A 54964-nucleotide genomic window follows, 5' to 3' on the forward strand; every position below is an offset into this window, starting at 1 on the left:
GACAAGGCCCGCCACGTCGAGGCGCAGGTCATCGCCGACCAGCACGGCAACGTCGTCGTCGCCGGCACCCGCGACTGCTCGCTGCAGCGCCGCTTCCAGAAGCTCGTCGAGGAGGCACCGGCCCCGTTCCTCACCGACGATCAGCGGGACCGGATCCACAACTCGGCGAAGGCGATCTGCAAGGAAGCCGGCTACTACGGCGCCGGCACCGTCGAATACCTGGTGCAGGGTGACACCGTCTCCTTCCTGGAGGTCAACACCCGCCTGCAGGTCGAGCACCCCGTCACCGAGGAAACCGCGGGCATCGACCTGGTGCGTCAGCAGTTCCGCATCGCCAACGGTGAGAAGCTCACCATCACCGAGGACCCCACCCCGCGTGGACACAGCTTCGAGTTCCGCATCAACGGTGAGGACGCCGGCCGCGGGTTCCTGCCCGCACCGGGCCCCATCAGTGTGTACAAGGAGCCGACCGGCCCCGGTGTGCGTGTCGACTCCGGTGTCGTGCAGGGCGATGTGATCGGCGGCCAGTTCGACTCGATGCTCGCCAAGCTGATCGTCACCGGCGAAACCCGTGAGCAGGCGTTGCAGCGTGCCGCGCGGGCGCTCGCCGAGTTCGAGGTCGACGGCCTGGCGACGGTGCTGCCGTTCCACCGGCACATCGTGGAGAACCCGGCGTTCGTCGGGGACGGTGAGGGCTTCGAGGTCTACACCAAGTGGATCGAGAACGAGTGGGACAACGTCATCGAGCCGTACGCCGGTGCCGGTGCGGTCGCCGACGACGAGGAGACCCTGCCGCGGCAGAAGGTGGTCGTCGAGGTCGGTGGGCGTCGGGTGGAGGTGTCGCTGCCGGGTCAGTTCTCGGTCGGGACCGCCGCTCCGGGGGTCGGGGCGATCACCCGCAAGCCGAAGTCCCGTAAGCGTGGTGGCGGCGGCGGCGGTGCCGCTTCGGGTGACGCGGTGACCGCGCCGATGCAGGGCACCGTCGTCAAGGTTGCTGTCGAGGAGGGTCAGGAGGTCGCCGAGGGCGATCTGATCGTGGTCCTCGAGGCGATGAAGATGGAGAACCCGGTCACCGCGCACAAGGCCGGTGTGGTGACGGGGTTGGCTGTCGAGCCGGGTGCCGCGATCACGCAGGGCACCGTCCTCGCCGAACTGAAGTAGCAGCAAGCAGCACGCTGCTCGTGCGGGTGTGGTGGTCTCCGGACCACCACACCCGCACGAGCGCGCAGCGCCTACGCTGGTGACATGGCCGAACTCCCCGACACCCGCATCGGGACTTTCGAACGCGAGCAGGCGGTCGAGCTCCTGACCCGGCACCTCGGTGAAGGGCGCTTGTCGCTCGCCGAGTTCGGGGATCGCTGCGCGCTCGTGGAGGCGGCCCGCACCAATCACGACCTGGCCGTACTCTTCACCGATCTTCCGGAGCTCGCGGCGCCGCTGCCACAGCCTGCGCGTCGTCGCCTCGTGTGGCTTCTCCTGCCGATCGCACTCGTCGCCGGCTACTTCTCGTTCGCCGCCGCTGACCTGGTGGCGTGGTTCTTTCCCGTCGCACTCGTTCTGCTCGTCGGCGCGGGGCTCGCGTACCTCGGTACCCGACGCAGGCGCCCACGCGTACCGGAGTTCCTGCGCAGCGCCGCGCCCGACCTGCCGGGACCGGCGGTCACGCGGACCCCGTCGCGGTTCGGTTACGTCCCCTACGCGCTCGTCCTCCTGGCGCCCGCGCTGATGCTCCGGCAGCCCGTTCTGGTTCTGGCCGCGGCCGGTTTCCTGATCTTCTCGGTGGTCCGGGGCATCGAATAGGCACCCGAACCTCGCTGCACAAATTCGTGCGTGACACGGGCCGTATCGCGCCCGTAGTGTCGGTATTCAACCGCGGCAACAGTTTTCGCGGAGGATGACATCGAGGAGTGAACAATGGCGGTAATCGCAATTCTGCAGTTGACCTTCAAGCCGGAGGCGGCAGACGCGGCACGTGAGGTCATGAGCCGTGTGCTCAAGGAGACCCGGGCATTCCCCGGTTGCGTCCGCGTGGACTCCGTTGTCGACGCGCAGGACCCGAACACCTGGCGTTTCATCGAGACCTGGGAGTCGGCAGAGCACGACGCCGAGTACCGCAAGTTCCGCGCGGGCGAAGGCGCCATCACCGACCTCGGCCCGCTGCTCGCGGGCGCGCCCTCCCTCTCGCTCGGCACCGTCGACGCGGACGTCTGACGGCGACTGCGCAGGCACCACAGGCGGCGCACGGGGCGACAGTCCCGTGCGCTGTCGGCGTTCATCGGGAACTCGTGCGCGAAACCATGCCCATCAACTGAGCGAGCGTTATGTAAGCTGATCGGACAATCGTCCGTGAACCCCTGGAGGCGCCCGATGCCCGACCAGATCCTCCTCACCGCGCAGCACGGCCGTGTCCGCGTCCTCACCCTGAACCGGCCGGAAGCGCGAAACGCATTGTCGGCGGCGCTGATCCGTGACCTCCGCGCAGCTCTCGCCGCCGCGGACGCCGACGACGCCGTCGACGTGGTGGTCCTCACCGGCACCGATCCTGCGTTCTGCGCCGGACTGGACCTGCGGGAACTGGGGTCGAACGCCGACAACCTGGACATCGTCGATGCCGACATCCCGGTCGGGCATCCGTGGCGCCCGCTGACCAAGCCGCTGATCGGCGCCGTCGGCGGTGCTGCGATCACCGGTGGCCTCGAACTGGCCCTCGCGTGCGACTTCCTGATCGCGTCCGAGCGCGCGCGTTTCGCGGACACGCACGCCCGGGTCGGGGTGTTGCCCGGGTGGGGACTGACGGCCCGACTGCCCGCTGCCGTCGGCCCCGGTTTCGCCCGCAGGATGAGCCTGTCGGGGAACTTCGTCGATGCCGAGCAAGCGTTGCGCGTCGGCCTGGTCACCGAGGTCGTGCCGCACGAGCGTCTTCTGCCCGCCGCGTTGGAGGTCGCCGCCGCGGTCGCGGGCAACGATCAGCCGGGCGTGCGGACGCTTCTGCGCTCCTACCGCGACGCGGAGTCGCATCTGCTGGATCCGGCGCTGGCGGTCGAGCAGGCGACATCCCGGGCCTGGATGGCGGGCTTCCAGCCGTCTACCGTTGCCGAGCGACGCGCCGCCGTCATCGACCGGGGCAGGGCCCAGAACACCTGACTCGGTACGTCTGATTCGGTACCTCTGATCCCGCGGCGACAGTGCAGGTGGGACAGCGAGATTGAGGAGAAGCAGCATGGCAGCAGGATTCAACGACCACCTCGGCTTCACCATCACCGACAGCGGACCCGAGCGAGTCGCGGCGACGGTGGTGCTCGGTCCGGAGCATCATCAGCCGTTCGGCATCGTGCACGGCGGCGTGTACTGCGCGATCGTCGAGACCCTCGCGAGCATCGGCGGTTCCGAGTACTGGACGGGCCCCGGCCGCACCGTCGTCGGCGTCAACAACAACACCGACTTCCTCCGCGCGGTCAGTGAGGGCACCCTGTCAGCGGAGGCGCTGCCGATCCATCGCGGGCGCACCCAGCAGTTGTGGGCCGTCACCCTCACCGGTGAGGACGGCAAGCTCGTCGCGCGTGGCCAGGTGCGGCTGGCGAACCTGGAGCGCCCCACCTCGTAGCGTGGATTCGACTCCGGGTGATGCCAGTTGTCCCGGCCGGGTGTGTCGTCGTGTGAGAGTGACCGAATGAACCCCGCCCATCAGCAGCGTGACCACTCCATCCGGTTCGACTGGGGTCTGACCGGGGCATCTGCCGTCGGCTCCGACGCCGGTGTCGCGGTGGTGGTCGACGTGCTGTCGTTCACCACCACCCTGTCGGTTGCCGCGGACAGGGGGACCGAGGTGTATCCCTATCGGTGGCAGGACGATTCGGCGGGTGGGTATGCGGCCGACCGCGACGCGGTGCTCGCTGTCGGCAGACACGCGGCGGCCGACGGCGAGGTGAGCCTGTCGCCCGGCACCGTCCGTTCGGCCGGCGTGCTGGAGCGGCTGGTCCTGCCGTCACCGAACGGCTCCTCGATTGCGCATTCGTTGGCCGCCGCGTCGGGGGTCTGCGTCGGGGCCGCGTTGCGGAACGCGGCCGCCGTTGCATCGTGGATCGCCGAAAAACACGTCGGCGGAACGGCGATCGCCGTGATCGCCGCCGGTGAGCGCTGGCCCGACGGAACCCTGCGGCCCGCTGCCGAGGACGTGTGGGGTTCGGGCGCGGTGATCGCGAAACTGATCGCGCTCCGGCCCGATCTGGATCCCTCGCCGGAGGCCGAGACGGCGTCGGCGACATGGCTCGCGGTCTCCGGTCGGGTGGGGGAGGCGCTGGAGCGGTGCGCCTCCGGGAGGGAACTCATCGCCTCCGGCTATCGATCCGACGTCGTGGTGGCGGCGGAGGTCGATGCAAGCCGGTCCGTTCCGGTCCTCGTCGGCGACCGGTTCCTGAACCGGTCGCCGGGTTCGTGACCGGTCAGATCCCGCCCCGCGAGACCAACTGTCCGGCGATGACGTTCCGCTGGATCTCGTTGGTGCCCTCCCCGACGATCATGAGTGGGGCGTCCCGGAAGTAGCGTTCGACGTCGTACTCGGTGGAGTAGCCGTAGCCGCCGTGGATTCGGACCGCGTTGAGCGCGATCTCCATTGCCGCCTCGGACGCGAAGAGCTTCGCCATCCCCGCTTCCATGTCGCAGCGTTCGCCGGCGTCGTACTTCTCGGCGGCGTAGCGCGTGAGCTGCCGGGCGGCGGTGAGTTTGGTGGCCATGTCGGCGAGATAGTTGCCGATGGACTGGTGCTTCCAGATCGGCTGCCCGAAACTCTCGCGCTGCTGTGCGTAGGCGAGCGAGTCCTCCAGTGCGGCGGCCGCGACGCCGAGCGCGCGGGACGCGACCTGGATACGGCCGGTCTCGAGGCCTTTCATCATCTGCCCGAAGCCCTTGCCGGGTTCGCCTCCGAGAATGGCAGTGGCCGGGATCCGGTAGTTGTCGAAGGACAGCTCGCAGCTCTCGACGCCCTTGTAGCCGAGTTTGGGCAGGTCCCGCGAGACGGTCAGTCCGGGCCCGTGCTCGACGAGCACGATGGAGATCCCCTTGTGGCGCGGCGTCGCTGCCGGATCGGTCTTGCACAGCAGGGCGATGACACCGGACCGTCGTGCGTTGGTGATCCACGTCTTCGCGCCGCTGATGACGAGGTCGTCGCCGTCGCGCTTGGCGTTGGTCGACATGGCCTGCAGGTCGGAGCCGCCGCCCGGTTCGGTCAACGCCATCGTCGCGCGGACCTCGCCGGTTGCCATCCGCGGCAGATACTTCTGCTTCTGTTCCTCGGTGCCGAACAGTCCGATCAGCTTCGCGACGACGGTGTGCCCGCCCATCGCTCCCGACAGCGTCATCCAGCCGCGGGCCAACTCCTCGGTCACCTGCACGTAGCAGGGCATCGACACCGGTGCGCCGCCGTACTCCTCGTCGATGGCGAGACCGTAGATGCCGATCTTCTTCATCTGGTCGATCCACTGCTCGGGGTAGTCGTTCGCGTGCTCGACCTCCTGCACCCTCGGCTTCACCTCGCGGTCGACGAACTCGCGCACCGTTCTGACCAGGAAGGCTTCTTCGGCGTTCAGGTTGTGGCTCACGGCGTCCTCACGATCAGCGGGCGGCTTGCTGGGGCAACTTTGTACGGCCATATTCGTGGAGGGGTGATACAAATGTCAATGGCTGCACGTACCGCAATGCCTGCCGAACGTGAGGGACCAACCGTGAAAGCAGTACGCCGCCGAGCAGCGCTGGTTGCGCCCGGCTCCGACGACCGCAAGGCCCGTAAGGCGCTCGCCTCGCAGGCCGACGAGGTGGTCCTCGACCTCGAAGACGCCGTGACCCCGGCAGAGAAGGGCGCGGCCCGCGACCTCGTCGTCGCGCTCGCCGCCGAGTTCGGACGCGACCGCACCGTTTCGGTGCGGGTGAACGGGCCCGACACCGAGTGGTTCACCGCCGACCTCGCCGCCGTGGCAGCGGCAACCGGGCTGGCGTCGATCGTGATCCCCAAGGTCGAGTCGGCCGCACCTTTGACGGCCGCGGCCGACGGACTGCCTGCCGGCGGCGACGTTCGCGTCCAGGCACTGGTGGAAACACCCGCAGGTGTCGAGAACATCGGTGAGATCGTCCGTGGTCCGCGAGTGGACTCGGTGATCATCGGCTACGCGGATCTTGGTGCCGCACTGGGTCGTTCGGCGACCGCGCCGCCGTGGCAGTGGCTCTACGTCCAGGATCGGATTCTGCACGCCGCGCGCGCCGCCGGCGTGCAGGCGATCGACGGGCCGCACCTCGGGACCGCCGACGACGAGGAGTTCCGACGCGCCGCGCACTGGACCGCCGACCTCGGGTTCGACGGCAAGTGGGTCATCCACCCCGCGCAGATCGCCACGACCATCGACACGTTCACCCCGACCGCCACGCAGATCGAGCACGCCCGCCGCGTTCTCGAGGTGCTCGACGACGCCGCCGAACGCGGTGCGGGCGCAGCACTTCTCGACGGCCGGATGCTCGACGAGGCCGTCGCCGTCGCGGCCCGCCGCACCCTCGCCCAGATCGGAGCCTGACCTGTGACCGAACCCGAGTTCACCCGCACCGTCGCCGTCGGCGGACCCTACTTCGACGAACTGGACGTCGGGCAGGTCTTCGACACCGCGCCCGCCGTCACCCTCACCGACGGGCTCGCCGCCGCACACCACGCGATCCTCGGAGACCGGCTGCGGTTGCCGCTCGACGCCCACCTGTCGACGGCCGTCGCGGGCGGACCACTCGCGCATCCGGGCCTGGTCACCGACGTCGCGATCGGTCAGTCCACCCTGGCGACCCACCACGTGAAGGCGAACCTCTTCTATCGCGGACTGCGGCTGCATCGTCTGCCGCTGATCGGCGACACCCTGCGGACCACCACCGAGGTGGTCGGACTCAAGAGCAACTCGGTCAAGCCAGGCCGCGCCGCGACGGGACTTGCGGCGCTGCGGATGACGACCGTCGACCAGGACGATCGCACGGTCCTCGACTTCCACCGTTGCGCGATGCTGCCGGTGCGTCCAGGGGTCGATCCGGCGACCGCGGTCCGCTCCGACGACCTGTCCGCGATCGGTTCGGGTGGGAGGCCCGACTGGTCGACCCCCGAGGGTATCGACCTGACTGCCTTCCGAAATCGGGTTCCCGGAGCACATTTCGACGCCGACCTGGCCGGAACTCGATTCACCTCCAGCGGTGACGTCGTCACCAGCGCGCCGGAGCTCGCGAGGCTGACGCTCAACATCGCCGCCACCCACCACGACGAGCGGGTCGGTGCCGCAGGCCGACTCGTCTACGGCGGGCACACGATCGGCGTCGCGCTCGGGCAGGCCGCGCGCGCCCTGCCGAACCTGGTCACGGTCCTCGGTTGGCACTCGTGCGATCACACCGGACCCGTCGCGGAGGGCGACACCCTCACCAGCGACCTGTATGTCGTGTCGGCGACGCCGCTGTCCGGGGGTGGCGGCACCCTCGACCTGAGGTCGATCGTGCACGTGCACCGGGCCGGCGCCGAGCCTGCGCCGGTGCTGGACTGGCGGTTCACGGCGCTGTTCGCCTGAGGCCCGGACGAATCAGTTCGGTGCGTCCCGGACCTCTTCCTCGTCGCGTCCGTCGATGAGGAAGGGGCGCGCGTTGACGACGTGCTTGCGCCAGTGCGAGAAGGCGCCGTCGGCGTCGCGGGCGCGTAGTAGGCGGATCAGGCGGCGACAGGAGCGGACCGCGAGCTTCAGGTTCGCCGCGTACAGCTCACGGTCCTCGGACGTCTCGAGGGCCGCGGGGCCGGTGTCGTGCCGGGTCAGTTCGAAGAGCATCCCCGCGGTGATCGCGAGCGGTGCGTTGCCGGACAGTTGAACCACCCGCAGGTGGAACGCCGACAGTCCCGCGACCAGCGTCTTCGACGCGTAGGACGCGGGCAGGTCCTCCTCGACCATCCGGGCCAGTTCGTCGAAGTCCTCGTCGGTGCCCGCCACCGCGAGGACGCGGGCCGCGTCGGGTTCGACGGCCTCGCGGGCCACGAACAGGTCGGCGACCGTCGTACCGGACAGTTCCATCAGCAGTGCCGCGGGCCGGGCCACGACCTCGGGGCCGGGGACGCACACGCGGGCGCCGGATCGTGATCCGCGCCGGACCGCAACGAGGCCGTCGGATTCGAGTACGCGGATCGCTTCCCGCAATGTCGGCCTGCTGATGGCGAATCGGTCCATCAGATCGGCTTCGTGGGGTAGGTGGTCGCCATCCTTCAGCGCCCCGTCGATGATCATCTTGCGCAGTGTGTTCGCGACGATCTCGGCGGTCTTCGGCGTCCGGATCGGCCTGGTGGCGGCGCTGGGGGAGTGAAAGACCGGCGCAAACGTCTTGTCGGCCACCGGTGCCCTCCCGCCAGTGCGTCCGCCTCGCCCGGACGTCGTCCACTCAGTAAACCATCTGGGGTTCAGCGGCCGAGCGCGTCGGCGTCGCCGTGAGTCCAGGTGCGTCGCACGGCGTCGGCGGATGGCGCCGTCAGCACATCGGCGAGCGGACCGTGTAGCAGCACCAGGTCCGCGGCGGCGCCCATCGCGACGCGGCGCGGCGCACCGCCCGGGTCGGTTGCGGGCGCGAGGTAGCCGTTCAGCGCCTCCGCTGCGGTGAGCCGCTCGCGTGCGCCGACGACCGCGCCGGTGCGGGCCCGACGGTCCACGGCCGCGGCCATCACCCGCCAGGGGTCCAGCGGTCCGTAGGGTGCGTCACTGGACAGGGCGAGGGGGATGTCCGAGTCGACGAGCGACCGGCACCGGTACAGGTCCGGCAGGTCGACCGGGTCGACGTCGCGCAGGTAGTCGTCGCCCCGGTCGCAGAGGAACCCGGGTTGGGTGACGATCCGCAGCCCGAGAGCTCTTATACGCGTGAGTGTTTCACGGGGAACCAACGCGCCGTGTTCGATCCGATCCCCGGGGATCGTGCCGACGTCGTCGAGCGCGACGAGCAGGATCAGCAGGGCCTCGCGGCTCACGCAGTGCACCGCGACGGGACGGCCGACGGCGTGCGCGGCCGCGATCGTGTCCGCGAGTGCGGACAGTTCGGGCAGACCGGAGTCGGCGATCACGATCTTGTAGGGGCCCACCGTCAGTCGAGGGGACGTGACGTCGGGGCCGGTCAGGGGAGCGCCCAGCAGGTGCACGCGCTGGGGGAGGGCGCCGGACGCCGTCGCGTCGACGATCGCCTGCTGCGACTCGGGTCGCAGGTCCGGCGTCGCATCCGTGACGGACGTGATCCCGAAGCCCGCCAACCGGGCACCGATCGCGGTGAGCGACGGGGGCTGCGCGGTGGGCAGGCGGGTGCGCAGCCAGTCGTCCGCGCGCCACACCCGGCCGGTCGGGATGCCCGCGCCGTCCCGTTCGACGCCCGGATGGTCTCCGGACGCCAGCCCGGTCGCCGCGACGGCCGCCGAGTTGAGCATCCACATCGCCCCGCTGCGGTGCTGGATCCGAACCGGGCGGTCCGCGCAGATGCGGTCCAGGGCAACGGCATCCAGGTCGCCGGCAACGGATTCGCTGTAGCCGACGCCCCGGACCCATCCGGCGGCGTCGCCGGTCGCCGCAGCCAGCGCCGCGTGGAGGTCGTCCGCGGTGCGGACCGCAGGTGGGCCGCACCGCGTCGACGCGGCGTCCGCGGCCATCGCGTGCAGGTGCAGGTGGTGGTCGGTGAGGCCGGGGATCAGCGCACCGCCCTTCGCGCCGAGCAGGTCGGCGCGCTCGCGCGGCAGGTCGGGGCCGACGGCGGTGACCCGGCCCCGTTCGATCCGGACATCGATACCGGAGATGCCGTCCACTTCGGCGTTCACGATCAGCAGCGGGGCGGTCACAGCGTCGACACCCCCGCGGTCGCGATGCCGAGGGAACGCAGGACAGCGTTCGTGTCCCGTCCGAGTTCGGGTGCGGCGCCTGCCGCCGAACGGGGCCGGGGCAGGGCGATCTCGACCACCCCGTCTTCCGCGTCCACGACCCAACGGCCGCCGTCCCGGCGCGCCGCGACCGTGCCGGTGCCCGGGGGCGCAGTGCCTGCGGCGGTATCCGTGAGCGTCGCCGCGACGACGTCGGTCATGGACACCTCGATCAGCCGCCCCTGCGCATCGGCGGAGCAGGCGAGCGCGGCCGCGGTCAGCCCGGTCAACGGGTCGGCGAACGCGTCGCCCACGAACATCGGCCCGTCCGCATCCGTAGCCACGAGGCCCGCGGACGCGGCGACATCGTCTCCGAAACCGACACGGCCACTGGACCGTCCGGCCGCGGTGATCGACAGCCAGGCCGCTCCGCGGGCTGCCGCCGCGTCCGCGTCGAGCCCGAACCCGGCCAGCGCGCGCGGCCGGGACGCTTCGACGACAACGTCCGCAGCGGCCACCAGTTCGGCCAGCGCCCTTCGGTCGGCGGGCGCGCCGGGGTCGAGGCAGACGGATTCGTGACCGCCGTGCAGCAGTGCGTAGAAGTCGGGACTGCCACGGCGCGCGCCGTCCGGGCGCGACGGCGTCTCGACCTTCACCACCCGCGCCCCCGCGAGACCGAGGAGGTGCGCGCACAGCGGCGCCGCCCACAGCGACCCGAAGTCCACGACGAGCAGTCCGTCCATCGACCGCGGGGGAGCGAGGGGCCGCGGCTCCGGCGGGGTGGGCGGCTGCACGGGAGCCGCGGCGATCCCGAGCATCTCCGCGCGATCGGCGAGTTCGGCACCCGAGTGGGACGCCAGCCACGCCGTCACCGCGGGCCACGGATCTGCCGGGTCCACCTCTGCGGAGATGAGCGCCCCCAGCAGCGCCGGGTCGTCGGGACGGGCGCAGGACACCGCAGCCCAGCCGTCGGCCGTGCGGAGCAGCCTGCCGCTGCCGCCGACGGTCACGTCGCCGCGCCGCGATCTGCCGGTGAACGCCGCCCGCTCCGACAGCACACCCGCACCGTCGATGTCGAGGGTGCGGCCGGCGAGTGTTGCCGCGGCGGCCACGTGGGCGGCGAGATCGCGGGCGACGGTCGCGGCATCCCCGGGCGGCACGAGCGGTGGCCCGTCGGGGCGACCGGTGAGCGCCGCGACACCGGACTCCGCCCAGTCACGTACCCGGCGGGACGGGGGAGTCTCGGCAGCGGGCACAGCCCGATCGTACGGCGGGCACCGCCCGCTGCCGGGGGACCGTTGTCGTGCAGGTGGGACTGCCCGGAACGGCGCGATCGTCTGGCAGGCTGAGGCGATGGGCCTGTTTGTCGTCACCCCTGCCGCGCTCGCCGACGGGGCAGCCGATCTGCCGCTGCTCACCGACGACGCCGCGGTCGACGAGCCGCTGGTCGTCGTTGACCTCGACGCCGACGTCGACGCGGACACCGCCGCACGCGCCGTGGACCGGGCACGTACCCCGGTGCGCCTGCTGGTCGGGCTCCGCACCCGACCGGAGCCGCTCACGCCCGAACAACTCGCGGTTGCCGCGGCCCTCGACACCACCGTCGCCCCGCTCGCATCGGCGTCGCAGACGCCGGTGGTCGGCACGCCCGATCCCGTGTCGGCACTGGACGACCTGGTGGGTGCCGTCGCGGACCAGGAGCACGCGGCGATGGTCCTCGCGCACGTGCTCCGGGCATCGGAAACGCTGTCGGTCCCGGAGGCTCTCGACGTCGAATCCCTCGGATATTCCACACTTCTCGGGACACCCGGGTTCCGCCGGTGGCTGGTGGCGCGCGGGCCACGGCCGCTGCCGCCGCCGTCCCCGCAGCAGCCGGTGCTCGTCGAGCGGGAGGGCGACCGCCTGCACATCACCCTCAACCGGCCGGAACGCCGCAACGCCTACGGCGCCGAGGTCCGCGACGGTCTCGTCGAGGCGCTGCGCCTCGCGCTGGCCGATGACACCATTGCCTCCGTCCTGCTCGACGGTGCGGGCCCGGTGTTCTCGGCGGGCGGCGACCTCGACGAGTTCGGCACCACTTCCGACCTGGGGACCGCCCACCTGATCCGGACGAGGGCCGGGGCCGCGCGACCGGTCGCCGCGCTCGCCGACCGCGTCGAGGTCCACGTGCACGGCAGCTGTGTCGGAGCGGGCATCGAGGTGCCCGCCTTCGCCTCCCGCATCGTCGCCGCGCCGGGCACCGTGTTCCGGCTGCCCGAGGTGTCGATGGGACTGATCCCCGGGGCAGGCGGCTGCGTCGGCATCCCGCGACGGATCGGGCGGCACCGTGCCTACTGGCTGTGCGTCACCGGCGCCACGCTCGACACCGAGACGGCGCTCGCCTGGTCGTTGATCGACGAGATCAGCCGCTGATCAACTCCCACAGGCCATCTCCGCCCGCGACGGCGGCGGCGCTGGTGAGTGTGTCGTCCCAGGATCGCAACGAGCCGTACTCGCCGCGCCACGACAGCAACCGGTTCGTGAACCGGTGCAGGTCGTGTTCGGCGGTGAAACCGATCGCGCCCATCGCCTGATGCGCGTTCCGGACGATGGTGGCGGCGGCGTGACCCGTGCAGGAACGGGCCGCAGCGATCGCGAACTCTGTGGTGACGGAATCGAATCCGTGCCGCAGGACCGCGGTGGCCGCGGCCTCGGTGGCGGCGCGGCCCAGCGCGTCGTGGGTGGCGATGTCGGCCACGAGATGCTGCACCGCCTGGAATGCCGCCACGGGACGCCCGAACTGCGTGCGGGTGGTGGTGTGCGCGACGACGATGTCGAGCACCCGTGCCGATGCCCCGGTCATCGTCAGTGCGCGGGCCAGCGCGCCCCGCAGGTGCAGTTCGCGGGCAATGGTGCCCGGGGTCGCGACACCGGAGAGGGTGGCCGGGTCGACGGTGACCCGGTCGCGGGGTTCGCCTGCGAGGTTGGCGCCCTCGGTGAACTCGACGTCGCCGCGCGTCACCTGTCCCACGCACCAGCCGTGGCCGCTCGGCCACAACAACACCAGCTGGTCCGCGTTCCGAGCCCACGGAACATGCCGCGCCACCCCGTCCGAGCCGAGAACGGCGACGGTGCGTACCGCGTCGGTCGGGGCCGGGTCCAGTCCCGCGGAATCGGCGAGCCAGCCCGCGAGCAGGTCGTTCTCGGCGATCGGGACGGGCGCCGCACTCGCGCCCGCGGCGGCGAGCAGGACAGCGGCTTCGGCCCAGCCTCCGCCGGTCTCGGGCGCGGTCAGCCGGGTCAGCCCCAGTTCGGCGAGGGTCTTCCACAGTGCCGGATCGAACGTCGGTGCAGCTCCGGCGGTCTCGAACACGTCGTCGAGCATCCGGGTCAGGTCGTCCAGTTCGGTGCTCACCGCATCCCCAGTCCCCGCGCGATCACGCCGCGCAGAATCTCACTCGTTCCACCGCGGAGGGTGAATCCCGGCCGCTGCATTGCTCCCGCGTCGACCAGTTCCCTGAAGGCGGCGGGGGCGTCCTCGTCGCTCAGTTCGGCGGCGAGATCCGTGACGTCTCCCTCGGTGGCGGTGCCGAGCACCTTCACGACCGACGCCGCGACGTCCGCTTTCTCCCGACGCTCGAGCGCCTCCGACACTGCCGTCGACATGTGGTGCAGGCCGACGAGCCGACCGACGAGGGCCCCGACCCGCGGATCGGCGGGCATCCGGCCCGCCGCGATCTCGTCGACGGTCGCACCGAGCAGCGTGAACGTGGACAGGAACCGTTCCGGCCCGCTGCGTTCGTAGCCGAGTTCGGACGTGACCTGCGCCCACCCGTCACCGATCGTGCCGAGCACCAGTTCGTCGGGGACGACGACGTTGTCCAGCAGCACCTCGTTGAAGTGGTGATCGCCGGACATCGACAGGATCGGCCGGATAGTGACGCCGGGGGAGTCGAGGAGCACGATGAACTGGCTGAGTCCGTCGTGTCGGTGTGCCGGGTCGAGCGGCGCGGACCGGGCGAGTGCGAAGAAGGCGTCCGCGTGGTGCGCGCCGGACGTCCACAGCTTGGTTCCGGTGATCGCCCAGCCGCCGTCGACGCGGACCGCTTTCGTCCGAACACTCGCCAGGTCGGATCCCGACTCCGGCTCGGACATGCCGATGGCCCAGCAGATCTCGCCGCGCGCGATTCCGGGCAGGAACCGCCGCTTCTGCTCCTCGGTGCCGTACTTGAGCAACGACGGCGCCGCCTGCCGGTCGGCTACCCACTGTGCGGCGACGGGAGCTCCCACCGCGAGCAGTTCCTCGGTGACGACGAACCGTTCCATGAAAGTTCGTCCATGCCCACCGTATTCGAGGGGAATGGTCATTCCCACCCACCCGCGTTGGGCGAGAGCGCGGGTGAAGGCCGGATCCCATCGGGTGAGCCACGTGTCGACGCCGGGGGTGAAGGCGCCCGCGTCGATCTGCTCGCGCAGGAAGGCGCGGACCTCGGCGCGGAGGGCGTCGGTGGCGGGCTCGGGCGTCGTCGCACGCGGAACCAGCGGCGAGTGCATTTCTTCCTCCAAAGGTGGGCGTTGCCCGCTCGAGGGGTCTAAAGTCCCAGGTCCTTCGAGATGATGGTCTTCATCACTTCGCTCGTTCCACCGTAGATCCTGCTCACCCGGGTGTCCTCGTAGAGGCGGGCGATCGGGTACTCCTGGATGTACCCATATCCACCGTGCAGTTGCAGGCACTTGTCGATGACGCGTCCCGCCATCTCCGTGCAGAACAGCTTCGCGCGCGCCGCGTCCGGCACCGACAGTTCGCCCGCGTCGAGGGCGAGCAGCGCCTGGTCGACGTAGACCCGGGCCGCCTGAACCTCGGCGGAGCACTCTGCCAGCACGAACTTGGTGTTCTGGAAGTCCGCGACCGGCCGGCCGAACACCGTGCGTTCCTTCACGTATGCGGTGGCGTGTCCGATCGCGGCCTCGGCGTGCGCGACACCGTTGAGCGCGATGCTCAGTCGTTCCTGGGGCAGGTTGTGGGTGAGGTAGCCGAACCCGGCCCCCTCCTCGCCGAGCAGGTTCTCGACCGGGACCTTGACGTCGCTGTACGACAGTTCGGCGGTGTCCTGCTGCCGCAGGCCGATCTTCCTGAGTTTGCGTCCGACGGTGAATCCCTCCGCGTCCGTGGGGACACAGATGATCGACAGGCCCGCGCGCCGGTCGTCCGGGTCGAATGGTGCGGTTCGGCACACCGTCAGCACCAGGTCGGCGGTCGCGCCACCCGTGATGAACGTCTTGGCGCCGTTGACGATCCAGTGGCTGCCGTCATCGGACAGGCGTGCGGTGGTGGCGATGTTGGCGAGGTCCGACCCGGTGCCCGGCTCGGTCATCGCGATCGCCGTCATCAGGTGACCGGAGGCGAAGTCGGGCAGCCACCGCTTGCGCTGCTCGTCGCTGCCGTACTCCAGCAGGTACGGCAGGATCAGGCAGCAGTGCACCGTGTACGAGCCGAACGAGACGCCTGCCTTGGCGATCTCCTCGAACACGATGCTGTTGTAGACGAAGCTCGACTCGCCGCCGCCGCCGAACTCCTCCGGTACCTGGACTCCGAGGATGCCGAGTTCACCGAGTCGGTGGAAGAACTCACGCGGCGGGTTGCCCGCCTCGTCCCACTCCTCGCGGTGCGGCGCCACCTCCTTGGCGATGAAATCGCGCACCATGGAACGGAACTCGTCGTGTTCGGGTCGGAGGATGCTTCGTTGCATCGGGGTCTCGATTCTGTCGTGGTGCGGGCGTCAGATGCGGTAGCTGCGCAGGACGCCCTTGCTGATGATGGTCTTCTGGATCTCGCTGGTGCCCTCGCCGATGAGCAGGAACGGGGCCTCGCGCATCAGCCGCTCGATCTCGTACTCCTTGGAGTAGCCGTAGCCACCGTGGATGCGGAAGCTCTCCTGCGTCACCTCGGCGCAGTACTCGCTGGCGAGGTACTTCGCCATCCCGGCCGCGACGTCGTTGCGTTCGCCGGAGTCCTTGAGCCGGGCCGCATTGACCATCATCAGGTGCGCGGCCTCGACCTTGGTGGCCATCTCCGCGAGCTTGAACGCGATCGCCTGATGCTCGACGATCTGCTTCCCGAATGTCGTGCGCTGCTGGGCGTAGCGGGCTGCGAGTTCGAAGGCGCGGATCGCGATCCCGCAGGCGCGGGCGGAGACGTTGACGCGTCCGACCTCGACGCCGTCCATCATGTGGCCGAACCCGAGCCCCGGTGTGCCGCCGAGGATGTCGTCGGCCGACGCGCGGTAGCCGTCGAAGACCAGCTCCGTGGTGTCGATGCCCTTGTAGCCCATCTTGTCGATCTTCCCGGGGATGGTGATGCCGGGGACGACCTCGCCGAAGCCCGCGGGCTTCTCGATCAGGAACGTCGTCAGGTTCTTGTGTGCCTTGTCGGCGCCCTCGTCCGTTCTCACCAGTGCGGCGACGAGGGTCGAGCTGCCGCCGTTCGTCAGCCACATCTTCTGGCCGTTGATCACGTAGCCGTCCCCGTCGCGGGTGGCGCGCGTGCGGATCGCCGCGACATCGGATCCGAGTTCGGGTTCCGACATCGAGAACGCGCCGCGGACCTCACCGGTCGCCATGCGCGGCAGGTAGTGCTGCTTCTGCGCCTCGGTGCCGTGCTGGCGGATCATGTACGCGACGATGAAGTGGGTGTTGATGACACCGGAGACGCTCATCCACCCGCGCGCGAGCTCCTCGACGCACAGCGCGTAGGTGAGCAGCGACTCGCCGATGCCGCCGTACTCCTCCGGGATCATCAGACCGAACAGGCCCATCTCCCGCATCCGGTCGACGATCGCCTGCGGGTAGGTGTCCGAGTGCTCGAGTTCCTGCGCGTTCGGGATGATCTCCTTGTCCACGAATGTCCGTACCGCACCGAGGATGTCGGACTGGAACTCGGTCAGTCCGGGGGTCTGGGCGAGTCTGGTCATGCGTGGTCCTTCGTGTCTGTCGGGGCGGAATTGTCCAGTGCAGCCGTTGCCGCGGTGTCCATTGCGGCGTTCGCCGCGGCGACCTTCACGACTCCGCGGGCGGTGAGGTCGGCGAGGCGGTCGGCATTCAGTCCGAGACGCGTGGTGAGCACCTCGGCGGTGTCATCCCCGTTCGCCGGTGCGGGCTGGGGCGCGGCGCGGGTGCCGTCGATCGACATCGGCAGGCCGGCCGCGAGGTGCGGTCCGATTCGCGGCTGGTCCAGCACGGAGAACATCGGGTTGTCGGTGACCAGCGGGTCGGCCGCCAGTTCGCGGAACGTCCGATACCGCTCGTGCAGTACCGAACTCGACGCCAGCGCGGTGGACGCCTCCTCCGCGGTGTGCTCCAGAAACCACGAGCGGATCAGGCTGGACAGGGTGTCGCGGTGCCGAAACCGTGTCCCCTCGTCGCGGAAGTCCACGCCGAGAGCGGTTTCCAGTGCCTTGACGGCATCGGTTGTTCCGGTCAGACCGGTCAGATCCGCGAAATGCCGCGGGGTCAGGGCCACGAGCATGAAGCGAACGCCGTCGGAGGTCACGACGTCGGTGCCGAACGTGCCGTAGACGGCGGTGCCGAGCCGCTCGCGGTCGGGGCCGCCGAACTGGGCTTCCGCCAGGTAGCCGAGGTTGCCGACGGTCGCCAGCGCAACATCCTCGAGGGGTAGCACGATGCGCGCGCCCTGGCCGGTCGCGTCACGACGACGGATCGCGGACGCCACAGCCAGGGCCGTGTACAGACCCGCAGCGATGTCCCAGGCCGGGAGGACGTGGTTCACGGGGGAGGACGTTCCGACGGGTCCGGTGACGAGTGGGAACCCCATGGCGGCGTTGACGGTGTAGTCCACCGCGGCGCCGCCGTTCGCGCGGCCCAGCAGTTGGACGTGCACCAGATCGGGGCGGCGCGCGGCGAGCGCGTCGTAGTCCAGCCAGTCGCGACCGGCGACGTTGGAGATCAGGACGCCCGCGTCGACGACCAGGTCGGCGATCAGCGCCTGAGCCTCGGGGTCGCGGAAGTTCGCGGCCAGCGACCGCTTGCCCTTGTTCAGGCTCGCCCAGTAGATCGACTCCCCGTCGGCGGTCAGCGGCCAGCGTGTGTAGTCGGCTGCGCCGCCGATCGGATCGACGCGCGTGACGTCGGCGCCGAGCTGGCCGAGCGTCATCCCGGCGAGTGGAACCGCGACGAAGCTGGACACCTCGACGATCCGGGTGCCCGTCAGGGGCGGTGTCGTGGGGTCGGTCACCGGGTGCACTCCTTTGCCTGAATCAGTCCGCGTCGTGATCTGCGGCGCGTCGCAACATGCCCCGTCCATCGTGCCCCGATATCGCGCCGGTGCTCCCTCACACTTGCCTATCGGCGGGTTAGCGGGTGCCAATGAACGCGGGCGTTCATAGCCTGCGCCTATGTCGCGCATCCGTGGAAAGTCATTGCCCGCCGCACGCGGTGCGTGCTTGATTCGAATGCAGTGCGTCGGCGGACGTCGAGCAGAATTCGAAAGTGAAAGGCAGAGCACGCCAATGGAACTCAAGGGAACCTCGGTCGCCGTCACCGGCGGCGCCTCCGGACTGGGTCTGGCCACCGCACGCCGGCTCGTCGACGCGGGCGCACTCGTCACGATCGTCGACCTGCCAACCTCCGACGGAACAGAGGTCGCGAAGGAACTCGGCGGTCCCACCGAGTTCGTCGCCGCCGACATCACCGACGCCGAGCAGTTCGCCGCGGCACTCGACGTCGCCGACGCGAAGGACGGGCTGCGCGGTGTCGTGCACTGCGCGGGTGCAGGCCGTCGGATGCGCATCCTCGACAAGGACGGCAGCGCCGGTTCGCTCGAGGACTTCGAGTTCGTGATCAGGCTGAACCTGATCGGATCGTTCAACGCACTGCGTCTCGGCGCCGAGCGCATCGCGCGCCAGGGCGAGCGGGACGGCGAGCGCGGCGCGATCGTCATGACAGCGTCGGTCGCCGCCTTCGAAGGGCAGATCGGGCAGATCAACTACAGCGCATCGAAGGGCGGCGTGGTCGGTATGACGATCGTCGCGGCCCGCGACCTCGCAGGCAAGCGCATCCGCGTCAACACCATCGCTCCCGGAATCATGGACACCCCGCTGCTGGCCCGGTTGCGCGACGACGTGCGCGCGGGCCTCGAGGCGTCGGTGCCGAACCCGTCGCGGCTCGGCAGTCCCTCCGAGTTCGGGCATCTGGCGTGCTCGATCCTCGAGAACGGCTATCTCAACGGGGAGACGATTCGCCTCGACGGCGCGATCAGGATGGCGCCGCGTTAGGACGACTTGGCCCTGGCGGGAGCGACCGTGTAGCTCGCGGCGACGACGCCCCACAGGGCAACCACGATGCCGAGCGCTCGGATCCAGTCCGTGAGTGCGGCGGTGCGGGAGGGGTCGTCGACGAAGGTGATCGCGGCGAACAGCAGTCCACACGCAATCGCCGACGCCACCACCGCCTTGCCGAATTCGCGCCACTCCCGCACGGCCCGTGCCCGGCCGTATCGGGGCGGCTTCGCGGGTGCGGGCGCACCGGCGAACCGGTGGGCGAACCGTCCGTCTGCCCACCGAATGATGCTGTGGCCGAAGGCGACCGAGAACCCGATGTAGGCGGCGGCGAGACCGTGACTCCACGACGCGGTGCTGCCGCCTCGGAGGTCGATCGCGGTGGCGACGAGCAGGGCGACGTCCACGAGGGGGGCGCCGATGAGAAGCGCGGTGCCGAGCGTGGGCAGACGCAAGAGGTAGCGCGCGATCAGTCCGGCTCCGAGGAACACCCAGAACAGGATCTCGCACGCAACGATCAGTTGGACGATCACAGTCATTCCCCCATTTCTGTCACGACTGTACTAGTGATGTTTCGAACGCTAGCACGACTGTGTTAGTTTTGTTTCGTGGTGAAACGCCCTGACCCCGAGGAGCGTCGCGAGGAGATCGCCGACGCCGTACTGCGAGTGATCCGGCGGGCCGGTGTCGGCGCCGCGAGCGTGCGGACCGTCGCAGACGAGGCCGGCATGTCCACGGGCTCACTCAGGCACTTCTTCGGTACCCAGTCCGAACTGCTGCTGTTCGCGATGGAACTGGTGATCCGCCGGGTCACCGAGCGCATCGCGGACATCGCGCCAACGGGTGAACTGCTCGTCGACGCGCGGGTCCTCGTCGACCAGTTCGTCCCTCTCGACGACACCCGTCGGGTGGAGATGGACGTGTGGCAGTCGTTCGTCGTCGCGGCGCGAACCGATCCCACCCTCGCGGAGGTTCGAGACCGCAGTGACGAGGCGGTGTACGACGCGATGCTGCAGGTCACGACGGCACTGCAGGATGCGGGGATCCTGCACGGCGCGTCGGTGGAGGTCGAGGCGATGCGGCTGCACGCTCTGGTCGACGGGCTCGCGGCCCACGGTGTCAACCATCCCCGCCGCATGGACGCCGCCCGGATCAGTGCCGTGCTCGACGCGCACATCGATGCGTTGGTGGCGGGCGAGAGCCCCTAGACGCGACCCCGAACCAGGTCGGCGAACGCCTGCCCGACCGGCGACAGCGTGGCCGCGTCGAACGCGACCCCGAAGGACCGGGTGATCGGGGGTTCGACGGGCCGAACCACGGCGCGGTCGGCGACCGCCTCCGCGAGGGACCGCTCGATGATGGTGCCGCCGATTCCGGCGAGCACCATGGGGATTCGGGCTTCCCGATGCTCCACGAGCACCGCCAGCTCGGGCCGCACCCCGGCGTCGCGGATCGCCTCCTGGATCTCGTCGGCGACGGACGGCCCCTGCGGCACGAACACCATCGGAATGTCGGGCAGGTCCGCCAGCGGGATCGGCCCGTCCGGCAGCGGTGTCCCCGGCGGGTACGCCAGCCAGTACTCCTGACTGCCGATCTCGATCACCTCGAGTCGCGGGTCGTCGATCGGAAGGTGGGCGACGACGAACTCGCTGTGACCGTCCCGGATCAGCGCTGCCGCTGTCGACTCCTCGACCATCTCGCCGAATCCGACGACGACGTCGGGGTATTCGCGTCGGAACTCCGCCACCAGCGGCACCACCTCGGGTGCCAGTGCCGGGAAGGCGGTGATGTCGAGGTGCCCGGTGAGCCCGCCCTCGAACGCACCCAGCATGTCGTGCACCGCCGTGATGTCGCGGAGGATCTTGCGCGCAGGACCGACGAGGCTGCGCCCCGCCGCGCTGAGCACCATCCCGCGACCGACCCGCACGAACAGCGCGACGCCGAGTTCTCGTTCGAGCCCGCGCAGTGCCTGCGAGATCGTCGGCTGCGCCACCCCGAGCGCAGCGGCGGCACCACCGATGCCCTCGTGTTCGGCGACGGACAGGAAGTAGGCGAGTTCGCGGCGTTCCATCAGCCGGCCTCGGTGCCGCGGCACGCGTCGACGGCGGCTTCCACGAACGCCTCCGCGGCGGGGGAGGCGGGACCTGAGCGAAGCACCAACCCGACCTGTCTGGTCAGCGGCGGATGCACGCGACGGATCGTGGCACCGGGGATGTGCTGTTCCGCCACCGACCGCGGTACGACGGCGACGCCCGCGCCGCGGGAGACGAGATCCCAGGTCGCGGTCGGGTGTGCGCAGTCGACGACCACGGCGGCGTCGTCGCCGAGCGACTCGACGATCGGATTCGTGCCGCCGCGCCCGGAGACGTCGAGAATCAGCGGCAGCGCCCGCACCTGCTCGTGTGGTGCGGGGTCGGGGACGTCGCCTGCCAGCGCGGGCGGCAGGGCCAACACCATTTCCTGTGTCACCAGTGGCACCGTCCGCAGCGATGCCGTGTCCGTCGTCGCCAGGTCGACGATCCCGATCTCCGCCGAGCCGCGCCGGAGCCCGGCGAGCACACCGAGAACGCCCGGGGTGTCGTGGATGCGCACTGTGACGTGCGGATGCCGGTCCCGGAACCGGCGCACCACGCGCACCATCGGATCGATGGAGAACGTGGAAGAGGCGATGACGTCGACCCGTCCGGCGTCGAGTTCGCGGACCGCCGCGACCCGCTCCTTGGCGCGTTCGACGTCGGAGAGGATCTGCCGGGCCGCGACGTCGAGTCTGCGGCCGTCCTCGGTCAGCTCGAGTTGGCGTCCGCTGCGGTCGAACAGCGTCGTGCCGAGGCGGCGTTCGAGGGTGCGGATCGCCTGCGAGAGGGACGGCTGCGAGATGTAGAGGGCATTGGCTGCCTTCGTGATGCCGCCATGGTCGACCACCGCGACGAAGTAGGCGGCGAGGTGCAGATCCACCGGACCATCGTAGAACCGGCGGAGCCCGGCCCGTGTCACGGCCCGGCGGGGGCGTCCGGACCGGGGCGGGGCCGCAGCGCGACCGGGTCGCCGTGGTGCCGGACGAAGACGTCCCGGACGTCGTCGGTGATGGGCCAGGGCCTGCCGGTCAGGCGGTCGACCAGGACGATCGTCGCCTCGGAGGACACTGCCGCCTGTGCCGTCGGATCGGATTGGTCGGCGATGGTGGCGGCGACGGAGAAGCTGGAGCGCCCGATGTGACTGATCCACAGCGACACCAGCAGGGGTTCGTGCGCGTACCAGAGTTCGCTGGTGTACTCGACGGTCTGCTGACCGATCAGCATCCGCGCCCGCTCTCCGAGGACCTCCAGGATGCCGTCGGCGTAGCCGACGCGGCCGGGCCGGGCGTGCCCGAGGAAGACCGTGCGGGCCTCCTCGAGCACACCGACCGTCGACGCGTTGCCGACGTGCCCCGACGGGCTCAGGTCCTGCTGCCGGAGGTGGACGGTCACCCGACGTGTGACCGGGTGACCGTCCACCCGCTCGGCGACCGTCACGGCACGATCAGCGTCACGACTTCGGCGACGCAGGCCGGCTTGTCGGAGCCCTCGATCTCGACGACGAACTTCGTGGTCAGGAATGCTCCCGAATCCTTGCGGTCGAGCGCGACCGGCGTCGCGGTCGCCCGGATCCGGGATCCGACGCGGACCGGGGACGGGAAGCGAACCTTGTTGCTGCCGTAGTTGACCCGCGCCGAGCCCGTTCCGATCGTGTACAGGCCGCCGCCGAGGATCGGCAGCAGCGACAGTGTCAGGTAGCCGTGCGCGATGGGTGCGCCGTACGGCCCGGACGCCGCCCGCTCGGGGTCGACGTGGATCCACTGGTGGTCGCCGGTGGTCTCGGCGAAGGCGTCGATCCGGTCCTGCTCGACGGTCAGCCACTCGCCGGGGCCGAGGGGCTCGCCGAGCGCGGCGTCCAGCGCGTCGAGGCTGTCGAAGGTCGTTGTCATGTCACGCCACCTTTTCGAAGATCGCGGCCAGGCCCTGGCCGCCGCCGATGCACATCGTCTCGAGACCGTATCGGCCACCGCGGCGGTGCAATTCGCGGGCCAGGGTGCCGAGCATACGCACCCCGGTCGCGCCGACGGGATGGCCGAGGGAGATACCGGATCCGAGGACGTTGGTGCGGTCCTGGTCTGCGTCGGTGAACTTCCACTCGCGCATCACCGCCAGTGCCTGCGCGGCGAACGCCTCGTTGAGTTCGATGAGGTCGATGTCGGAGAGTGTCAGATTCGCTTTGCGCAGCGCCACTTCCGTGGCCGGGACGGGTCCGATGCCCATGACCTTCGGTGCGACACCGGCCAGGCCCCAGGACACCAGCTTCACCAGAGGACGCAGTCCGAGTTCGGCGGCCTTCTCCGGTGTGGTGACGATGCACATCGCGGCGGCGTCGTTCTGGCCGCTGGCGTTGCCCGCGGTGACGGTCGCGGCCGGATCGGACTTCGCCAGGACCGGCTCGAGCGCGGCGAGCGACTCCATCGTGGTGTCGGCGCGGGGGTGCTCGTCGGTGTCGACGACGGTGTCGCCGCCCCTACCGGGCACGGTGACCGGCACGATCTCTTCCGCGAGCAGACCCGACTGCTGCGCGGCGACCGCGCGAAGGTGCGAGTTCATCGCGAGCCGGTCCTGCTCCTCGCGGGGAATCGCATACTCGCGGCGCAGGTTCTCGGCCGTCTCCAGCATCCCGCCGGGGACGGGGTGGTGGCGACCGCCCGCGGTCTCGCGGGCGCGAGCCAGGCCGTCGTGAATCTGCACTCCGCCGCGAGATCCGCCCCACCGCATGTCGACGGAGTAGAACGCCGCGTTGCTCATGGACTCGGTGCCGCCCGCGACGACGAGGTCGTTGTCGCCCGACGCCACCTGCATCGCCGCCTGGATCACGGCCTGCAGACCGGAGCCGCAGCGACGGTCGACGTGCATGCCGGGAACGGTGACGGGCAGTCCGGCATCGAGTGCGACGACGCGGCCGATGGCGGGGGCCTCGCTGTTGCCGTTGCAGTGGCCGAGGATCACGTCCTCGATGTCGCCGGGCGCGATGCCGGTGCGCTCGATCATGCCTCGCAATGCGGTGACGCCGAGGTCGACGGCGGTGAGGGACCGGAACATTCCGCCGTAGCGACCGATCGGGGTGCGCACCGGCTCGCAGATCACTGCTTCACGCATGGTGATGTCTCCTTCGGGTGAATGAATCAAGCTGTGGAGCAGTGGATGTCACATGAACCGTCCGCCGGTGACGTCGAGGCGGGTGCCCGTCATGTACGAGGACAGGTCCGATGCCAGGAACAGTGCGACGTTCGCGACCTCCTCGACCTCGCCCGCACGGCCCATCGGGATCTCCGCCATCTTCTGATCCCACGCCTTCTGCGGCATCGCCTCCGTCATCGCCGACCGGATCAGGCCCGGTGCGATCGCGTTGACGCGAATACCATGGTGCGCAAGTTCTTTCGCTGCCGCCTTCGTCATGCCGACGATGCCCGCCTTCGCGGCCGAGTAGTTCGTCTGCCCGACCAGGCCGACCTTCCCCGACAGGGACGACAGGTTCACGATCGAGCCGGACTTGCGCTCGCGCATGATCGGTGACGCCAGTCGAAGACCGTTCCACGTCCCCTTGAGGTGCACGGCGATGACCTGGTCGAACTGCTCCTCGGTCATGTTCCGCATCGTGGCGTCGCGGGTGATGCCTGCGTTGTTGACGAGCACGTCGAGGCCGCCGAACGCCTCCAGGGCGGTGTCGAGCATCGCCTGGACGTCGTCGCCGGAGGTCACGTCGCAGCGCACGCCGCGCGCCACCTCGGCGCCGCCGAGCTTGTTCGCCGCCTCCTGCACGGCCGTCTCGTCGATGTCACCGAGAACCACGCGAGCGCCCTCGGCGATGAAGCGCTCGGCGATCGCGAAGCCGATTCCCTGTGCGCCACCGGTGATCACGGCGGTACGGTCGGACAGCAATGGCATGGGAACTCCTCGAATCGGTACGGGGTGGGGCGCCGCCGAACGTGACGTGGCGCGGGCCGAATTCACCCTAACCACGGCCCCGTTCGCGAAGGAAGGGTCGAGCACCGGATCCTCGATCCGAATTGACTAACGAAGGGGTAGGCCGATTCGTATTGGACGCGGGCGCGCCGGCCGGTGATGGTGGATGACATGACGACTGCTGTTCCGGCCGGTGCCGTGATTCCAGGTGGAGCCGAGGTCGGCGCCGAGGACTTCGCCGAGATCCTCGCGCAGACCAGGCGCTTCATCCGTTCCGTCGTGGTCCCGCGGGAACAGGAGATCGCCGACACCGACGCGATCCCGGACGACATCCGTGACGCCGCGAAGGAGATGGGTCTGTTCGGGTACGCCATCCCGCAGCAGTGGGGCGGACTCGGGCTGAACCTCGCGCAGGACGCCGAGCTCGCGATGGAGTTCGGCTACACGTCGCTGGCGCTGCGGTCGATGTTCGGGACCAACAACGGCATCGCCGGGCAGGTCCTCGTCGGGTTCGGCACCGACGAGCAGAAGAAGCGGTGGCTCGAGCCGATCGCCTCCGGCGACGTCGTCGCGTCGTTCGCATTGACCGAACCCGGCGCCGGCTCCAACCCGGCAGGCCTGCGCACCAGGGCGGTCCGCGACGGCGACGACTGGGTGATCACCGGGGAGAAGCGGTTCATCACCAACGCCCCGCTCGCGAACCTGTTCGTGGTGTTCGCCCGCACCCGGCCCCGCGACGCGAACGGCGAAGGCATTGCCGTCTTCCTCGTCCCCGCCGACGCGGCGGGTGTCGCTGTCGGGGCGAAGGACCGCAAGATGGGGCAGGAAGGTGCCTGGACGTCGGACGTGCACTTCAGTGACGTGCGGGTGCCCGCGGACGCGCTCGTCGGCGGCGACGAGGACGCCGGCTACCGCGCCGCGATGACGTCGCTGGCTCGGGGCCGCGTGCACATCGCCGCGCTCTCGGTCGGGCAGGCGCAGCGCGCACTCGACGAGTCCGTCACCTACGCCGCGACCGCCAGCCAGGGTGGCAGCCCGATCGGGGAGTTCCAGCTGGTGCAGGCGATGCTCGCGGACCAGCAGACCGGAGTCATGGCGGGCCGTGCGCTGGTCCGTGACGCGGCGCGGGCGTGGGTCGAGGAGACGGACCGGCGGATCGCGCCGTCGGTGGCGAAGCTGTACTGCACCGAGATGGTCGGCAAGGTCGCGGACCTCGCCGTGCAGATCCACGGCGGCAGCGGCTACATGCGGGACGTGCCCGTCGAGCGGATCTACCGCGACGTCCGCCTGCTGCGCCTGTACGAGGGCACCAGCGAGATCCAACGCACGATCATCGGCCGCGGACTCCTCAAGGCCGCGACGAAGGCCGTCTGACGTGGCGACCGGTCCGCTTCCGCTCGAGGGCTACCTGGTGGTGGCCCTCGAGCAGGCCGTCGCGGCCCCGCTCGCGACGCGGCACCTCGCGGACCTCGGGGCCCGTGTCGTCAAGATCGAACGGGTCGGTGAGGGCGACTTCGCGCGCGCCTACGACGACACAGTGCGAGGTCAGGCGTCGCACTTCGTCTGGCTGAACCGCGGCAAGGAGTCCGTCGCCGTCGACCTGAAGTCGGCGGACGGCGTCGCGCTCGTCCGGGATCTCGTCGCCCGCGCGGACGTGTTCGTGCAGAACCTCGCGCCCGGCGCCGTGAACCGTCTCGGACTCGACGCCGACGCACTGCGCGACCGCGATCCCCGTCTCGTGGTGGTGAACCTGTCCGGCTACGGGACGGCGGGACCGATGCGGGACCGCCGCGCGTACGACCTGCTGATCCAGGCGGAAGCGGGCCTCGTATCGGTCACCGGAACCCCCGAGACCGCGACGAAGACGGGAATCCCGACGGCCGACATCGCCGCAGGGATGTACGCGCTGAACTCGGTGGTGTCCGCGCTCCTGCGCCGCGAACGGTTCGGGGTCGGCGCGACCGTCGACGTCTCGATGTTCGACGCGACCGCGGAGTGGCTCGGCCACCCGATGTACGTGCAGATGTACGCCGACCGGCAGGTGCCGAGGATGGGTCTGAGTCACGCGACGATCGCGCCCTACGACGCCTACCCGACCTGTGACGGGGAGATCCTGATCGGCGTCCAGAACGATCGCGGCTGGCGTGCACTCGTCGTCGACGTGTTCGGCCGTCCCGACCTCGCAGACGACCCGGAGCTGCGCACCAACGTCGACCGGGTCCGCAACCGCACGAAGTGCGATGCCGCCGTCGCCGCGGAGACGTCCGGCTGGACGACCCGCGACCTCGACGTCCGGCTCGCGGAGGTCGGGGTTCCCGCCGCGCAGGTCCGCGACGTCGCGGGTCTCGTCGCGCACCCACAGTTGCAGGAGCGGGAGCGATGGCGTGAGGTCGAGACCCCCACAGGGCCGGTTCGGGCGCTGCTGCCGCCGATGACGTTCCGCGACACCGAACTTCGCATGGGTGACGTGCCGCCACTCGGCGCGCACACCGATGCCGTGCTCACCGAACTCGGGTACGGCGACCGGATCGCCACTCTGCGCGGTGCGGGGGTCGTGGGCTGACGTTCGAGATGCGGTCGGCGCACCCCTTTCGCCGCGTCCGCACCTGCGCTGCGCGGACAATTCTCGTGTGCAAGGGTCGAGAACCATGCGCACTCGCGAGCGACGCCTCACCTACCGGGAAGTCGGCGCCACCGCGCACGAGCTGCCGGACGGGTACCACCACCTGCAGCGTTCGCGCGTGCTCGGGACCGGTGGCGCACTGTTCGAGCGCGCTGCCGACGAGTTGCGTTCGTGGACGCTGCACGAGCGCGCCGGAGTGCGGGTGTCGGGTGGTCGTGTCGCGGTCGGGGACCGGGTGCGCCTCCGAATCCGGGTGGGCCCGCTGCCCGTCGTCGCGCACTGCGAGATCGTGTACGTCGTCGACGAGCCCCGCAGACGCGGCTTCGCGTACGGCACCCTGACCGGTCACCCCGAACGCGGGGAGGAACTGTTCTGCGTCGAATGGCGCGCCGACGACTCGGTCGTCCTCACGATCACCGCGTTCTCGCGTCCCGCGCTCTGGTGGTCGCGTCTCGGCGCCGTGCCGGCGCGGGCGGTTCAGTGTCGCATCACCGACCGCTACCTCGCCGCACTCTGACGCGTCACCCTGCCGCCCATCTCGCATGCGCGTGTGCGGAGTGCGCACTCCTGGTTGCGCGTGAAACACCTCTGTACCTGCGAGAAGAGGTGTGTGCACGCCGTCAGTCGACGATCGGCGCACCCTTGTCGAGTGCCGTCACCTCGTCGTGCAGCCGGGCCATCGTCCGGTCCAGTTCGGTGGCGGCATCGGCGGCCTGCTTGAGTTCGTCGAGCAGACGTGGCGGGACCGCGCGGTCGAACTTGTAGTAGATCTTGTGCTCGAGGCTGGCCCAGAAGTCCATCGCGATGGTGCGGATCTGGATCTCGACGTACGTCGACTCGGTGCGGTCCGACAGGTACACCGGCACTTGGACGATCAGGTGCAGGCTCTGGTAGCCGTTCGGCTTCGGGTTCGCGATGTAGTCCTTGACCTGCACCAGCGTCACGTCGGGTTGGCTGGTGAGCATCTCGGCGACCCAGTACGCGTCGGACACGAAGGCGCAGGTGACGCGGATTCCGGCGATGTCACGGATCTGTTCGCGAATCGACTCGATGTCCGGCGGGCAGCCGATCCGCACGGCCTTCGTCACCAGCGACTCCATCGACTTGAGTCGGGTGTTGACGTGTTCGATCGGGCTGTAGTCGTGCGACTGCTCGAACTCTTCACGCAGGATGTTGATCTTCGTCAGGGTCGCGTCGATCGCGAACTTGTAGTTGAGGCGGAAGCCGGCCAGGCGTTGCTGGAGTTCTCGCAGTGTCTCCAGGGTCGGGGGTTCCGGCGGCGCCTCCAGGTCCATTCCGGTCAGGTCGCGGAACAGGTCGCCGAGGATGACCAGTTCGGGCTCTATGCCGCCATCGGTCAGGTGGGTGCTCACGTGGAATCGTCCTCACTTCGATTGCTCGCCACCCATTGTGCCCGTCGACCATGTGTGCAGCCTGTGAGCGAGAGCCCTCCACACACGAAATCCCGCGTCCGCACCCCCTCTGAACAGGCAGAAGAGGTGCGGACGCGGGAAACGGCGTGCGAACGCGGCGAACTACGCCGAAGCGGACTTCGACTGCAGGTCGAGCGCGATGTCGATGAGCATGTCCTCCTGGCCGCCGACGAGGCGACGCTTGCCCGCCTCGAGGAGCAGGGTGCGGACGTCGACGCCGTAGCGTGCCGACTGGATTTCCGCGTGCCGAAGGAAGCTGGAGTAGACACCGGCGTAGCCGAGGGTCAGGGTCTCGCGGTCGACGCGGACCGGGCGGTCCTGCAGCGGGCGGACGATGTCGTCGGCGGCGTCCTGCAGTGCGAACACGTCGCAGCCGTGCTTCCACTCGTACAGGTCCGCGACCGCGACGAACGCCTCGATCGGGGTGTTGCCCGCACCCGCGCCGTGGCCGGCGAGCGAGGCGTCGACGCGGAACACGCCCTCCTCCACGGCGACGACCGAGTTGGCCACCGACATGGAGAGGTTCTCGTGGGCGTGGATGCCGATCTCGGTGCCCTCGTTGAGGATGTCGCGGTACGCGCGGACGCGGTCACGGACACCGGTCAGCGTCAGGCGTCCGCCCGAGTCGGTGACGTAGACGCAGTGCGCGCCATACGATTCCATGAGCTTCGCCTGCTTCGCCAGCTCCTCGGCGGGCGCCATGTGGCTCATCATCAGGAAGCCCGAGACGTCCATGCCGATCTCGCGTGCGGTCTCGATGTGCTGCGCGGAGACGTCGGCCTCGGTGCAGTGCGTCGCGATGCGCACCGAGCGAACACCGAGCTTGTATGCGTGCTTGAGTTCCTCGATGGTGCCGACGCCTGGCAGCAGCAGCGTGGTGAGGCGGGCGTTCTTGATCGCGTCCGCCGCGGCCTCGATCCACTCCCAGTCGGTGTTCGAGCCGGGGCCGTAGTTCACCGATCCGCCCGCGAGGCCGTCACCGTGCGCGACCTCGATCGCGTCGACGCCCGCGTCGTCGAGGGCGGTGACGATCCGCTTGACGTCCTCGGGCGAAATACGATGGCGCACCGCGTGCATGCCGTCGCGGAGGGTGACGTCCTGGACGAAGACGGTGGGGTTGGCGCTCATCGGGTGGCTTCCTTCTTCTGGGCGATCCGCTCCGCGATCTGCATGCCGGCGGAGGTCATGATGTCGAGGTTGCCCGCGTAGGTGGGCAGGTAGTGTCCGGCGCCCTCGACCTCGAGGAAGATCGAGACCTGGTGGGTGGGCCGGTTGTTGTCGACGAGCAGCGTCTCGACCGGCTGGTCGGACGGGATCTCGGTGATCTGGACCTGCTGCTTGAGGCGGTAGCCGGGCACGTACGCCGCGACGTCGCCGACCATCTTCTCGACCGACCGACGGATCTCGTCGTGGGTGGCCGGGTCCGGTGCGTCGACGAGGCAGAAGACCGTGTCGCGCATCATCAGCGGCGGCTCGGCCGGGTTGAGGATGATGATCGCCTTGCCGCGCTTGGCGCCACCGACGGAGACGATCGCGCTGGACGTGGTCTCGGTGAACTCGTCGATGTTGGCACGGGTGCCGGGGCCCGCGGACTTCGACGCGATCGACGCCACGATCTCGGCGTACGCGACCGGGACGACGCGGGAGACGGCCGCGACCATCGGGATGGTGGCCTGGCCACCGCACGTCACCATGTTCACGTTCGGTGCGTCGAGGTGCTCGTCGGCGTTGACGGCGGGCACCACGAACGGGCCGATCGCGGCGGGGGTGAGGTCGATGAGGCGCTTGCCGAGTGCGCCGAGGCGCTCGTTGTTCACGACGTGCGCCTTCGCGGACGTCGCGTCGAAGACGATCTCGATCTCGTCGAAGTTCGGGAGGGCGACGAGGCCCTCGACGCCGTCGGACGTGATCGGCACGCCGAGGGAGGCGGCGCGGGCGAGACCGTCGGAGGCGGGGTCGATGCCGACCATCGCGCCCATCTCCAGGTTCTCGGAGTGGTTCATCACCTTGATCATCAGGTCGGTGCCGATGTTGCCCGAGCCGATGATGGCGACCTTGGTTCGCTTGTCTGTCATGGGAGTCAGTCCTTCGAGAAGGTGGCGTTGACGGTGCCGAGGGTGGACAGCTCGGCGCGGACGACCGAGCCGGGCGGGGTGGGGGCCAAGGGCCCCAGGGATCCGGTGAGGACGACCTGCCCGGCGAGCAGCGGCTGGCCGTACTCGAGGGCGGTGCGGGCGAGCCAACCGAGTGCGACCAGCGGGTCGCCGAGGCAGGCTGCGCCGGTTCCCTCGGAAGCCAGTTCGTCGTCGATCCACATCTGCATCGTGACGTCGACCGGTTCGACCTCGTCGAGGGTCAGCCACCGGTCGGCGATCACGTAGAGGCCGGACGACGCGTTGTCGGCGACGGTGTCGGTGATCTGGATGTCCCAGTCGGTGATACGGGAGTCGACGATCTCGATGGCGGCCGCGAGGCCGGAGACGGCGGCGCGGATCTGCGCGTCGTCGAGGTCACCGTCGACCAGGTCGGCGCCGAGGCGCATCGCGATCTCGGCTTCGGCGCGGGGCTGGAGCAGGCGGTCGCTGGGCACTTCCGTCAAGCCGGAGACGTCCATGTCGTCGAGCAGGACTCCGAAGTCGGGCTGCGTGACACCGAGCTGCTGCTGGACAGCGGCTGAGGTTGCGCCGATCTTGCGGCCGACGACGACCGCGCCCGCGGCGACCCTGGCCGCGATCAACTGCTGCTGCACCAAGTAGGCGGCGGCGATGTCGGTGGAGCCGAGTACGTCCCTGACCGGTGCGCACGGCACACCGGTGTCGGCGGCCGCGGTCAATCGTGCCAAGGCGTCCGAGACTGCTACGGAGCCGTCGAGTGGCGTCATCGAAGTAATCCTCGTCGTCGTGTTTTTGTCAGAGTGTGAAGCGCATCGGTCCTGTGGATGAGCGCTGACGACGACTGTGCCCGCCGTGTCACGGCCAACGCGAGGGTCGAGTTCCGAAGAGCGGAACTCTGCAGGTCAGGGCGCTACCGGTTCAGGCTGTGTGCGGTTCGGTCCGGGGTCGGCGCGCGAGGGTCGCGGAGATCCCGGCCGCAGCCGCCCGCACCTGGGTGGCATGGGCCTGGGGACGGAATCGAGTGATGGGCCCGGTCGCGCTGACCGCGGCGATGGGACGGTCCGATGCGTCGAGCACCGGCGCCGCGACGCACACGATCCCGACGGCCGCTTCCTCGAATTCGAACGACACACCCGCCTCGACGATGGTGTCGAGTTGTTTGGCGAGCATTCCGGGCGCGGTGATGGTGCGCGGCGTACGGCGCGGGAGAGGTCCGGACAGGACCTGGGAACGAAGCTCGTCGGGTGCGTGCGCCAGCAGGGCCTTACCGATCGCCGTGCAGTGCAACGGCATTCGGCCACCGATTCGCGACGGTGAGCTCGCCTGCCGGTGCCCGCCGATCTTCGCGACGTACACGACCTCCGCGTCCTCGAGGACGCCCAGGTGCACCGTCTCGTGGGTGCGTTCGTAGAGGTCTTCCATGAAGGGCGTCGCGACCTCGATCAGACCGCGCTCGACGGAGGCGCGCATCCCCAACTCGAACAGTTGCCTACCCAGCCGGTATCGGGAGTCGTCGCGGTCGAGCAGTCGTACCGCGACCAGTTCGGTGAGCAGACGGTGCAGTGTCGCCTTCGGCAACCCGGTCCGGCGCTGCAGTTCCGCGAACCCGACGCCGTGGTCGTCGGCGGTGAAGGCGGACAGGACCACCATCGCCTTGCCGAGCACGGTGTTCATGGATGCAGACTACGCAGTGGTGTCACCTCCGCGACGCGCCGTCCGAAAGTGCACGACTGCCCGAAGGTGGAACCTGTGTCATTCTCGGGGTCATGAAAATTTCACATCGAATCGCATCGGTTGCAGCTGCCGGATTGTTGGGGGCGGCGTTGTCCGTGGCGGCACCGGGCGCGGCGAGCGCCGCCGAGCCGTGGTGCATCCTCGGAACGTCGAACACCGGTGAGAGATCGTGCGTGACGAACCACATGTCGATGGCCCCGGTCCTGACGCTGGGGAACGGCCTCTGCCCCGGAATGTTGAGGCCGTCCGGGACCGCCTTCGACGGGCCGCTGGAATACTCGAGCCCCCCGGGTGCCGTGCATTCCGTCGAACTGATGATCGAGCAGGGCTACTCGCCGATCGGCGAGTGGGGATCGGCCATCGGAGCATGCGATGCGACCGCCGTCATCGACTGGCACAACGTCGACACCGGCCGAAGCGGTTCGGTGACCCAGCACATCCCGGCGAACAGGACCAGCGCCACTCCGGCGTGGGTGACGGTGGATACGGGCGCTGGGCGCGTTCGGTTCACCATCCGGACCGTGGAGCCGAGCATCCCGGTGTCCGCCGAGGTCGTCGTACCCTGACGGCAGGCCGGGACTGACGAACTCGGCAGATCCATTCCGCTTCGCACACAGCGCTTCTCGCCGGAGGCGCTGTGTGCGAAGCGGAGTCGTGTCAGAACAGGGCCGACTCGAGTTCCTTGCTGTAGGGCCGGATCGAGTCGAGATCGCCTGCGGCGACCTTCTTCACCCAGTACGGGTCGGCGAGGACGGCGCGGCCGAGGCCGACGAGGTCGAACTCGCCTCGCTCGTACAGGTCCAGCAGCGGCGCGAGCGACAGCGACGCCTGGCCCTCGGCGGCGTCGCCGAGGAACGGAGCCGCGACGCCGACCGATCCGAGTGCGATGACCGGCAGCCCCGTCAGGTGCTTCGTCCATCCGGCGAGGGTGCGGTCGGAGTCGTCGAATTCGGGCAGCCAGTAGCGGCGCGTCGAGACGTGCAGCACCGACACGCCTGCCTCGACGAGCGGGGTGAGGGTCTGCTCGAGTTCGTCCGGGTTCTCCGCGATGCGGGCGTCGTAGTGGCCACCCTTCCACTGCGAGAACCGGTACAGGATCGGGAAGTCGGCGCCGACACGGTCGCGGATCGCGGCCACGATCTCGGCGCTGATTCGCATGCGGCCCGCGATGGACCCGCCGTAGGAGTCGGTGCGGCGGTTCGTCTTCTCCCAGGTGAACTGGTCGAGGAGGTAGCCGTGCGCGCCATGCAGTTCGATGCCGTCGAATCCGGTGTCCTTGGCGTCGGCGGCGGCGCGGGCGAACGCGTCGACGACGCCGTCGATGGTGGCCTGCGTCGCGGGCTCGCCGACGGGTTCGCCGCCGAGGCCGATCCCGGACGGGCTGACGACCGGGGCGTCGTGGTTGGGGCCGGCGCCAGCGATGCGGGTGGCGCCGAGATGCCACAGCTGCGGGACGATGCGCCCGCCCTCGGCGTGCACGGCGTCGACCACGCGACGCCACCCGGCGAGCGGCTCGTCACCGTAGAAGACGGGAACGCGACCGCTGGAACCCGAGGAGTACTCGTCGACGTAGGTGCCCTCGGTGACGATGAGGCCGAGGGAGGAGGCGCGCCGCGCGTAGTACTCGGCGACGGCGTCGTCGGGGGTGTTGGCGGGCGAGAACTTCCGCGTCATCGGGGCCATCACGAAGCGGTTGGACAGCTCGAGGCCGCCCACCGTGGCCGGGGCGAGCAGCGGCGCGATGTCGGTGCCGTCGAGCAGGGTGCTCGCCGGGGTGCTGCCGGCGGTCTCGTTGCGCAGGTCGGTCATGTGATCTCCGTGTGCGTCGGGGTCGGGCGGTGTGTCAGGGTCGGTCGTTCGCGGTGAGGACGGCGTCGAGCAGTCCGGGAAAGCGGGCGTCGAGGTCGGCGCGGCGCAGGGCGAGCCTGCGGTTGCGTCCGCGCAGTTCGCTGTCGACGACTCCGGCTTCTCGGAGCACCTTCACCTGGTGCGACTTCGTGGACTTCGGCAGGTCGGTGCCGAGGGCGGCGCAGTCGACCATGTCCTGCGGGCCTGCCGCCAGTTCGCGAACCAGTGCGAGTCGGGCGTCGTCACTGAGCGCGAACAGGACGGCCGTGAGTTCGATGTCCTCGCGGTCGGGGTAAGGCAGCTTGGAAATCTCAGGCATGGTTCGAGAATAGTTGAACCTTCACGACCCATACCGTAACTTGAGCTAATGGTTCCAATCAAGTCGAACCGTTTGGTCGACGCGCCGCCCACCGTCACGGCCCCTCGCGACCTCGGACGCCCCGGTGCACGCGGATTCCGCCTGGTCCTGTTCGCGGCCACCGCGATGATGGCCGGGGCCAGCGCGCCGTCCCCGTTCTATCCCGTCATCCAGGCGGAACTCGGTTTCACGCCCGTCACCACGACCGTGGTCTTCGCCGTCTACGCGATCGCCCTGCTCGCCACCCTCCTCGTGGTCGGATCGGTCTCCGACCACGTCGGCAGGCGCCCCGCGATCTCCGTCGGCTTCGTGATTCTCGCGCTCAGCGTCGTCCTGTTCTGGCACGCCGACGCCGTCACCGGTTTCGTGGCCGCCCGCGTGCTGCAGGGCGTCGCGAGCGGACTGCTGCTGTCCGCGCTGTCGGCGGCCGTCGTCGACCTCGAACCCCGCGACCGGCCCGGATCCGCCGCGGTGTGGAACGCCGTGACACCGATGGTCGGACTCGCGGTCGGCGCGTTCGTGTCGGGGATCGTCCTCGACCGGTCCGGTCATGCCGCCGCCGGAGCGGTCTTCGGCACGCTGACGGTCCTGTACCTCGTGCTGGCGGGGGCGGTGTGGACCGTGCCGGAGACGGCCCCGCGCCACGAGGGACTGCTCGCGTCGCTGCGGCCGCGGGTCGCGCTGCCGCGGGACGTGCGGACGGTGTTCGTGCGCAGCGCGCCCGCCGTCTTCGCGGGCTGGGCCACCGGCGGCCTGTACCTCTCGCTCGGACCGGCGATCGTCGCCTCGGAACTCCACGGCACGTCGCATCTGTCGCAGGGACTCGTCGTGACGCTTCTCGCGGGCACCGGCGCGCCGGCCGCCTACCTGATCCGCAACCGCACCCCGCGCGTCATCACCCTCTTCGGGACGATCGCGCTCGCGGTCGGAACCGCGGCCACACTGGCCGCCCTCGCAGTTGGTTCACTGCCCGCGTACTACCTCGCCGTGATCGTCGCCGGGGCCGGCTTCGGTACGGCGTTCTTCGGGGTGCTGCGCTCGATCACGCCGCTGACCCGGCCCGACGACCGGGCCGAGGTGTTCGCCGCGGTGTTCGTCGTCAGCTACGTCGCGTTCGGCGTTCCCGCGGTGGTTGCCGGACTGCTCGTCCCGCACCTCGGGTTGGCGACGACCGCGTACGGCTACGGAGTCGTCATCGTCATCCTCGCGACGACGGCCGCGCTGCTGCGCAGGTTCGGCTCCCGCGACTGACGGGACGCCGACCGTCAGCCGGCGGTGCCGATCTGCAGAAAGGTCAGGAGATCGGCGTTGATCGTGTCGGCATGCGTGGTGGGCATACCGTGCGGAAAGTCCTTGTACGTCTTGAGGGTTCCGTTCTTCAGGAGTTCCGCGGACTTCGGGCCGGAGGCCACGTAGGGAACGATCTGATCGTCCTCACTGTGCATCACCAGTACCGGCACGGTGATCTTCCGGAGGTCCTCGGTGAAATCGGTCTGGGAGAAGGCGACGATCCCGTCGTAGTGAGCTTTCGCTCCGCCCATCATGCCCTGACGCCACCAGTTGTCGATGACGGCCTCCGAGGGCTCCGCTCCCGGCCGGTTGTAGCCGTAGAAGGGTCCCGATGGCAGGGCGCGGTAGAAGTCGGACCGGCTCGCCGCCAGTTGTGCCTGCAGATCGTCGAACACCTCCTTGGGCAGGCCTTCGGGATTCGTGTCCGTTTTCACCATCAACGGCGGGACAGCGGCGATGAGCACGGCCTTGGCCGCTCGGCCCTCGCCGTGGCGGGCCAGGTAGTGCACCACTTCGCCGCCTCCGGTGGAGTGGCCGACGTGGACGGCGTCCGAGAGATCGAGATGGTCCACCAGCGCGGCGAGGTCGTCGGCGTAGTGGTCCATGTCGTGGCCGTCGGCGACCTGCGTGGACCTACCGTGGCCGCGGCGGTCGTGGGCGATCACCCGGTAGCCCTGCTGCAGGAAGAACAGCATCTGGGTGTCCCAGTCGTCGGCTGACAGTGGCCAGCCGTGGCTGAAGACGATGGGCTGGCCGCTGCCCCAGTCCTTGTAGAAGAGGTCGACTCCGTCAGTGGTCGTGATGGTGGGCACGATCGGTCTCCTGTCGCCGGGGTGTCACGCCTGCTGGGGCGGAGCATAGCCACGGGCGGGCCCCGTTCCTTGACTGTGCGTGCACGGTTGTCACCCGACTGTGCGGCTGGGCCCGAATCCGGTGAAAATGCCGACCGGGTCCGGCGCCGGGTCGATAATCCGTGTGACAGCCGAGTGCCCGGCCTCGAACGGAGCGGTGGATATGAGCTACGACGTCATCGTCAGGAACGGTCGATGGTTCGACGGCACCGGTGCGCCCTCCGCGACCAGGCACCTCGGCATCCGTGACGGAAAGGTCGCCGTCGTGTCCGCGCAGCCGCTCGACGAGAGTGGCTGCCCCCGGGTGATCGATGCGTCCGGCAAGTGGGTGCTGCCCGGTCTGATCGACATCCACACCCACTACGACGTCGAGGTCCTGGAGTCGCCCTCGCTGTCGGAGTCGGTACGGCACGGCGTCACGTCGGTGTTCCTCGGGTCCTGTTCGCTCTCGACCGTGCATGCGTCGCCGTCGGATGCGGGAGATCTGTTCGCTCGAGTGGAGGCGATCCCGCGGCGTCACGTCGTCGGCGCCCTGGAGGAAGCGAAGACGTGGATGTCGGCGCGGGACTACGTCGACGCGCTCGAGGCTCTGCCCCTCGGTCCGAACGTCGCGGCGTTCCTCGGTCACTCCGACATGCGGGCCGCGCAGATGGGGCTCAACCGTGCGACCCGGAAGGATTTGCGCCCCAGCGATTTCGAACTCGCGAACATGGAGGCCATGCTCACCGAGGCGCTGGACGCCGGGTTCGTGGGAATGTCGACGCAGCAGTTGCTGTTCGACAAGCTCGACGGCGACACCTGCCGGTCCCGCACCCTCCCGTCCACCTACGCGAAGTCGCGGGAACGGCGACGACTCAACACGATTCTGCGTCGTCGAGGTCGGGCACTGCAGGCCGGGCCCGACCTGACGAGTCCGTTCAGCCTCGCGAGCCTCATCCTCGGCAGCACGGGTCTCGGGCGGACGAAGCTCAAGACAAGTCTGCTGTCGGCCGCCGACATCAAGTCCAACCCGTACACCATCCGGATTCTCGGACCGATCGCCGCGGTCGTGAAGCGGCTCCGTGGTGATCTGCGGTGGCAGCACCTACCGGTACCGTTCGAGGTGTACGCCGACGGTATCGACCTCGTGGTGTTCGAGGAGTTCGGTTCCGGGGCAGCGGCATTGCACCTGTCGGACGAGATCGAGCGCAATGCCCTGCTGCGGGACGAGGAGTATCGGCGCTGGTTCCGCAAGGACTACGACAAGAGGTTCGGGGTCAAGGTGTGGCACCGCGATTTCTTCGACGCGGACATCGTCGCCTGCCCCGATGGTTCGGTGATCGGTAAGACGTTCGGTCAGGTCGGCGTCGAGCGCGGCGGGGTCCATCCCGTCGACGCGTTCCTCGACCTCGTCGTCGAGTACGGAACGAAGCTGCGCTGGCGCACCACCATCTCGGGTCATCGTCCCGAGATCCTGGACATGCTCGCGCGGACTCCCGGTGTGCAACTCGGGTTCTCGGACGCGGGCGCGCACCTGCGGAACATGGCGTTCTACAACTTCGGCCTGCGGTTCCTGCGCCGTGTCCGCGACTCGGAGCGGGCGGGTCGTCCGTCGGTGACGCTGGAGCAGGCCGTGCACCGGCTGACGGGTGAACTCGCCGACTGGTACGACATCGACGCCGGGCACCTGCGTGAGGGCGACCGCGCGGACCTCGTCGTGATCGACCCGGCGCACCTCGACGACACCCTCGACGCCTACGCCGAGTCCGCGATGTCCGCGTACGACAACCTGTCGCGGATGGTGAACCGCAACGACGACGCCGTCACCGCTGTCCTCGTCGGTGGCGAGTACGTCTTCGGTGCGGGCGTGGCCGCCGACGTGCTCGGCGTGACGCGGACCGGACGCTTCCTGCGTGCCGGGGAGCGCACCGCCCGCTGATCGACCCGTCCCGGGCAGTGCCCCGGGCTTCGCTCGTCGCTTCCGTTGTGGCGTCCTCTCCCGATCGCGAGATCGACTGTCGCAGTTGGTCAATTGTCCACATGAGCTTTCCTCGGCGGTGCTCGCCGCCTCGTCTCGAGCCGTCGCAGCGTGTGTCCTTGACCACATTGCGAGGGCCGTGATAAACATTTGCCCCACATGCTGAGCACTCGGTCAGCATACGGGCTGGGGGAGCGGGCCGGAAGGTCTTTCGGTCACGATCGGCTGCCCCGGCCGCGGCGGAAATCGGCCCCGACGACACGCGGGATGGTGGTGAGGCTCGATGGCACAGCTGAAGGTCCGCACGGACGTGACCGGCGACGTCGTCGTCGCCGCATCCACGCGCGAGGGGTCGGACGGGGCGGGGCCGGACGCGGTGGGGGTGTCCGGTTCTGCCGGGGAGTCGAGACGGTCCTCGGTCTCCGAGATCACCCGATGGATGCGCGGCTACCTGCGGCGACACCCGGTGGCCTCGTTCGAGACCGTCGGCGGGCAGTCCGTCCTCGGGATCCGCGCCATCCAGTACCTGATTCTCGACATCGTCACCCTGCGATTCCCGTTCCGCGAGTTCGTCCGCCAGGCCGCGTTCATGGTGTCGGCGACCGCGATGCCCACCCTGTTCGTCGCCATCCCGATCGGCGTGACCATGTCCATCCAGTTCGGCCTGCTCGCCGGCCAGGTCGGCGCCACCTCCCTCGCGGGTGCGGCGAGCGGCCTCGCGGTGATCCGGCAGGGCGCGCCGATGGTCGCGGCGCTGCTCATGGCCTCCGCCGCCGGGTCCGCCGTGTGCGCCGACCTCGGCTCACGCAAGATCCGCGACGAGATCGACGCGCTGGAGGTCATGGGCATCTCCGTGGTGCGCCGTCTGGTCGTGCCACGTCTCGCCGCGGCGATCCTCGTCGGTGTCGCGCTCACCGGATTGGTGTGCTTCGTCGGCTTCCTCGCCGGCTATCTGTTCAACACGTTCGTGCAGAACGGAACTCCCGGCAGCTTCGTCACGACCTTCGCGTCGTTCGCGACGGTCGGCGACTTCGCGCTGACGATGGTCAAGGCCGTCGTCTACGGCGCGATCGTCGCCGTCGTGGCCTGTCACAAGGGGCTCAGCACCCGCGGCGGGTCGGCGGGCGTCGCGAACTCGGTGAACGCGACCGTCGTCGCCTCGATCCTGCTGCTGATGCTGGTCAACGTCGGGCTCACCCAGCTGTACGTGATCCTCTTCCCTCGGGTCGGCTTCTGATGGCGTCGCGCTACTTCGCCGTCCCGGGGGGCAGGACGATGGGGAAGGCGGTCGCGAGGCCGACCGCCGGCGTCATGCGCCTGGGACACATGGTCGCGTTCCTCTTCCGTGCGGCAGCGGCAATTCCCCTGACGCTCAGGAACTATCGCAAGGAGTTCCTGCGGATTCTGTCCGACGTCACCTGGGGTAACGGATCGCTGGTCGTGGGAGGCGGAACCGCGGGGGTCATCATCGTGCTCGGCGCCGCGGCGGGCGCGATCGTCGGCATCGAGGGCTACAACGCGCTGCACCTGCTCGGGCTGGAACCGGCGACGGGCATGATCTCGGCGACCGCGACGACCCGAGAACTGGCGCCGATCATGGCGTCGCTCGCGTTCGCCGCGCAGGCCGGATGCCGGTTCACCGCGCAACTCGGTGCGATGCGCATCTCCGAGGAGATCGACGCGATGGAGGCCCTCGGCATCCGGTCGATCCCCTACCTCGTCACCACCCGGTTGATGGCCTCCGTGGTGGCGGTCGTGCCCCTCTACCTCGTGTGCCTCGCCGTGAACTATCTCGCGGTGCGGGTGGTCATCAGCATGTCGCGGGGCATGTCGTCCGGCACCTACGACCACTACTTCTCTCTGGTCCTCAGCGGTACCGACGTGGCCTACTCGCTTCTCAAAGCTGTTGTGTTCGTCATCATCACGACCACCATCCAGTGCTACTACGGGTACTACGCGTCGGGTGGCCCGCAGGGGGTCGGGGTCGCGGCGGGCCGCGCGATGCGCGCCAGCATCTCGACGATGGTCGTGGTCAATCTGCTGCTCACGGTGACGCTGTGGGGACTGGGGTCCAGTGCGCGGCTGGGCGGCTGACCGATGCCGAACCGATTCGAGACCGACGGCCGCGGCCCGTCGGAGAAACGCCTCGTCCTCTACGGCGTCGCGGCGGCCGTGGTGGTGGGTCTGCTCGTCGCCGGGAGTATCGCGAAGCTCGGCGGTCGATTCGACCGGACCGTCCCGGTGACCGCGGTGCTCGCCGACGTCGGGGACGGTCTGCCGCCGCGGTCCGACGTGAAGTTCCGCGGACTGCTCGTCGGGGAGGTCGCGTCGGTGACGCCCGGCACCGGCGGCGGAGCCAACCGCGTCGACGTCGCGCTGAAACCGGAGTTCGCAGGGGGAATTCCGGCCACCGTGACGGCGCGGGTGGTGCCGAGCAACGTGTTCGCGGTGTCGTCCATCCAACTCGTCGACAACGGTGCCGCACCGCCGCTGCAGGCGGGCGCCGAGATTCCGCAGGACGAGAGTCTCGAGACGATCCAGCTGCAGACCGCGCTGACGAAGCTGCGGGAGATCGTCGCCGCCACAGGACGTGTCGGGTCGCAGCGCACCGTCGGGATGCTCGCCGCCGTGGCCGCGGCCACCGACCGGCGCGGCGAGGACATCGTGGCGGCGGGCGAACAACTCGATCGCATCACCCGCGAGCTGAACACGGTCATCGCGCCGAGCGGGGGACCGTCGACGCTCGATTCGCTCGGCACGGCGGTGCGTGCGCTGCAGACCTCGGCCCCGGACCTGCTCGATGCGCTGCACCGTGCGGTGGTGCCGCTGCGCACGCTGACCGAGAAGGAGGCGGCACTGACGGGGATGCTCGCCGGTGGCGCGGGCACCCTGTCGACCCTCGGCACGGCGTTGGAGAACAACACCGACCGGATCATCGGCATCACCACCGGTCTGTCGCCGGTGCTCGGGGTGGTCGCCGACGGCTCGCCGTCGTTCACGCCGATTGTGATCAGGATGAACGCGATCTCGAAGAAGTGGTTCGAGGAGTTCTGGCCGGAGGGGCAGCAGAACGCGACCGGCAAGTTCATGTTCCAGCTCACCCCGCACCGGCTGTACACCCGTGCCGACTGTCCGCGGTACGGAGACCTGGCGGGACCGAGCTGCACCACGGCGCCGGACACCGTTGCGCAGCCGGTGATTCCGAAGGCCACAATGGACACGATCGCTGCGATGACCACGATGCCCGCGGTGACCGCGGCGGCGGGTGGCAACGTCGGGACGGTGGGCAGTCCGCAGGAGAAGGAGATGCTCTCCCGGATCCTCGGCGGCGACCTGACCGCGGCGGGCGAGTTCCTTCTCGGCCCGCTCGCCCGCGGCGCCGTCGTCCACGTCTCGCCCGACGAGGGGGAGCAGCGATGAGCATTCGCAGGCCCCTGATCGGGCTGACCCTCTTCCTGCTCGTGTCCTTTGCGCTCACGTCGACCGTCGTCGTGACGCTGCAGCGGACGGTGCAGGGGCCGACTACGTCCTACTCTGCCCTGTTCACCGACGCGTCCGGTCTCCAGGAGGGCGACGACGTGCGGATGGCGGGCGTGCGAGTCGGGCGGGTGGACGCGGTGACCCTCGACGGCACCGTCGCCCGAGTCGCGTTCCGCGTCGAGGCCGACCAGCTGCTGTTCGGCAACACGAAGGCGTCGATCACCTACCAGAACGTCATCGGGCAGCGTTACCTCGGGCTTTCGCTCGGCGACTTCGACGATCCGCGAATTCTGGAGGCGGGCAGCGAAATTCCGGTGGAGCGCACGGAGCCGTCGTTCGACATCTCCGCTCTCCTCAACGGGTTCGAGCCGCTGTTCAGTGTTCTCGATCCCGAGCAGGTCGACAACATCAGCTCCGCGGTGATCGCTGCGCTCCAGGGTGACACCGGATCCGTCGCCGCACTCGTCGCACAGACCTCCAGCCTCGCCGAGGCCCTCGCCGGACCCGACAAGGTACTCGGCGACGTCATCGTCGGCCTCGACACCGTGGTCGGATCCCTGGCGGCCCAGCGCGGTGACCTGGACTCGGTGATCACGCAGTCGCAGGCGATTCTGACGTCCCTGTCGACGCGCCGCGACCAGCTGACCGACCAGCTCACCCGGATCGCCACCGTCGCCGGAAGCGTCGCCACCCTCGCCGACTCGGCACAACCGGAGGTCGACCAGGTCCTCGGCAGGAACCCCGGTTTCGCGGATCACTTCCTCGCCGAGAAGGATTCGTTCGGGTTCTTCGCCTTCAACCTCCCGCCCATGCTCAAGGGACTGGCGCGCGTCAGTCAGGAAGGCAGCTACCTCAACACGTACCTGTGCAATTTCAATGTGACCCTCCTGCCCGGGATCGGTTCCGTCATTCCCGGCGTGGTCGCGCAGGCGACCCCGGCCGGCCACGTCACCCAATCCCCGATCTGCAGGTGAACGCCATGTCGACGACCACCTCCCGCCGCCCCCGCGCCCTCGAGGATCGCAGCATGCTCGTCATCGGGCTGATCACCGTCGCCGCGATCGTCGGCTCCCTCGCCGTGGTGCTCGCCGTGTCTCGCGCGGGCACCGGGGAAACCCGCTACGAGGCCGAGTTCGCGCAGGCCGCCGGTCTCGGCCCCGGTGACGCGGTGAGCATCGCGGGCGTACAGGTCGGTGCGGTCGAGGAGACCCGGCTCGCGGGTGACCGCGTCGTCGTCGCCTTCGGGGTGGACTCGAGTGTTCCGCTCGGACCCGGAACGGAGGCGTCCATCAAGCTGACGACGCTGCTCGGGTCCCGCTACGTCGAGCTGCGGCCGTCCGGTGACGGTGAACTGGTGGACCGACGAATCACTTTGTCCCACAACACCGTCCCGTACGACCTGCAGCAGGTGCTCGGCGACGCCACGACCACGTTCGAGCAGGTGGACGCCGCGAAGATCAGCGACGCGATGACGCAGCTGTCGACACAACTCGAGGGCACCCCCGAGTTGGTGCCGCAGGTGCTGACCAACATGGAAACCCTCTCGTCGATCCTCGCGGACCGGCGCGACCAGATCGGGTCACTGCTGCGGAGCAGCAGCGAGCTGACCGAGGCCGTCCGGCAGCAGCAGGGCAACCTCGGCGCGCTCATCCGCGACGGCAACACCCTCGTGCAGGACGTGGCGTTGCGCCAGGACACCCTCACCCGACTCCTCGGCGCCACCACCACGCTCGTCGACCGGCTCGACCGCACCCTCGTCCAGCAGCGACCCGAGGTCGACGCGCTCGTCGCGAGCCTGCGGGACCTGCTGGGCACGCTCAGCGCCAACGACGCCCTGCTACGGAACACGCTGCAGATCCTGCCGGTGCCGCTGCGCAACTTCACCAACGCCACCGGAACCGCCAACGAGGTCGACTTCACCGCTCCCGCAGGGCCGCTGATCGACTCGTGGATGTGTGCGATCAGCGGCCAGGCCGCGGTGCGGAACCTGCCGTCCTACCTGGAGGACTGCCGATGACGCGTCCGAAGATCCTCGTCGCGGTCGCCGCGGTTGCCGTCGTCGTGGGTGCCGGGTCGTTCTGCGCCGCCAGTGCCGCCGCCTCCGACGACGAGAAGGTGGTCGTCGCCCAGTTCGACAACGGGGCAGGCTTGTACGTGGGCAACGCGGTATCGGTGCTGGGCATGCCGATCGGGACGGTGACCCGCGTGGAGCCGCACGGGTCCCGGGTGGAGGTGACGATGTCCCTCGACGCGGAGGTGGACGTGCCCGCCGACGTGTCCGCGGTGACGGTGTCGACGTCGGTCCTCACCGACCGGCACGTCGAACTGACACCGCCCTACCGGGACGGGCCGGTGCTGGCGGACGGCGACATCATCGGCCTCGACCGCACCCGCACACCCGTCGACTTCGATCGTCTGCTGTCGATGGCCGACACGATGGCGAACGAACTGCAGGGTGACGGCGAGGGGAACGGCCCGGTCTCGCAGCTGCTGAACGTCGGTGCCGAGATGACCGTCGGCAACGGCGATGCCGCACGGTCGGCGTTGTCCCGGCTGTCGGAGGCGCTGGCGCTCGGCGACGACCACGGCGAGCAGACCCGTGATGCGGTCACCGCGGTCGTCGACAACCTGTCGGTCCTCAGTGCGGCCTCGGCGGACAACCAGCAGATGATCGGCGAGTTCGGTTCCACCATGCGGCAGTTGACCGATGTCCTCGCCGCATCGGATCTCGGATCCGGGGAGACGGGCGCCAAGCTCAATGCCGTCCTGGCGCAGGCCGCCGACCTGCTGCAGACCCATCGGGACGGACTGCGCGCGACGGCCGAGGACGCGACCACCGTCACCGGCGCCCTCGTGGACTACCGGCGTGAACTCGCCGAGTTCCTCGACCTGACACCGCTGCTGCTCGACAACGCCTACAACTCGATGGACCAGCAGAACGGGGCGGCCCGCGTGCACGCGCAACTGGAGAAGGTGTTCTTCGACAGTCAGCTCACGAAGGAGGTGTGCAACCTCCTCGGAATGCGTCAACTGGGCTGCGCAACGGGAACTCTCGCCGACTTCGGTCCCGACTTCGGTATCGGCGGGATGCTCGAGGGCATGGCGGGTGGTGCCCGGTGAACGGGCCCCGGGCTCGGGCGGTCGCCGGGACGGCACTGGTGATGCTGGCCCTGAGTGCCTGCTCGGTCGGGTTGGAGGATCTGCCGTTGCCGGCGCCGAGCGTCGGGGCCGGCTCGTACACCATCACCGCGACCTTCTCGAACGCGTTGAACCTGCCCGCCGCCGCGAAGGTGAAACTGGAGGGCGTCGACGTCGGGGACGTCGAGTCGATGACCGTGTCCAACTACACCGCGATCGTCACCATGCAGATCATGGACGGTGTGCAGCTGCCCGTCGGGACGTCGGCGGAATTGCGTTCCGCCACACCGCTCGGTGACATCTTCGTCGCCGTTCACCCACCCGAGGATGCCGCGCCCGACACCGCGTTCCTCGCGGACGGGGACAGCATTCCGCAGGAATCGACGTCGGCCGCCGCGACCATCGAGGAGGTTCTCACCACCGCCGCCCTCCTCGTCAACGGCGGTGTCCTGCGCGACGCGACGAAGGTCGTCAACGGGCTCGGCGCGGCCCTCGGCGAGCGCGGCGAGGGACTCGCCGGCCTGATCGACGAGTCGACCCGACTGGTCGAGAACCTCTCGGCGCGAAGCACGTCCATCTCCGACACTCTCGCCGAGACGGGGAAGCTGACCCAGACGCTGGCCGGGCAGCAGGCGGTGATCGGTGACGTGATGGCGGCCGCGGGCCCCGCAGCGAGCACCGTCTCCGCGAACACCGATCAGGCATTGGCGCTGCTGGCCGAGATCGACCGCATCACCAGGCAGTTGGAACGGTTCCCGTCGGTGGCGGGCACCGGAACCCGCGGTCTTGTCGCCGACATCAACACGATCGCCGCCGAACTTGCCCGCGCCGCCCAGGACCCCAACGCGGACCTCGACTCCGTCAACCGGATGCTCGCGCCGATCATCAAGATCACCAATTCGACGTCCGCGCACGTGGATGCGGACCTGCAGGACCTGGCACTCGGCGCGCTGGCCGATCCGAACCATCCCTCCGACCCCGGCAGCCGGATACCGGAAGGGGCGGACGGGGCGGCCGCGGCAGGCACCCTCATGTACACGCTGTTCCGGCTGCGTGCCCAGGGGGTCGGCCGATGACGCACTCGGAGCCGGTGGGAGTCGGGTTTGTCGAGCGGGCGGCTTCCGGTGTGCTGACAGCGGTGCGGTTCGTCACCAGACATCGGCTCGGGGCGTCCGCGATCGGGTTGGTCGTGGTCCTCGTCATCGGTGTCGGCTATCTCGCGGGGGGTGTGTTCGGGCTAGGGCCGACGGATTCGACGATCACCGTCCGTGTGCACCTGAAGGAGACGGGGGGCCTGCTCGAGGACCAGAACGTCACCCTGCGCGGTGTTCCGGTCGGCCGCGTGGAGGCGCTGGAGCTGACGGGCGACGACGTCGTCGCCGTCGCCGCCCTCGACGCGGACGTCCCGATTCCGCGTGGCGGGGAGGTCCGTGTCGCCGGCCTGTCTCTCGCGGGCGAACAGTACCTCGACTTCCGGCCCACCGAGGACGACGGTCCGTACCTCGCCGACGGTGACGTCATCTCCTCGGACGAGACGTCGACACCGGTACCGCTGTCGACGCTCATGGGCGATCTCGACGGGATGCTCGCACAGATCGATCCCGAGAAGCTGAGCGCTGTCATCGACGAGCTCGGCATGGGGCCGCAGGGACCGGAGAAGCTCGCCGACATCATCGACGGGGGCACGTTCCTCGTGTCGACGCTGGATTCGGTTCTGCCGCAGACCGTCAGCCTCCTCGGGACCAGCCGGGTCGCGCTCGGGGTGTTCGGCGACGGAACGGGCCTGCAGGACACGGCCGCCAACCTCCGGCAGGTGCTCGGCGGCGTCGAAGCCAGTGACGCCGGTCTGCGCACCCTGCTGGACCGGACTCCGGTCACACTCGCAGCCCTCGACGCACTGATCTCGGACAATTCGCCGACGATGGTGCAGTTGCTCGGGAACCTCACGACGGTCGCGCAGTTGACGAATCTTCGCGTGCCTGCGCTGCAGGAGTTCTTCTTCCCGCAGTACCGCGCCGGGTCCACGCTGGACGCGATCTCGACGGTGTTCCACGACGGCGGCATCTGGGCCGCGGTGAACATCTACCCCCGCAATTCCTGCGACTACGTCGGCCCCCGGCTGCCGCCGTGGCAGGCCGACTTCCCGGAACCGTATCTGCACCTCGACTGCCAGGACCAGGATCCGTCGGTGCTGATCCGCGGCGCCCGCAATGCTCCCCGACCCGCCGGGGAGACCCCGGGACCGTCGCCGGGAACCGACCCGATGGAGAAGGCGACACCGACACCCGTTGGACCGTATTCGATCCCGCTGCCCTACGCGGGTCCCGTGCTTCCCGGCGCGGGCCCCAACGCAGCCGGGCGATGAACAGGAGCGCAGAGATGAGTAACGACACCCGCACCAGGCCGTTCGACATGACCGACTTCGACCCGGCGAACGAGGCTGAAGAGGCATCGGAATCGTCTGTCGTCGAACCTGATTCGGCGACTGCAGACACCTCGACGCCTCCTCCGGGTGCAGGTGGCGCGTCGGAGGCCGCTCGTCGGTGGCCGCGCCGCGTCGCGATCGGTGCACTGCTCGTCGTGACCGTCGTCGCCGTCGCCTCCGCCGCCGTGTTCGGCTGGAAGTACACCGAGATGCGGGCTGTCGAGTCGGCGGCCGATCAGGCCCGCGCCACGGCGCGCAATTACGCGGTGACCCTCACCAGCGTCGACTCCGAGGGGCTGGACCAGAACTTCACGGACGTCCTCGACGGCGCGACCGGCGAGTTCAAGGAGATGTATGCCCAGTCGAGCGAGCAACTCAAGCAGCTGCTGATCGACAACAAGGCCACCGCGCAGGGCACCGTGGTCGAGGACGGCATCAAGTCCGCGACGACGACGAAGGTGGAGGTCCTGCTGTTCGTCGACCAGGCCGTCACCAACACGGTGACCCCCGAGCCTCGGATGGATCGGTCCCGGGTGGTGATGACGATGGAACTCGTCGACGGCCGCTGGCTCGCGTCGAAGGTGGACCTGCCGTGAGTCCGGAAACGGTTACCCGGTTCGGGTGCTCCCGACGTGGAGCTGAGCGGTCGGTCAGCCGCACGTTAGAATCTGCGGAATTCTTGCGCAGGAACCCTGAATGAGTGCGAGATGTCGAGGCGGAGGTGGGAAAGCGTGACGACCCGCAGGATCGGTGCGCCGGATGCGAAGAATCGGGGGGTGCTGCTCGACGCGGCGGAACAGCTCCTCCTCTCGGAGGGATACGCGGCGGTCAGCTCGCGTCGAGTCGCCGAACAGGCCGGCCTCAAACCGCAACTGGTGTACTACTACTTCCGCACGATGGACGAACTGTTGCTCGAAGTCTTCCGGCGACGCGCAGAACAGGGCCTGGAGTACCAGGCGCAGCTGATGAAGTCGGAGCAGCCGCTGTGGGCGCTGTGGGATTTCAGCACCGATCCGAACGCGGTGGTGGTGACCCAGGAGTTCATCGCCATGGCCAACCACCGGCCGGGCATCCGCCAGGAGATCGCCGACTATTCCGAACGGTTCCGGGCGGCGCAGGTCGAGGCACTGTCGGAGATCCTGCCGCGCTACGGCGCGGACCCACAGTTGACTCCCGCGCTGGTGTCGGTGCTGATGACCAGCCTGTCCCGGGTCATGGTCATGGAATCCCACCTCGGTGTCACCGGTGGCCACGACGAGACCTTCGCGATGGTCGAGGACATGCTGCACCGCTACGAAGGCGAACGCCGACCGCACTCTGTCTGACGAGTCCGGCACAATCGCCGAGTGGGCGAAACCGATGAGCGCGTGAAGACAGGTCGAAGTGCAGTGCGACGGGCAGCGGGAACAGTCGCGGGAGTCGCCCTCGTGGCGTTCGCGGCAGCATGCTCGTCGCAGTCGGTGCAGGGAACGGCGGTTGCCGTGCCGTCGGTGATCGCCAGCCAGGACGTCGGCGACAGCGGCGGCAGCACCGATTTCGTGGCCGACGTCGGCGACTGCGTGAAGCTCGGCGGGACCGTCGACGAGGCCGAGATCGAGCACGCTGCGTGCGGCGGCCCCGACTCCAACTACAAGGTCATCGGCAAGGCGACGGAGAACGCGGAGTGCCCGTCGGACGCCGACCAGGTGTACTACGAAACCTTCCACGACATCGAGCAGGGCGCACTGTGCCTGGACATCGACTGGGTGATCGGCGGCTGCATGAGCATCCCCGGCCAAGGGGACGACGAGCCGTTCCGCGTCGAATGCAGCGACCCGACCGCGGTCCGGATCGAACGGGCGACCGAGATCATCGAGGGCGCCACCGACGTCGACGAGTGCGCTGAGGGCGGCTTCACGCACCCCGAGCGCAGGTTCACCGTGTGCACCGAGTCTGTGATCCCGCAGTAGCGCGATCCGGACCGCCGCTACGCTGTGGCGATGCCAGTAGTCAGCCCTGACCTCGCGGGACGCGTGTTCCCGCCGCAGCGCTACCTCGTCGGTCGCGAGAAGATCCGCGAGTTCGCTCGCGCATTGCGCTCCGAGAACCCGCTGCACCACGACGTCGACGCGGCCCGCGCCGCCGGATTCGGCGACGTCATCGCACCGACGACATTCACGTCCGTCATGCAGGGCAGGGCGGTGCTCCAGCTCGTGGATGACCCCGACGTGCATCTCGAACCCAGTCGGGTCGTCCACGGCTCGGAGAAGATCGAGCATCGGCGTCCCATCGTCGCGGGGGACGAACTCTCCACGACGATGACCGTGACCGAGGTGACCGAGCGTGCGGGCAACGCCCTCCTGACCACTGTCTTCGCGATCGAGGACGCCGACGGTGAACGGGTCGCGACCATCAGCTCCACCCTGCTCGTTCGAGGAGATGACGCATGAGCGCCCCGAAGTTCGCCGAACTCGAGGTCGGGACCATCGTCGCCAAGTCGGACCTGATCCTCACGCGTGAGGACCTCGTCCGCTATGCGGGCGCGTCTGGGGACACGAACCCGATCCACTACAACGACGCCGTCGCGGCGAAGGTCGGCCTGCCCGGTGTCCTCGCGCACGGCATGCTGACCGCGGGTATCGCACTGCAGGTCGTCGTCGACTGGATCGGGGATCCGTCCACCGTCGTGTCCTACGAGACCCGCTTCACGCGGCCGGTCGTCGTCGACCCGTTCGACGGCGCTGCCCTGTCGGTGACGGTGAAGGTGGGCCGACTCGACGCCGAGGCCCGCACCGCCCGACTCGACATCACCGTCGGTCACGGCGGGCAGACCGTGCTCGGCAAGACGCAGGCACTCGTGCGACTGCGCGACTGAGCCTGCGCGCTCGACGGGGTGCGCGGTTGCGTTCATCGTGAACGGAAGGCGTGACCGGGCAACCGGCGCGGCCTACGGTCGACGTGGCAACAGCAACGGTGACTTTCACGAAGGGTGCGGGCGGATGGATCTCGGACTGGATGGCAAGCGAGCGATCGTCACCGGCGGCAGCCGGGGAATCGGGCGGGCCGTCGCCCGGGGGCTCGCACTCGAAGGCGTCGACGTCGTGATCGCCGCCCGCGATCCGGAAGCGCTCGAACTCGCCGCGAAGGAACTCGCGCAGGAGACCGGCCGCCGCGTCGTCGCCGTTCCCACCGACACCGGCGACGAGGACGCAGTCCGCGCGCTCGTGCAGCGCACCGTCGCCGAGTTCGGGGGTGTGGACATCCTCGTGAACGCAGCCGCGACCCCGTGGAGTGCGGGCAAGCCAACCGATTTCGACTCCACCACCGACGACGTGGTTCGCGAGGAAGTGGAGATCAAGGTTCTCGGCTACCTGCGCACCGCGCGAGCCGTGGCACCGCACTTCGTCGAGCAGGGCTGGGGCAGGATCGTCAACATCAGCGGACTCGGTGCGCGGCAGGCGAGTTCGATTGCACAGACCATCCGCAATGTCAGCGTCGCCGCGCTGACGAAGAACCTCGCGGACGAGCTCGGTCCGCACGGCGTCAACGTGACGGTGGTCCACCCCGGGCGCACCCGCACCGAACGGCTGACCGAACGATTCACCGAACAGGCCAGGATCGACGGCGTCACCGTCGACGAACTCGAGGACGGCATCGCCACCAACTCGATTCGACGCCTCGTCGACGCGTCGGAGGTTGCCGACGTCGTCACCTTCCTCGCGTCGCCGCGCAGCATTGCCATCACCGGCGACGCCGTCGCGGCCGGCGGCGGTGTGCCCGGAGCCGTCTACTACTGACCGAAGCGCATCGCCTGCTCGCGTCGTTCGCGGAGTCCACGATGTGAGGGAGGGGAGGGCCGCCCCCACACCGTGGGTCCGTCGGCGGCCACGCCGCGGTCGGTTCGGGTACCTCCGCGGTGGGCCGCGCGCCGGTCAGCGGAGATTCGGATTGTTGAACTCGGGGATCTCGATCTTGATCGGTCGCAGTTCGCTCATGTAGAGCAGCACGAACTGCCGGAGGAACTCGTCGAACATCCAGTACGCCTCCGGGGCGAGCGGGACGGGGAGCAGGCCCTCACGAACGGCGATGAACGGACCCCATGCGGTGTCGAGGAGGCCGCCCCAGAGGAGCTCGCGGGGGATGTGCAGCCAGTCCGCGACCTCGTCGCCGAGCATGAATCGGGTCAGCGCACCGAGAATGGGTCGGCTCAGAAGGGTGAAGTCGAGTCCGGCGCCGAGGTCGAGGAGGGTGTCGGCGAGCTTGATGCCTTCCGGGGTGGGTGCGAGGATCGGGTCGAGCACCTGCGTGGCCTGGGATTCGGCTTCGCTCCACGTCGACGGGATGTACTGATCCTCGATGCCGAGCATGTGGGCGCTCAGCTGCCACGTGTGCAGGAACCCCTCGGACTCGGCGGCGGGGATCGGGACCTTCCACTCCTTGAGGGTCCGCATGACCGTCGTGGGCAGGCTGTGCCAGGTGACCATCATGTCGTGCTGGCTGATCGGAGTGTCTTCGGGTGCCGCGTTGGTCCAGTGCGGTGACTGCGGGAGCAGATGCCGGACAGCGGCGTGCACGAGTCGCGTCTTGAGGCTGGTCACGATCATTTCGCCGTCGGGCTGGAAGGCGTTCGTCGTGCCGACGTCGTAGCCGAGTTTCGCTGTCCGGGAGATGCGGCGCTTCATGTTCGCGCCGCCCTTGGAGTAATAGACCGCCAGCGCCTCCTTCGGGATGACGGTGCTCATCATGCCGCTGGCGAAGCCGTAGAGGACTCCGAGGTAGAGGCCGCGCTTCTGGTTGAACCTCGCTGCGGCGGCGAACTTGCCCGGGTCGGCCCACGCGGGGAGTTGGCGGTGGCGTTCGAGGAAGTCGTGCAGGTCCGCGGGCAGCCCGTCCGGCAACGGCTGTCCGTTCTTGTTCCAATTGCGGAGCAGCGCATTGACTTTCGGAACCTCCCCGCGGGCGAAGAGTGACGCGACCAGTGGGTCGGCCTCGGTGTCCCACACGGTTCGGGGATCTGCCCCGGTTCCGGTTCCGATGACCGATCCCTTCGGCGACCACGTCCACAGGGGGCGAGCCCCCGCGGGTGCCGCCATCGCGAGGGCGCCGACTGCGCCAAGCGTTCCGCCCGCCTTCAAGACGGTGCGCCGGTTGAGCTGATCCATGTGTGACCCCCAGTTGTCGATGCCGAGATGCCGCGAAGCGTGGTGCAAAGATACAAAGAGCGTTTCTTTGTATCTTTGTATCAGCATGTGATCCGGGCCACAAGAGAGGGAATTGGTTGGCCGCGACACGGGACGGATACGATCAGACGGCGCTCCAGGAGGTGCTTGTGGAACCCGCTCCGCCCGGTGACGACCCGTCCACCGCCCGCTCATTGCTCGAACGTGCGTACGTCGACGCCGTCGAGCAGGCCGACGAGGCCGACCCCGTACGCGCTCGCCTGCTCGACGCCGCCTACGAGCAGTTCAGTCGCACCGGCATCCAGCGCACGTCGATGGAAGAAGTGGCCAAGCGCGCCAATCTCTCCCGCATCACGCTCTATCGGAGATTCGCGACGAAGGACGTTCTCGTCGAGCAGGTGATCCACCGCGAGTTCCGCCGTTACTTCGAGCAGTACATCGTCGACATCACCAGTGCCAAGACCGTCGCCGATCGCATCGTCTTCGGCTTCGTCAGTTCACTACGGGCCATCTCCCGCAACCCGCTCATCGGTGGACTCCTCGAGTCCGAGCCGAGTTTGCTCGGCTCCATCGTCGGTGACGACGGACGCACCTTCGCGGCTGTGCGGGAGTTCGTCGCCGGTCAGCTCCATCGCGAGCAGGAGGCCGGCAACATCACCGCCGACCTCGACACCGACCTCACCGCCGAGTTGATGGTGCGGATCTCCGCGTCGTTCCTGATGGTTCCGAGTCAGATCGTCGACCTCGACGACGACGAGCAGCTGACCGCGATCGCCCGGCGATACCTGGTGCCGATGGTGGACGCAACCGTCAAACGTGACTGAGGGCAGGGTGTTTCGCATCGTTGTCGGTTCCTGAAAAGCTCGTTCGATGGCCGCGACCAACGACGTCGTCGAGGGGCTGTGCCGTCGTGTCCACACGGGCTGTGAGTGGGAGTCAGGGTTCGGGGGAGCGGGATGCGACGTCCATCCAGCGGAGCATCGCGTCGACGGCGTCGGCGGGACTGCCGTGTCCGCCGTCCTCGGCCCACTCGGTGAGAGCCGCGAACGACGCGGCCTGGTATGCGGTGGCCAGCGCCCGCGCGACGGCGTCGGGCATCTCGGGGGCGCGCCGGCCGATGTATCCGGCGAGCTCCGTGATCCATGGTCGATAGGCAGTGGACGCCATCGCGGACAGTTCGGGTTCGCCCGCGATCAGGCGCAGCCAGTCGGTGCTCGCGCGTTGCACACGCGGATCGTGAGACACGGAGTCGACGATGGCGAGCCGTACCGCGATGGACAGAGGGTTCGAATCATCGGTGCGGGAGAGGGTCTCGCGAAGCCGGACGGTGGCTGACGCGACGCCGACCCAGGCGATCGCCGACTTCGCCGAGAAGTGCCGGATGAGCGTACGGCTGCTGATCCCGGTGGCCTCCGCGAGGT

General features: G+C 69.2%; 58 protein-coding genes (1 of these 58 cut by a window edge). 32 read left to right on the top strand and 26 right to left on the bottom strand.

Annotated features, from left to right (window positions below; all coding sequences use genetic code 11):
• From FFS72_RS21360 to FFS72_RS21385, 6 genes are all read left to right on the top strand, one after another.
• Positions 1–1161: ATP-binding protein (locus FFS72_RS21360; protein WP_137875820.1), on the top strand; the 1161-nt coding region annotated here is incomplete at its 5' end.
• An 84-nt stretch (positions 1162–1245) separates the two neighbouring features.
• Positions 1246–1800, top strand: coding sequence for a DUF1707 SHOCT-like domain-containing protein (locus tag FFS72_RS21365; RefSeq protein ID WP_137875821.1), 555 nt, complete (start codon positions 1246–1248; stop codon positions 1798–1800).
• Between the two features lie 114 nt (positions 1801–1914).
• Positions 1915–2211: a putative quinol monooxygenase gene (locus FFS72_RS21370; protein WP_137875822.1), complete on the top strand. Its 297-nt coding sequence runs from the start codon at positions 1915–1917 to the stop codon at positions 2209–2211.
• Positions 2212–2367: 156 nt separating this feature from the next.
• Positions 2368–3144, top strand: a complete 777-nt coding sequence (locus tag FFS72_RS21375; RefSeq protein ID WP_137875823.1) for an enoyl-CoA hydratase — start codon at positions 2368–2370, stop codon at positions 3142–3144.
• A 76-nt stretch (positions 3145–3220) separates the two neighbouring features.
• Positions 3221–3604: a PaaI family thioesterase gene (locus FFS72_RS21380; RefSeq protein WP_137875824.1), complete on the top strand. Its 384-nt coding sequence runs from the start codon at positions 3221–3223 to the stop codon at positions 3602–3604.
• A gap of 66 nt (positions 3605–3670) precedes the next feature.
• Positions 3671–4438, top strand: a complete 768-nt coding sequence (locus FFS72_RS21385) for a 2-phosphosulfolactate phosphatase (RefSeq protein WP_137875825.1) — start codon at positions 3671–3673, stop codon at positions 4436–4438.
• A gap of 4 nt (positions 4439–4442) precedes the next feature.
• Here FFS72_RS21385 and FFS72_RS21390 read toward each other — a convergent pair whose 3' ends face one another.
• The gene (locus tag FFS72_RS21390) at positions 4443–5648 is read right to left on the bottom strand and encodes an acyl-CoA dehydrogenase family protein (RefSeq protein ID WP_502704141.1); all 1206 of its coding nucleotides are present in this window, start codon (positions 5646–5648) and stop codon (positions 4443–4445) included.
• Between the two features lie 45 nt (positions 5649–5693).
• On the opposite strand from FFS72_RS21390, the gene FFS72_RS21395 reads away from it, so the two are divergent.
• The gene (locus FFS72_RS21395; protein WP_137875869.1) at positions 5694–6560 is read left to right on the top strand and encodes an HpcH/HpaI aldolase/citrate lyase family protein; all 867 of its coding nucleotides are present in this window, start codon (positions 5694–5696) and stop codon (positions 6558–6560) included.
• A 3-nt stretch (positions 6561–6563) separates the two neighbouring features.
• The gene (locus tag FFS72_RS21400) at positions 6564–7577 is read left to right on the top strand and encodes a MaoC family dehydratase (RefSeq protein ID WP_137875827.1); all 1014 of its coding nucleotides are present in this window, start codon (positions 6564–6566) and stop codon (positions 7575–7577) included.
• A 12-nt stretch (positions 7578–7589) separates the two neighbouring features.
• Here the strand turns inward: FFS72_RS21400 and FFS72_RS21405 are convergent, their stop codons facing one another.
• The 3 genes from FFS72_RS21405 to FFS72_RS21415 all read right to left on the bottom strand — a co-directional run bounded on the left by FFS72_RS21405 (position 7590) and on the right by FFS72_RS21415 (position 11133).
• Positions 7590–8384 carry a FadR/GntR family transcriptional regulator gene (locus tag FFS72_RS21405; protein WP_137875828.1) on the bottom strand — a complete coding sequence of 265 codons (795 nt, stop codon included), beginning with the start codon at positions 8382–8384 and terminating at the stop codon, positions 7590–7592.
• Positions 8385–8449: 65 nt separating this feature from the next.
• The gene (locus tag FFS72_RS21410) at positions 8450–9859 is read right to left on the bottom strand and encodes an amidohydrolase family protein (RefSeq protein ID WP_137875829.1); all 1410 of its coding nucleotides are present in this window, start codon (positions 9857–9859) and stop codon (positions 8450–8452) included.
• Positions 9856–11133 (bottom strand): CoA transferase, encoded by a 1278-nt coding sequence (locus FFS72_RS21415; RefSeq protein ID WP_137875830.1) that lies wholly within the window; start codon positions 11131–11133, stop codon positions 9856–9858. The genes FFS72_RS21410 and FFS72_RS21415 overlap by 4 nt, the downstream gene beginning before the upstream one ends.
• A gap of 97 nt (positions 11134–11230) precedes the next feature.
• Between FFS72_RS21415 and FFS72_RS21420 the strand changes: the two genes are divergently transcribed.
• Entirely contained in the window at positions 11231–12289 is a 1059-nt protein-coding gene (locus FFS72_RS21420; RefSeq protein ID WP_137875831.1) for an enoyl-CoA hydratase/isomerase family protein, read from the top strand.
• Here the strand turns inward: FFS72_RS21420 and FFS72_RS21425 are convergent.
• Genes FFS72_RS21425 through FFS72_RS21445 form a run of 5 tightly spaced genes read right to left on the bottom strand, consistent with a single transcriptional unit; the run spans position 12279 to position 18107 of the window.
• Complete coding sequence (locus FFS72_RS21425) at positions 12279–13241, bottom strand: acyl-CoA dehydrogenase family protein (RefSeq protein ID WP_137875870.1); 963 nt, start codon at positions 13239–13241, stop codon at positions 12279–12281. The two genes, FFS72_RS21420 and FFS72_RS21425, sit on opposite strands and share 11 nt — an antisense overlap.
• Before the next feature lie 26 nt (positions 13242–13267).
• Complete coding sequence (locus FFS72_RS21430) at positions 13268–14410, bottom strand: acyl-CoA dehydrogenase family protein (RefSeq protein WP_137875832.1); 1143 nt, start codon at positions 14408–14410, stop codon at positions 13268–13270.
• A gap of 38 nt (positions 14411–14448) precedes the next feature.
• Positions 14449–15606 (bottom strand): acyl-CoA dehydrogenase family protein, encoded by a 1158-nt coding sequence (locus FFS72_RS21435; protein WP_137875833.1) that lies wholly within the window; start codon positions 15604–15606, stop codon positions 14449–14451.
• 30 nt (positions 15607–15636) lie between these two features.
• Positions 15637–16827: an acyl-CoA dehydrogenase family protein gene (locus FFS72_RS21440; protein WP_137875834.1), complete on the bottom strand. Its 1191-nt coding sequence runs from the start codon at positions 16825–16827 to the stop codon at positions 15637–15639.
• A complete protein-coding gene (locus tag FFS72_RS21445) occupies positions 16824–18107 on the bottom strand; it encodes a CoA transferase (RefSeq protein WP_249353438.1) in 1284 nt (427 codons plus the stop codon). The genes FFS72_RS21440 and FFS72_RS21445 overlap by 4 nt, the downstream gene beginning before the upstream one ends.
• Before the next feature lie 274 nt (positions 18108–18381).
• Here FFS72_RS21445 and FFS72_RS21450 point away from each other — a divergent pair, with 274 nt between their 5' ends.
• Entirely contained in the window at positions 18382–19146 is a 765-nt protein-coding gene (locus tag FFS72_RS21450; protein WP_137875835.1) for an SDR family NAD(P)-dependent oxidoreductase, read from the top strand.
• On the opposite strand, the gene FFS72_RS21455 is transcribed toward FFS72_RS21450, so the two are convergent.
• Positions 19143–19688: a hypothetical protein gene (locus FFS72_RS21455; RefSeq protein ID WP_249353439.1), complete on the bottom strand. Its 546-nt coding sequence runs from the start codon at positions 19686–19688 to the stop codon at positions 19143–19145. The two genes, FFS72_RS21450 and FFS72_RS21455, sit on opposite strands and share 4 nt — an antisense overlap.
• A 69-nt stretch (positions 19689–19757) precedes the next feature.
• Here FFS72_RS21455 and FFS72_RS21460 point away from each other — a divergent pair, with 69 nt between their 5' ends.
• Positions 19758–20357 carry a TetR/AcrR family transcriptional regulator gene (locus FFS72_RS21460; protein WP_137875836.1) on the top strand — a complete coding sequence of 200 codons (600 nt, stop codon included), beginning with the start codon at positions 19758–19760 and terminating at the stop codon, positions 20355–20357.
• On the opposite strand, the gene FFS72_RS21465 is transcribed toward FFS72_RS21460, so the two are convergent.
• The 6 genes from FFS72_RS21465 to fabG are packed head-to-tail and all read right to left on the bottom strand — an operon-like array spanning position 20354 to position 25115.
• Positions 20354–21220 carry a LysR family transcriptional regulator gene (locus FFS72_RS21465; protein ID WP_137875837.1) on the bottom strand — a complete coding sequence of 289 codons (867 nt, stop codon included), beginning with the start codon at positions 21218–21220 and terminating at the stop codon, positions 20354–20356. The two genes, FFS72_RS21460 and FFS72_RS21465, sit on opposite strands and share 4 nt — an antisense overlap.
• Positions 21220–22104, bottom strand: a complete 885-nt coding sequence (locus FFS72_RS21470; RefSeq protein ID WP_050065198.1) for a LysR family transcriptional regulator — start codon at positions 22102–22104, stop codon at positions 21220–21222. Before FFS72_RS21470 ends, FFS72_RS21465 begins: the two co-directional genes overlap by 1 nt.
• Before the next feature lie 35 nt (positions 22105–22139).
• Positions 22140–22661, bottom strand: coding sequence for an acyl-CoA thioesterase (locus FFS72_RS21475; protein WP_171018778.1), 522 nt, complete (start codon positions 22659–22661; stop codon positions 22140–22142).
• Positions 22658–23113 carry a MaoC family dehydratase gene (locus tag FFS72_RS21480; RefSeq protein ID WP_137875838.1) on the bottom strand — a complete coding sequence of 152 codons (456 nt, stop codon included), beginning with the start codon at positions 23111–23113 and terminating at the stop codon, positions 22658–22660. The genes FFS72_RS21475 and FFS72_RS21480 overlap by 4 nt, the downstream gene beginning before the upstream one ends.
• Before the next feature lies 1 nt (position 23114).
• Positions 23115–24326 (bottom strand): acetyl-CoA C-acetyltransferase, encoded by a 1212-nt coding sequence (locus FFS72_RS21485; RefSeq protein ID WP_137875839.1) that lies wholly within the window; start codon positions 24324–24326, stop codon positions 23115–23117.
• A 48-nt stretch (positions 24327–24374) separates the two neighbouring features.
• Complete coding sequence (gene fabG / locus FFS72_RS21490) at positions 24375–25115, bottom strand: 3-oxoacyl-ACP reductase FabG (protein WP_137875840.1); 741 nt, start codon at positions 25113–25115, stop codon at positions 24375–24377.
• A 189-nt stretch (positions 25116–25304) separates the two neighbouring features.
• On the opposite strand from fabG, the gene FFS72_RS21495 reads away from it, so the two are divergent.
• From FFS72_RS21495 to FFS72_RS21505, 3 genes are all read left to right on the top strand, one after another.
• Entirely contained in the window at positions 25305–26507 is a 1203-nt protein-coding gene (locus FFS72_RS21495) for an acyl-CoA dehydrogenase family protein (protein ID WP_137875841.1), read from the top strand.
• Between the two features lies 1 nt (position 26508).
• Positions 26509–27696 (top strand): CaiB/BaiF CoA transferase family protein, encoded by a 1188-nt coding sequence (locus FFS72_RS21500; RefSeq protein WP_137875842.1) that lies wholly within the window; start codon positions 26509–26511, stop codon positions 27694–27696.
• An 85-nt stretch (positions 27697–27781) separates the two neighbouring features.
• Complete coding sequence (locus FFS72_RS21505; RefSeq protein WP_137875843.1) at positions 27782–28273, top strand: DUF1990 domain-containing protein; 492 nt, start codon at positions 27782–27784, stop codon at positions 28271–28273.
• A gap of 103 nt (positions 28274–28376) precedes the next feature.
• Here FFS72_RS21505 and FFS72_RS21510 read toward each other — a convergent pair whose 3' ends face one another.
• The 5 genes from FFS72_RS21510 to FFS72_RS21530 all read right to left on the bottom strand — a co-directional run bounded on the left by FFS72_RS21510 (position 28377) and on the right by FFS72_RS21530 (position 32977).
• The gene (locus FFS72_RS21510; RefSeq protein WP_137875844.1) at positions 28377–29129 is read right to left on the bottom strand and encodes a GTP pyrophosphokinase; all 753 of its coding nucleotides are present in this window, start codon (positions 29127–29129) and stop codon (positions 28377–28379) included.
• A 162-nt stretch (positions 29130–29291) separates the two neighbouring features.
• A complete protein-coding gene (dmpG, locus tag FFS72_RS21515; RefSeq protein ID WP_137875845.1) occupies positions 29292–30317 on the bottom strand; it encodes a 4-hydroxy-2-oxovalerate aldolase in 1026 nt (341 codons plus the stop codon).
• Positions 30314–31264, bottom strand: coding sequence for an acetaldehyde dehydrogenase (acetylating) (locus FFS72_RS21520; RefSeq protein ID WP_137875846.1), 951 nt, complete (start codon positions 31262–31264; stop codon positions 30314–30316). The genes dmpG and FFS72_RS21520 overlap by 4 nt, the downstream gene beginning before the upstream one ends.
• Positions 31265–31269: 5 nt before the next feature.
• Entirely contained in the window at positions 31270–32070 is an 801-nt protein-coding gene (locus FFS72_RS21525) for a 2-keto-4-pentenoate hydratase (RefSeq protein ID WP_137875847.1), read from the bottom strand.
• Positions 32071–32221: 151 nt separating this feature from the next.
• A complete protein-coding gene (locus FFS72_RS21530; RefSeq protein WP_137875848.1) occupies positions 32222–32977 on the bottom strand; it encodes an IclR family transcriptional regulator in 756 nt (251 codons plus the stop codon).
• Between the two features lie 92 nt (positions 32978–33069).
• Between FFS72_RS21530 and FFS72_RS21535 the strand changes: the two genes are divergently transcribed.
• Positions 33070–33603, top strand: a complete 534-nt coding sequence (locus tag FFS72_RS21535) for a hypothetical protein (protein ID WP_249353440.1) — start codon at positions 33070–33072, stop codon at positions 33601–33603.
• Positions 33604–33694: 91 nt separating this feature from the next.
• Here FFS72_RS21535 and FFS72_RS21540 read toward each other — a convergent pair whose 3' ends face one another.
• Entirely contained in the window at positions 33695–34846 is a 1152-nt protein-coding gene (locus FFS72_RS21540) for an NADH:flavin oxidoreductase (RefSeq protein WP_137875849.1), read from the bottom strand.
• Positions 34847–34880: 34 nt separating this feature from the next.
• The gene (locus FFS72_RS21545; RefSeq protein ID WP_137875850.1) at positions 34881–35204 is read right to left on the bottom strand and encodes an ArsR family transcriptional regulator; all 324 of its coding nucleotides are present in this window, start codon (positions 35202–35204) and stop codon (positions 34881–34883) included.
• Between the two features lie 48 nt (positions 35205–35252).
• Here FFS72_RS21545 and FFS72_RS21550 point away from each other — a divergent pair, with 48 nt between their 5' ends.
• Positions 35253–36494 carry an MFS transporter gene (locus tag FFS72_RS21550; RefSeq protein ID WP_137875851.1) on the top strand — a complete coding sequence of 414 codons (1242 nt, stop codon included), beginning with the start codon at positions 35253–35255 and terminating at the stop codon, positions 36492–36494.
• 14 nt (positions 36495–36508) lie between these two features.
• Here the strand turns inward: FFS72_RS21550 and FFS72_RS21555 are convergent, their stop codons facing one another.
• Entirely contained in the window at positions 36509–37345 is an 837-nt protein-coding gene (locus FFS72_RS21555; protein ID WP_137875852.1) for an alpha/beta fold hydrolase, read from the bottom strand.
• 202 nt (positions 37346–37547) lie between these two features.
• Here FFS72_RS21555 and FFS72_RS21560 point away from each other — a divergent pair, with 202 nt between their 5' ends.
• The 15 genes from FFS72_RS21560 to FFS72_RS21630 all read left to right on the top strand — a co-directional run bounded on the left by FFS72_RS21560 (position 37548) and on the right by FFS72_RS21630 (position 52160).
• Entirely contained in the window at positions 37548–39302 is a 1755-nt protein-coding gene (locus FFS72_RS21560) for an N-acyl-D-amino-acid deacylase family protein (protein WP_137875853.1), read from the top strand.
• A gap of 478 nt (positions 39303–39780) precedes the next feature.
• The gene (locus FFS72_RS21565) at positions 39781–40578 is read left to right on the top strand and encodes an MlaE family ABC transporter permease (RefSeq protein ID WP_249353445.1); all 798 of its coding nucleotides are present in this window, start codon (positions 39781–39783) and stop codon (positions 40576–40578) included.
• Positions 40578–41435: an ABC transporter permease gene (locus tag FFS72_RS21570; RefSeq protein WP_137875855.1), complete on the top strand. Its 858-nt coding sequence runs from the start codon at positions 40578–40580 to the stop codon at positions 41433–41435. The genes FFS72_RS21565 and FFS72_RS21570 overlap by 1 nt, the downstream gene beginning before the upstream one ends.
• Positions 41436–41438: 3 nt before the next feature.
• Positions 41439–42761 carry an MlaD family protein gene (locus FFS72_RS21575; protein ID WP_137875856.1) on the top strand — a complete coding sequence of 441 codons (1323 nt, stop codon included), beginning with the start codon at positions 41439–41441 and terminating at the stop codon, positions 42759–42761.
• Positions 42758–43795 carry an MlaD family protein gene (locus tag FFS72_RS21580; RefSeq protein WP_137875857.1) on the top strand — a complete coding sequence of 346 codons (1038 nt, stop codon included), beginning with the start codon at positions 42758–42760 and terminating at the stop codon, positions 43793–43795. Before FFS72_RS21575 ends, FFS72_RS21580 begins: the two co-directional genes overlap by 4 nt.
• A gap of 5 nt (positions 43796–43800) precedes the next feature.
• Positions 43801–44838, top strand: a complete 1038-nt coding sequence (locus FFS72_RS21585; protein WP_137875858.1) for an MCE family protein — start codon at positions 43801–43803, stop codon at positions 44836–44838.
• Positions 44835–45941 carry an MCE family protein gene (locus tag FFS72_RS21590; RefSeq protein ID WP_137875859.1) on the top strand — a complete coding sequence of 369 codons (1107 nt, stop codon included), beginning with the start codon at positions 44835–44837 and terminating at the stop codon, positions 45939–45941. Before FFS72_RS21585 ends, FFS72_RS21590 begins: the two co-directional genes overlap by 4 nt.
• On the top strand, positions 45938–47035 hold the full coding sequence (locus FFS72_RS21595; RefSeq protein WP_249353441.1) for an MlaD family protein: 1098 nt from the start codon (positions 45938–45940) through the stop codon (positions 47033–47035). The genes FFS72_RS21590 and FFS72_RS21595 overlap by 4 nt, the downstream gene beginning before the upstream one ends.
• Positions 47032–48324, top strand: coding sequence for an MlaD family protein (locus tag FFS72_RS21600; RefSeq protein ID WP_137875860.1), 1293 nt, complete (start codon positions 47032–47034; stop codon positions 48322–48324). The genes FFS72_RS21595 and FFS72_RS21600 overlap by 4 nt, the downstream gene beginning before the upstream one ends.
• Positions 48325–48338: 14 nt before the next feature.
• Entirely contained in the window at positions 48339–48980 is a 642-nt protein-coding gene (locus tag FFS72_RS21605; RefSeq protein WP_212744381.1) for an Rv1363c family protein, read from the top strand.
• Positions 48981–49091: 111 nt separating this feature from the next.
• Complete coding sequence (locus FFS72_RS21610; protein WP_137875861.1) at positions 49092–49709, top strand: TetR/AcrR family transcriptional regulator; 618 nt, start codon at positions 49092–49094, stop codon at positions 49707–49709.
• 63 nt (positions 49710–49772) lie between these two features.
• Positions 49773–50333: an LppU family putative lipoprotein gene (gene lppU, locus FFS72_RS21615; RefSeq protein WP_249353443.1), complete on the top strand. Its 561-nt coding sequence runs from the start codon at positions 49773–49775 to the stop codon at positions 50331–50333.
• Between the two features lie 30 nt (positions 50334–50363).
• Positions 50364–50813 carry an FAS1-like dehydratase domain-containing protein gene (locus FFS72_RS21620; RefSeq protein ID WP_050065193.1) on the top strand — a complete coding sequence of 150 codons (450 nt, stop codon included), beginning with the start codon at positions 50364–50366 and terminating at the stop codon, positions 50811–50813.
• Positions 50810–51238 carry a MaoC/PaaZ C-terminal domain-containing protein gene (locus tag FFS72_RS21625; RefSeq protein ID WP_137875862.1) on the top strand — a complete coding sequence of 143 codons (429 nt, stop codon included), beginning with the start codon at positions 50810–50812 and terminating at the stop codon, positions 51236–51238. Before FFS72_RS21620 ends, FFS72_RS21625 begins: the two co-directional genes overlap by 4 nt.
• 124 nt (positions 51239–51362) lie before the next feature.
• Positions 51363–52160, top strand: a complete 798-nt coding sequence (locus tag FFS72_RS21630) for an SDR family NAD(P)-dependent oxidoreductase (protein ID WP_137875863.1) — start codon at positions 51363–51365, stop codon at positions 52158–52160.
• Between the two features lie 135 nt (positions 52161–52295).
• Here the strand turns inward: FFS72_RS21630 and FFS72_RS21635 are convergent, their stop codons facing one another.
• The gene (locus tag FFS72_RS21635; RefSeq protein ID WP_137875864.1) at positions 52296–53525 is read right to left on the bottom strand and encodes an oxygenase MpaB family protein; all 1230 of its coding nucleotides are present in this window, start codon (positions 53523–53525) and stop codon (positions 52296–52298) included.
• 167 nt (positions 53526–53692) lie between these two features.
• Here FFS72_RS21635 and FFS72_RS21640 point away from each other — a divergent pair, with 167 nt between their 5' ends.
• Positions 53693–54367, top strand: a complete 675-nt coding sequence (locus tag FFS72_RS21640; RefSeq protein ID WP_137875865.1) for a TetR/AcrR family transcriptional regulator — start codon at positions 53693–53695, stop codon at positions 54365–54367.
• Between the two features lie 112 nt (positions 54368–54479).
• On the opposite strand, the gene FFS72_RS21645 is transcribed toward FFS72_RS21640, so the two are convergent.
• Positions 54480–54964: the 3' portion of a TetR/AcrR family transcriptional regulator gene (locus FFS72_RS21645; RefSeq protein WP_249353444.1), read on the bottom strand. Its footprint extends 79 nt past the window's final position; 485 of the gene's 564 nt are visible here — the last part of the coding sequence; its start codon lies off the right edge, out of view — the gene reads right to left on this strand; its stop codon occupies positions 54480–54482.

The organism is Rhodococcus sp. Q, assembly GCF_005503035.1.
Classification (GTDB): Bacteria; Actinomycetota; Actinomycetes; order Mycobacteriales; family Mycobacteriaceae; genus Rhodococcus_G.

What these genes read in the sequence shown, in the direction of transcription:
- FFS72_RS21565 (WP_249353445.1), top strand. Translation starts at nt 39,781, where the DNA reads ATGCGCGGCTACCTGCGGCGACACCCGGTGGCCTCGTTCGAGACCGTC.
- FFS72_RS21395 (WP_137875869.1), top strand. Translation starts at nt 5,694, where the DNA reads ATGCCTGCCGAACGTGAGGGACCAACCGTGAAAGCAGTACGCCGCCGA.
- FFS72_RS21505 (WP_137875843.1), top strand. Translation starts at nt 27,782, where the DNA reads ATGCGCACTCGCGAGCGACGCCTCACCTACCGGGAAGTCGGCGCCACC.
- FFS72_RS21525 (WP_137875847.1), bottom strand. Translation starts at nt 32,070, where the DNA reads ATGACGCCACTCGACGGCTCCGTAGCAGTCTCGGACGCCTTGGCACGA.
- FFS72_RS21420 (WP_137875831.1), top strand. Translation starts at nt 11,231, where the DNA reads ATGGGCCTGTTTGTCGTCACCCCTGCCGCGCTCGCCGACGGGGCAGCC.
- FFS72_RS21375 (WP_137875823.1), top strand. Translation starts at nt 2,368, where the DNA reads ATGCCCGACCAGATCCTCCTCACCGCGCAGCACGGCCGTGTCCGCGTC.
- FFS72_RS21435 (WP_137875833.1), bottom strand. Translation starts at nt 15,606, where the DNA reads ATGCAACGAAGCATCCTCCGACCCGAACACGACGAGTTCCGTTCCATG.
- FFS72_RS21480 (WP_137875838.1), bottom strand. Translation starts at nt 23,113, where the DNA reads ATGACAACGACCTTCGACAGCCTCGACGCGCTGGACGCCGCGCTCGGC.
- FFS72_RS21610 (WP_137875861.1), top strand. Translation starts at nt 49,092, where the DNA reads ATGTCGAGGCGGAGGTGGGAAAGCGTGACGACCCGCAGGATCGGTGCG.
- fabG (WP_137875840.1), bottom strand. Translation starts at nt 25,115, where the DNA reads ATGCCATTGCTGTCCGACCGTACCGCCGTGATCACCGGTGGCGCACAG.
- FFS72_RS21440 (WP_137875834.1), bottom strand. Translation starts at nt 16,827, where the DNA reads ATGACCAGACTCGCCCAGACCCCCGGACTGACCGAGTTCCAGTCCGAC.
- FFS72_RS21625 (WP_137875862.1), top strand. Translation starts at nt 50,810, where the DNA reads ATGAGCGCCCCGAAGTTCGCCGAACTCGAGGTCGGGACCATCGTCGCC.
- FFS72_RS21495 (WP_137875841.1), top strand. Translation starts at nt 25,305, where the DNA reads ATGACGACTGCTGTTCCGGCCGGTGCCGTGATTCCAGGTGGAGCCGAG.
- FFS72_RS21485 (WP_137875839.1), bottom strand. Translation starts at nt 24,326, where the DNA reads ATGCGTGAAGCAGTGATCTGCGAGCCGGTGCGCACCCCGATCGGTCGC.
- FFS72_RS21545 (WP_137875850.1), bottom strand. Translation starts at nt 35,204, where the DNA reads ATGCCTGAGATTTCCAAGCTGCCTTACCCCGACCGCGAGGACATCGAA.
- FFS72_RS21430 (WP_137875832.1), bottom strand. Translation starts at nt 14,410, where the DNA reads ATGCACTCGCCGCTGGTTCCGCGTGCGACGACGCCCGAGCCCGCCACC.
- FFS72_RS21370 (WP_137875822.1), top strand. Translation starts at nt 1,915, where the DNA reads ATGGCGGTAATCGCAATTCTGCAGTTGACCTTCAAGCCGGAGGCGGCA.
- FFS72_RS21580 (WP_137875857.1), top strand. Translation starts at nt 42,758, where the DNA reads ATGAGCATTCGCAGGCCCCTGATCGGGCTGACCCTCTTCCTGCTCGTG.
- dmpG (WP_137875845.1), bottom strand. Translation starts at nt 30,317, where the DNA reads ATGAGCGCCAACCCCACCGTCTTCGTCCAGGACGTCACCCTCCGCGAC.
- FFS72_RS21530 (WP_137875848.1), bottom strand. Translation starts at nt 32,977, where the DNA reads ATGAACACCGTGCTCGGCAAGGCGATGGTGGTCCTGTCCGCCTTCACC.
- FFS72_RS21520 (WP_137875846.1), bottom strand. Translation starts at nt 31,264, where the DNA reads ATGACAGACAAGCGAACCAAGGTCGCCATCATCGGCTCGGGCAACATC.
- FFS72_RS21620 (WP_050065193.1), top strand. Translation starts at nt 50,364, where the DNA reads ATGCCAGTAGTCAGCCCTGACCTCGCGGGACGCGTGTTCCCGCCGCAG.
- FFS72_RS21560 (WP_137875853.1), top strand. Translation starts at nt 37,548, where the DNA reads ATGAGCTACGACGTCATCGTCAGGAACGGTCGATGGTTCGACGGCACC.
- FFS72_RS21600 (WP_137875860.1), top strand. Translation starts at nt 47,032, where the DNA reads ATGACGCACTCGGAGCCGGTGGGAGTCGGGTTTGTCGAGCGGGCGGCT.
- FFS72_RS21425 (WP_137875870.1), bottom strand. Translation starts at nt 13,241, where the DNA reads ATGCTCGACGACGTGTTCGAGACCGCCGGAGCTGCACCGACGTTCGAT.
- FFS72_RS21550 (WP_137875851.1), top strand. Translation starts at nt 35,253, where the DNA reads ATGGTTCCAATCAAGTCGAACCGTTTGGTCGACGCGCCGCCCACCGTC.
- FFS72_RS21455 (WP_249353439.1), bottom strand. Translation starts at nt 19,688, where the DNA reads ATGACTGTGATCGTCCAACTGATCGTTGCGTGCGAGATCCTGTTCTGG.
- FFS72_RS21575 (WP_137875856.1), top strand. Translation starts at nt 41,439, where the DNA reads ATGCCGAACCGATTCGAGACCGACGGCCGCGGCCCGTCGGAGAAACGC.
- FFS72_RS21390 (WP_502704141.1), bottom strand. Translation starts at nt 5,648, where the DNA reads ATGGCCGTACAAAGTTGCCCCAGCAAGCCGCCCGCTGATCGTGAGGAC.
- FFS72_RS21450 (WP_137875835.1), top strand. Translation starts at nt 18,382, where the DNA reads ATGGAACTCAAGGGAACCTCGGTCGCCGTCACCGGCGGCGCCTCCGGA.
- FFS72_RS21465 (WP_137875837.1), bottom strand. Translation starts at nt 21,220, where the DNA reads ATGGAACGCCGCGAACTCGCCTACTTCCTGTCCGTCGCCGAACACGAG.
- FFS72_RS21540 (WP_137875849.1), bottom strand. Translation starts at nt 34,846, where the DNA reads ATGACCGACCTGCGCAACGAGACCGCCGGCAGCACCCCGGCGAGCACC.
- FFS72_RS21635 (WP_137875864.1), bottom strand. Translation starts at nt 53,525, where the DNA reads ATGGATCAGCTCAACCGGCGCACCGTCTTGAAGGCGGGCGGAACGCTT.
- FFS72_RS21630 (WP_137875863.1), top strand. Translation starts at nt 51,363, where the DNA reads ATGGATCTCGGACTGGATGGCAAGCGAGCGATCGTCACCGGCGGCAGC.
- FFS72_RS21380 (WP_137875824.1), top strand. Translation starts at nt 3,221, where the DNA reads ATGGCAGCAGGATTCAACGACCACCTCGGCTTCACCATCACCGACAGC.
- FFS72_RS21365 (WP_137875821.1), top strand. Translation starts at nt 1,246, where the DNA reads ATGGCCGAACTCCCCGACACCCGCATCGGGACTTTCGAACGCGAGCAG.
- FFS72_RS21590 (WP_137875859.1), top strand. Translation starts at nt 44,835, where the DNA reads ATGACGCGTCCGAAGATCCTCGTCGCGGTCGCCGCGGTTGCCGTCGTC.
- FFS72_RS21570 (WP_137875855.1), top strand. Translation starts at nt 40,578, where the DNA reads ATGGCGTCGCGCTACTTCGCCGTCCCGGGGGGCAGGACGATGGGGAAG.
- FFS72_RS21585 (WP_137875858.1), top strand. Translation starts at nt 43,801, where the DNA reads ATGTCGACGACCACCTCCCGCCGCCCCCGCGCCCTCGAGGATCGCAGC.
- FFS72_RS21385 (WP_137875825.1), top strand. Translation starts at nt 3,671, where the DNA reads ATGAACCCCGCCCATCAGCAGCGTGACCACTCCATCCGGTTCGACTGG.
- FFS72_RS21535 (WP_249353440.1), top strand. Translation starts at nt 33,070, where the DNA reads ATGAAAATTTCACATCGAATCGCATCGGTTGCAGCTGCCGGATTGTTG.
- FFS72_RS21605 (WP_212744381.1), top strand. Translation starts at nt 48,339, where the DNA reads ATGAGTAACGACACCCGCACCAGGCCGTTCGACATGACCGACTTCGAC.